General features: G+C 43.2%; 45 protein-coding genes and 1 tRNA gene (2 of these 46 only partly in view). 13 read left to right on the forward strand and 33 right to left on the reverse strand.

Going from position 1 to position 57,671, the window contains the following annotated elements; all coding sequences use genetic code 11:
- The 5 genes from DTQ70_RS18885 to cmk form a co-directional block, all read right to left on the reverse strand.
- Positions 1-8,638, reverse strand: partial view of an SdrD B-like domain-containing protein gene (locus DTQ70_RS18885; RefSeq protein ID WP_122932249.1) — the 5' portion only. 3,050 nt of this gene lie to the left of the window's left edge; the window shows 8,638 of its 11,688 coding nt (coding positions 1-8,638); its start codon is at positions 8,636-8,638; its stop codon lies beyond the left edge, outside the window.
- A gap of 69 nt (positions 8,639-8,707) precedes the next feature.
- Entirely contained in the window at positions 8,708-8,974 is a 267-nt protein-coding gene (locus DTQ70_RS30800; RefSeq protein ID WP_164490109.1) for a hypothetical protein, read from the reverse strand.
- A gap of 468 nt (positions 8,975-9,442) precedes the next feature.
- Complete coding sequence (locus tag DTQ70_RS18890; protein ID WP_164490110.1) at positions 9,443-12,652, reverse strand: hypothetical protein; 3,210 nt, start codon at positions 12,650-12,652, stop codon at positions 9,443-9,445.
- 44 nt (positions 12,653-12,696) lie between these two features.
- Complete coding sequence (locus DTQ70_RS18895; RefSeq protein ID WP_122932250.1) at positions 12,697-13,776, reverse strand: FAD-binding oxidoreductase; 1,080 nt, start codon at positions 13,774-13,776, stop codon at positions 12,697-12,699.
- A complete protein-coding gene (cmk, locus tag DTQ70_RS18900) occupies positions 13,773-14,480 on the reverse strand; it encodes a (d)CMP kinase (RefSeq protein WP_122932251.1) in 708 nt (235 codons plus the stop codon). The genes DTQ70_RS18895 and cmk overlap by 4 nt, the downstream gene beginning before the upstream one ends.
- A gap of 313 nt (positions 14,481-14,793) precedes the next feature.
- Between cmk and DTQ70_RS18905 the strand changes: the two genes are divergently transcribed.
- Both DTQ70_RS18905 and DTQ70_RS18910 read left to right on the forward strand, forming a co-directional pair.
- Positions 14,794-15,321, forward strand: a complete 528-nt coding sequence (locus tag DTQ70_RS18905) for a hypothetical protein (protein ID WP_164490111.1) — start codon at positions 14,794-14,796, stop codon at positions 15,319-15,321.
- Positions 15,322-15,405: 84 nt separating this feature from the next.
- Positions 15,406-15,849: a TM2 domain-containing protein gene (locus DTQ70_RS18910; RefSeq protein ID WP_164490112.1), complete on the forward strand. Its 444-nt coding sequence runs from the start codon at positions 15,406-15,408 to the stop codon at positions 15,847-15,849.
- A 37-nt stretch (positions 15,850-15,886) separates the two neighbouring features.
- Here DTQ70_RS18910 and DTQ70_RS18915 read toward each other — a convergent pair whose 3' ends face one another.
- From DTQ70_RS18915 to DTQ70_RS19030, 24 genes are all read right to left on the reverse strand, one after another.
- Positions 15,887-16,672 (reverse strand): hypothetical protein, encoded by a 786-nt coding sequence (locus tag DTQ70_RS18915; protein WP_122932254.1) that lies wholly within the window; start codon positions 16,670-16,672, stop codon positions 15,887-15,889.
- Positions 16,673-16,703: 31 nt separating this feature from the next.
- Positions 16,704-17,546, reverse strand: coding sequence for a hypothetical protein (locus DTQ70_RS18920; RefSeq protein ID WP_164490113.1), 843 nt, complete (start codon positions 17,544-17,546; stop codon positions 16,704-16,706).
- Positions 17,543-18,001: a membrane protein insertion efficiency factor YidD gene (yidD, locus tag DTQ70_RS18925; protein ID WP_122932256.1), complete on the reverse strand. Its 459-nt coding sequence runs from the start codon at positions 17,999-18,001 to the stop codon at positions 17,543-17,545. Before yidD ends, DTQ70_RS18920 begins: the two co-directional genes overlap by 4 nt.
- Before the next feature lie 9 nt (positions 18,002-18,010).
- The gene (locus DTQ70_RS18930; RefSeq protein ID WP_122932257.1) at positions 18,011-18,718 is read right to left on the reverse strand and encodes a hypothetical protein; all 708 of its coding nucleotides are present in this window, start codon (positions 18,716-18,718) and stop codon (positions 18,011-18,013) included.
- A gap of 23 nt (positions 18,719-18,741) precedes the next feature.
- Positions 18,742-19,605: a peptide chain release factor N(5)-glutamine methyltransferase gene (gene prmC, locus DTQ70_RS18935; protein WP_122932258.1), complete on the reverse strand. Its 864-nt coding sequence runs from the start codon at positions 19,603-19,605 to the stop codon at positions 18,742-18,744.
- Positions 19,606-19,629: 24 nt separating this feature from the next.
- On the reverse strand, positions 19,630-19,908 hold the full coding sequence (locus tag DTQ70_RS18940; RefSeq protein ID WP_122932259.1) for a hypothetical protein: 279 nt from the start codon (positions 19,906-19,908) through the stop codon (positions 19,630-19,632).
- A 21-nt stretch (positions 19,909-19,929) separates the two neighbouring features.
- Positions 19,930-20,472, reverse strand: a complete 543-nt coding sequence (locus DTQ70_RS18945; protein WP_122932260.1) for a DUF420 domain-containing protein — start codon at positions 20,470-20,472, stop codon at positions 19,930-19,932.
- Positions 20,473-20,474: 2 nt separating this feature from the next.
- Positions 20,475-20,993, reverse strand: coding sequence for a hypothetical protein (locus DTQ70_RS18950; RefSeq protein ID WP_122932261.1), 519 nt, complete (start codon positions 20,991-20,993; stop codon positions 20,475-20,477).
- A 4-nt stretch (positions 20,994-20,997) separates the two neighbouring features.
- Positions 20,998-21,312, reverse strand: a complete 315-nt coding sequence (locus tag DTQ70_RS18955) for a cytochrome C oxidase subunit IV family protein (RefSeq protein WP_122932262.1) — start codon at positions 21,310-21,312, stop codon at positions 20,998-21,000.
- A gap of 65 nt (positions 21,313-21,377) precedes the next feature.
- Positions 21,378-22,139: a cytochrome c oxidase subunit 3 gene (locus DTQ70_RS18960; protein ID WP_122932263.1), complete on the reverse strand. Its 762-nt coding sequence runs from the start codon at positions 22,137-22,139 to the stop codon at positions 21,378-21,380.
- 42 nt (positions 22,140-22,181) lie between these two features.
- Complete coding sequence (locus DTQ70_RS18965; protein WP_122932264.1) at positions 22,182-22,766, reverse strand: cytochrome c oxidase subunit 3; 585 nt, start codon at positions 22,764-22,766, stop codon at positions 22,182-22,184.
- Positions 22,767-22,808: 42 nt separating this feature from the next.
- Positions 22,809-23,684: a heme o synthase gene (gene cyoE, locus DTQ70_RS18970; protein WP_122932265.1), complete on the reverse strand. Its 876-nt coding sequence runs from the start codon at positions 23,682-23,684 to the stop codon at positions 22,809-22,811.
- A 2-nt stretch (positions 23,685-23,686) separates the two neighbouring features.
- Positions 23,687-24,709: a heme A synthase gene (locus DTQ70_RS18975; protein WP_122932266.1), complete on the reverse strand. Its 1,023-nt coding sequence runs from the start codon at positions 24,707-24,709 to the stop codon at positions 23,687-23,689.
- Positions 24,687-26,564, reverse strand: coding sequence for a cbb3-type cytochrome c oxidase subunit I (locus DTQ70_RS18980; protein ID WP_122932267.1), 1,878 nt, complete (start codon positions 26,562-26,564; stop codon positions 24,687-24,689). The genes DTQ70_RS18975 and DTQ70_RS18980 overlap by 23 nt, the downstream gene beginning before the upstream one ends.
- A 31-nt stretch (positions 26,565-26,595) precedes the next feature.
- On the reverse strand, positions 26,596-27,705 hold the full coding sequence (locus DTQ70_RS18985; protein WP_122932268.1) for a cytochrome c oxidase subunit II: 1,110 nt from the start codon (positions 27,703-27,705) through the stop codon (positions 26,596-26,598).
- A gap of 66 nt (positions 27,706-27,771) precedes the next feature.
- Positions 27,772-29,088, reverse strand: coding sequence for a quinol:cytochrome C oxidoreductase (locus tag DTQ70_RS18990; protein ID WP_122932269.1), 1,317 nt, complete (start codon positions 29,086-29,088; stop codon positions 27,772-27,774).
- A gap of 104 nt (positions 29,089-29,192) precedes the next feature.
- Positions 29,193-29,783 (reverse strand): cytochrome c, encoded by a 591-nt coding sequence (locus DTQ70_RS18995; protein WP_122932270.1) that lies wholly within the window; start codon positions 29,781-29,783, stop codon positions 29,193-29,195.
- 15 nt (positions 29,784-29,798) lie between these two features.
- Positions 29,799-30,326 carry a DUF3341 domain-containing protein gene (locus DTQ70_RS19000; protein WP_122932271.1) on the reverse strand — a complete coding sequence of 176 codons (528 nt, stop codon included), beginning with the start codon at positions 30,324-30,326 and terminating at the stop codon, positions 29,799-29,801.
- Between the two features lie 50 nt (positions 30,327-30,376).
- Positions 30,377-31,804 (reverse strand): NrfD/PsrC family molybdoenzyme membrane anchor subunit, encoded by a 1,428-nt coding sequence (gene nrfD, locus DTQ70_RS19005; RefSeq protein WP_122932272.1) that lies wholly within the window; start codon positions 31,802-31,804, stop codon positions 30,377-30,379.
- Between the two features lie 110 nt (positions 31,805-31,914).
- Positions 31,915-35,004: a TAT-variant-translocated molybdopterin oxidoreductase gene (locus tag DTQ70_RS19010; RefSeq protein ID WP_122932273.1), complete on the reverse strand. Its 3,090-nt coding sequence runs from the start codon at positions 35,002-35,004 to the stop codon at positions 31,915-31,917.
- 42 nt (positions 35,005-35,046) lie between these two features.
- A complete protein-coding gene (locus DTQ70_RS19015) occupies positions 35,047-36,273 on the reverse strand; it encodes a cytochrome c3 family protein (RefSeq protein ID WP_122934477.1) in 1,227 nt (408 codons plus the stop codon).
- 266 nt (positions 36,274-36,539) lie between these two features.
- Positions 36,540-36,610: transfer RNA gene (locus DTQ70_RS19020), tRNA-Cys, on the reverse strand.
- A gap of 111 nt (positions 36,611-36,721) precedes the next feature.
- Entirely contained in the window at positions 36,722-38,539 is a 1,818-nt protein-coding gene (gene rpsA, locus DTQ70_RS19025) for a 30S ribosomal protein S1 (RefSeq protein WP_122932274.1), read from the reverse strand.
- Positions 38,540-38,666: 127 nt separating this feature from the next.
- The gene (locus tag DTQ70_RS19030) at positions 38,667-39,179 is read right to left on the reverse strand and encodes an HNH endonuclease (protein WP_122932275.1); all 513 of its coding nucleotides are present in this window, start codon (positions 39,177-39,179) and stop codon (positions 38,667-38,669) included.
- A 196-nt stretch (positions 39,180-39,375) separates the two neighbouring features.
- Here DTQ70_RS19030 and DTQ70_RS19035 point away from each other — a divergent pair, with 196 nt between their 5' ends.
- The 4 genes from DTQ70_RS19035 (at position 39,376) to DTQ70_RS19050 (ending at position 45,598) form a co-directional block, all read left to right on the forward strand.
- The gene (locus DTQ70_RS19035) at positions 39,376-39,993 is read left to right on the forward strand and encodes a TetR/AcrR family transcriptional regulator (RefSeq protein WP_122932276.1); all 618 of its coding nucleotides are present in this window, start codon (positions 39,376-39,378) and stop codon (positions 39,991-39,993) included.
- 62 nt (positions 39,994-40,055) lie between these two features.
- Positions 40,056-41,423: a TolC family protein gene (locus tag DTQ70_RS19040; protein ID WP_122932277.1), complete on the forward strand. Its 1,368-nt coding sequence runs from the start codon at positions 40,056-40,058 to the stop codon at positions 41,421-41,423.
- A gap of 15 nt (positions 41,424-41,438) precedes the next feature.
- Positions 41,439-42,506: an efflux RND transporter periplasmic adaptor subunit gene (locus tag DTQ70_RS19045; RefSeq protein WP_122932278.1), complete on the forward strand. Its 1,068-nt coding sequence runs from the start codon at positions 41,439-41,441 to the stop codon at positions 42,504-42,506.
- Positions 42,507-42,550: 44 nt separating this feature from the next.
- Positions 42,551-45,598, forward strand: a complete 3,048-nt coding sequence (locus DTQ70_RS19050) for an efflux RND transporter permease subunit (RefSeq protein ID WP_122932279.1) — start codon at positions 42,551-42,553, stop codon at positions 45,596-45,598.
- An 87-nt stretch (positions 45,599-45,685) separates the two neighbouring features.
- Here the strand turns inward: DTQ70_RS19050 and DTQ70_RS19055 are convergent, their stop codons facing one another.
- Both DTQ70_RS19055 and DTQ70_RS19060 read right to left on the reverse strand, forming a co-directional pair.
- Positions 45,686-47,143 (reverse strand): M20 family peptidase, encoded by a 1,458-nt coding sequence (locus DTQ70_RS19055; protein WP_122932280.1) that lies wholly within the window; start codon positions 47,141-47,143, stop codon positions 45,686-45,688.
- Between the two features lie 44 nt (positions 47,144-47,187).
- Complete coding sequence (locus DTQ70_RS19060; RefSeq protein ID WP_122932281.1) at positions 47,188-47,679, reverse strand: dihydrofolate reductase; 492 nt, start codon at positions 47,677-47,679, stop codon at positions 47,188-47,190.
- A gap of 108 nt (positions 47,680-47,787) precedes the next feature.
- Between DTQ70_RS19060 and DTQ70_RS19065 the strand changes: the two genes are divergently transcribed.
- Positions 47,788-48,612 (forward strand): mechanosensitive ion channel family protein, encoded by an 825-nt coding sequence (locus tag DTQ70_RS19065; protein ID WP_122932282.1) that lies wholly within the window; start codon positions 47,788-47,790, stop codon positions 48,610-48,612.
- Positions 48,613-48,698: 86 nt separating this feature from the next.
- On the opposite strand, the gene DTQ70_RS19070 is transcribed toward DTQ70_RS19065, so the two are convergent.
- Entirely contained in the window at positions 48,699-50,636 is a 1,938-nt protein-coding gene (locus DTQ70_RS19070; RefSeq protein WP_122932283.1) for a c-type cytochrome, read from the reverse strand.
- A 2-nt stretch (positions 50,637-50,638) separates the two neighbouring features.
- A complete protein-coding gene (locus DTQ70_RS19075; protein ID WP_122932284.1) occupies positions 50,639-51,223 on the reverse strand; it encodes a Uma2 family endonuclease in 585 nt (194 codons plus the stop codon).
- A gap of 134 nt (positions 51,224-51,357) precedes the next feature.
- Here DTQ70_RS19075 and DTQ70_RS19080 point away from each other — a divergent pair, with 134 nt between their 5' ends.
- The 6 genes in view from DTQ70_RS19080 to DTQ70_RS19105 are tightly spaced (at most 50 nt apart) and all read left to right on the forward strand, a layout consistent with a single transcriptional unit that may run on beyond the window.
- Positions 51,358-53,838, forward strand: a complete 2,481-nt coding sequence (locus DTQ70_RS19080) for a hypothetical protein (RefSeq protein WP_122932285.1) — start codon at positions 51,358-51,360, stop codon at positions 53,836-53,838.
- A gap of 50 nt (positions 53,839-53,888) precedes the next feature.
- Positions 53,889-54,899 carry a UDP-N-acetylglucosamine 4,6-dehydratase (inverting) gene (pseB, locus tag DTQ70_RS19085; RefSeq protein ID WP_037300354.1) on the forward strand — a complete coding sequence of 337 codons (1,011 nt, stop codon included), beginning with the start codon at positions 53,889-53,891 and terminating at the stop codon, positions 54,897-54,899.
- Positions 54,896-56,080, forward strand: a complete 1,185-nt coding sequence (pseC, locus tag DTQ70_RS19090) for a UDP-4-amino-4,6-dideoxy-N-acetyl-beta-L-altrosamine transaminase (protein ID WP_122932286.1) — start codon at positions 54,896-54,898, stop codon at positions 56,078-56,080. Before pseB ends, pseC begins: the two co-directional genes overlap by 4 nt.
- 7 nt (positions 56,081-56,087) lie before the next feature.
- The gene (locus tag DTQ70_RS19095) at positions 56,088-56,735 is read left to right on the forward strand and encodes a pseudaminic acid biosynthesis-associated methylase (protein ID WP_122932287.1); all 648 of its coding nucleotides are present in this window, start codon (positions 56,088-56,090) and stop codon (positions 56,733-56,735) included.
- 3 nt (positions 56,736-56,738) lie between these two features.
- Positions 56,739-57,434 (forward strand): pseudaminic acid cytidylyltransferase, encoded by a 696-nt coding sequence (gene pseF / locus DTQ70_RS19100; RefSeq protein WP_122932288.1) that lies wholly within the window; start codon positions 56,739-56,741, stop codon positions 57,432-57,434.
- A protein-coding gene (locus DTQ70_RS19105; RefSeq protein WP_122932289.1) for a bifunctional 2-polyprenyl-6-hydroxyphenol methylase/3-demethylubiquinol 3-O-methyltransferase UbiG crosses the window boundary here: on the forward strand, positions 57,431-57,671 show its 5' portion. Its footprint extends 647 nt past the window's final position; 241 of the gene's 888 nt are visible here — the first part of the coding sequence; its start codon is at positions 57,431-57,433; its stop codon lies off the right edge, out of view. The genes pseF and DTQ70_RS19105 overlap by 4 nt, the downstream gene beginning before the upstream one ends.

Here is a 57,671-nt window from a genome sequence, read left to right on the forward strand (position 1 = left end):
CTGCCGATGGGGTTTCTACCAACGGTGAGCTTGGTGTATTTCCTTTACGGAATTCAAGTACTAGACCCGAACCTGCCGTGTAGTTCTTAACAGCCGTTGCCAAATCAACCGTCTTCACTGGGCAAACATTCGCGATGTTTACGACCACTGGAGTTGTTACTTTCGGCGCTACTGAGACGTTCACTGGGTTCGATGCTACACTCTTACAAGCTTCATTGTTGCAGCAGTATGCTACATAAATGGTGCTTGCCGCTGGAACAATCGTGATTGAACTTCCAATTTGGCCATTTGACCATTGGATGTATCCATTACACTGGCTCGTTGTTGAGAGCGTTACTGACTCACCGAAGCACAAGCTTGTTTTCGATGCTGTAATCACTGGAGCTTCTGGTTTGCCAACCGTAATTGTGATTGGCGTAGAAGCCGAGCTAGTACAGTTACCTACTTTGCATGTGGCAGTGTAAGTAGTAGTTGTTTCTGGCGTTACGGTAATTTCGCTACCTGTAGCTCCATTTGACCATACTACTGTTCCTTCGCAGCCTGACGCTTTCAAGCTTACTGATTCGCCTTTGCAAATCAATGTATTCGATACCAAGATTGTTGGTGCATATACTTTTGTAACGACCACAGTCAAGGTATTCGATGCTTCGCTTGTGCAATCACCTTTCTGACATACTGCTGTGTATGTAGTTGTACCTACTGGATTAACAGTGATGCTGCTTCCTGTTGCACCATTTGACCAGTTGATTGTACCACCTTCACAACCAGTTGCAGTAAGCGATACTGGTGTACCTTCACAAATAACCGCCGCATTTGCAGCAATCACTGGTGCTGTGCAAGTCTTCACAGTTACTGTTACAGGAACTGATGCCGAGCTTACGCATACGCCAACTTTACATACTGCTGTGTAAGAAGTTGTTGAAGTTGGTGTTACAACAATGCTTGCTCCCGTCTGACCATTCGACCAAGTGATTTCGCCTTCGCAACCTGTTGCAGTCAACACTGAAGACTCACCTAGCTTGATGCTTGATGGTGCTGCTGTTACGGTTGGAGGTGTTACTGGAATCACCTTGATGGTGTAATCAGCCGATACTGGGCTTGAACACTCACCTACTTTACAGATGGCAGTGTAAGTAGTAGTTACAGCAGGTGTAGCTACGATAGCTGGTCCTGTTTGACCTGTTGACCACTGAACTATACCTGCGCAGTTTTTCACTTCTAGCGTTACGCTTTCACCTGGGCAGAGTTTGTCAGTGCTACAAATTACCACTGGTTTCTCTGGCGCAGGTACTACTGTTACAGTAGCCGTAGCTGGAGCGCTTTCACACTTACCTACTTTACAGATTGCTGTGTAAGTAGTTGTCGTTGTTACTACTGGTTCAATGCTAGCGCCAGTAGCTCCTGTGCTCCAAGTGATTGTTCCACCGCTACATCCTGCTGCTGTCAACGTCACTTTTGTACCCGCACATACTGTTGATGATGGGCTTACAGTGATTGTTGGCGCAGTTGCGTTTTGACCTACTGTTACTGTTACGCTTGCTGGTGCGCTGTCGCACTTACCATTTACGCGGCAAGAAACTGTGTAAGTCGTTGTCGTTGCTGGAGATACTGTAATACTTGCTACACCCGTTGCTCCTGTGCTCCACACATACGTGCCTGAGCATCCTGAAGCTGTGAGTACTGAGCTTTCACCTGCGCAGATGCTTGTGTTAGAAGCAACTACGGTTGGTGCTGCACCGGCTGTTGTTACAGTTACCTTCACTTTATTTGATTTAGCACTTTCGCAAGTACCTACTTTACATACCGCTGTGTACTCAGTTGTAGAGGCAGGGCTTACTACGATTGAGCTTCCAGTCATACCGTTTGACCAAACGATTGTACCTTCACAAGTGCTGCTTGTTGTAAGCGTTGTGCTCTGACCTGCGCAAATCAACGTTGGTTCCGCTGCAATTGTTGGTGCAGTTGGGTTACCCACGGTGATTGTCACTGGAGCAGATGGAGCGCTTACGCACTTACCAATTGTACAAGTGGCAGTATAAGTAGTTGTAGAAGCTGGTGTCACCACGATGCTTGCACCTGATGCGCCATTTGACCACAATACAGTACCTGTACAACCTGCTGCTGTCAAGGTTACGCTTGAGCCGTTGCAAACTGTAGGTGCACTAGCCGTCACTGTTGGTGCCGAAATTGGCGTTACAGTAATCACGTAGTCTTTCGAGCGTGACTTACATCCACCATTGTTACAAACTGCCCAGTAAGCGGTTGTTGTAGATGGTGTTACTACAATCGCTGGACCAGTTTCGCCAGTTGACCATTCTACAACTCCCGTGCAGTTTTTCACTTCGAGTGTTACGCTTTCGCCTGGACAAACTTTGTCTGTGCTACAAATAACCTCTGGTGTTGGACCGCCTGGTGTTACAGTAATTGTTACACTTGCTTTTGGACTTTCACACTTACCGATTTTGCAATAAGCAGTGTAAGTTGTCGTCGTGCCTGGTGTTACTGTGATTTGAGCGCCTGTTGCACCTGTGTTCCAGTAAAGTGTACCTGCACAATTAGCAGCTGTCAATACAACTGAGCTTCCAGCACAGATAGTCGTTGAAGGACTAGCTGTGATTGTTGGCGTCGTTGGTGTATTTACATAAATCGTGATTACGTTTGATGGCACGCTTTCGCAACCATTTTTCTTACATGTTGCCGTGTAAGTAGTAGTAGTTACTGGACTAACAGTGATGCTAGAACCTGTTGCGCCATTTGACCACATAATTGTTCCACCTGCACAACCTACTGCATGAATTTCTGTAGCTTCACCTGGACAGATATTCGTAGTAGCACATGCCAAGATTGGTGGTTCTGGTTTCACGCAATCCACTCTAATCGTTACACTTGACGTGTCATTAGACGTCTTGCTTGGATCGTTGTCTGGGCTCTTCACAATCGCCGTGTTAGTAATTGTACCAACCGCGTTGATTGTTGCACGGATTTTCAACGTACGGTTTGCACCATTTGCCAAGTTTCCGATTGTCCAAACACCAGAAGCAGCATTGTACTCAGCAGCTGGATCTGCACTTACAAACGTCAATGACGCTGGTAATACATCGCTTACTGTTACACTTGTAGCATTTACTGGACCGTTGTTAGAAGCAACCACGTTGTACGTAATTGTTTGACCAACTGTGTAAGGACCTGCTTCTACTACTGATTTTGCCGCTGCTAAGTCAGTGAATTTAATACAAGGCTTGATAGTAAGTTTCAACAATGCACCATTGCTGTACTCACCGCATTGAGCTACTTCAAACAAGAAGTACTCGCCTGATGTACATACTTTCGTTGGATCAGCTACTTGTGTACCAGGTTTGTGGTCAAAAGTAGTGTACCACTCGAAACGTCCACCTTCGGTACGAATTTCACTGTGGATGAAGCTAGTCAAGTCAACACACTCGTTAGGACATGTATTTTCGCCCATGCCACCACAAGTTGGTGTTGGAGGAATTGCACATGGCACCTTCACGGTGATAACCTCATCATCTTCATCGTCTTCTTTCGGTGTACCTGTACCGTTGCCTGGAGTTGAGTCAGGATCAGGTTGGTCAGACTTGCTTACTTGAGCAAAGTTCTTGATGGTTCCTGAACCAGTTACTTTTACTACAAACGAAAGCGAAACAGTTGCACCAGAATCAATTTGAGCAATTTTTCCAGTCAATACTGAACCTGTCAATGTAAATGCAGCATCACCTGATACGTACTGCAATCCAGATTTCAATGTATCTGTTACTTCTACATTGGTAGCTTTTGACGGCCCACTGTTAGTTACTTTAATAGTATAAGTAACGTTATCGTTCTGATTTGGCGTTTTGTTACTAACTGTTTTAGCCAAACTCAAATCAGCTGGACATCTCTTAATGGTTACCTCAGCCAACGCACCATTGCTATATACACCACAAGCAGCTACTTCAAACAAATAGTATTTACCAGAAGCACATACTTTTGTTGGATCAGCAACCAATGGGTCAGTTGGGCGTGGGCCTGTGCGCCACTCAAACTTACCACCAGGCGTACGAATATCGCTCGAAATGTGTGCCATTAAGTTCACACAAACCTCTGGGCAGTCATTCGTAATTGTACCTGTACAAGTTGGAGTTGGAGGAATTGGACAAGGTGCCAAGAATACTGGCTCGTCGTCATCATCGTCTTCACCACGGGTGAAGCCGTTGCCTGGCGTCGAATCCTTATCTTTCACAGTGTTGCCATTTCTATCCTTCGCATCTTTAATCTGTGCGTAGTTCGTTAGGCTTGTTCCTGTGAAGTTTGCATTTACGCGTACCGTGATGTCAACCGAAGTAGTTGCACCTGGTGCCAAAGGCCCTGCAATCGCCGTGTTCAACGTCGCAATCTGACCTGCTGCTGTCCAATCTGCATCTGCCAACGTCATGCCTACTGGCAATGAATCTGACAATACGATATTCGTCGCTGTCATCGAACCTTCGTTCTTCACTGTCAAGGTAAACGTTACCAAATCCCCTGGAGCTACATTCGGGCTTTGACCTGATGCCAATGACTTAGCCAATGCTAGGTCGAACGTTGTTAAACCTGCATCTACTGTCAAATCACTACGTTTTTCAGGTGTCAATACAATTGGACCTGTTACGCCTGTGATTGGATCTGCATCACTATCTGTTACATCTGAACCAGTGTTTGGACGCAAGCTCAACTGACATGTGTCTGGCAAGCTCTTCGTGTCAAACTGTACATAGTATGTTCCTACTGGCAAGTTGCTGAATAAGTACTGACCATTCACACCTGTCAACACTGAATCTCTCTTCGATACTGGGCCGTTCGCATTGCCTGTCCACAAAATCACCTTCACGTTTTGCACGCCTGGCTCTCCTGCATCCTGCTGACCATTGTCATTGCGATCTTTCCATACAAAGTCTCCAATGCTTCCAAGTGGTGTCACTTGAATTGGCTCGTCGTCATCATCATCTTCACCACGGGTGAAGCCGTTGCCTGGCGTCGAATCCTTATCTTTCACAGTGTTGCCATTTCTATCCTTCGCGTCTTTAATCTGTGCGTAGTTCGTTAGGCTTGTTCCTGTGAAGTTTGCATTTACGCGTACCGTAATGTCAACCGAAGTAGTTGCACCTGGTGCCAAAGGTCCTGCAATCGCCGTGTTCAACGTCGCAATCTGACCTGCTGCTGTCCAATCTGCATCTGCCAACGTCATGCCTACTGGCAATGAATCTGACAATACGATATTCGTCGCTGTCATCGAACCTTCGTTCTTCACTGTCAAAGTAAACGTTACCAAATCCCCTGGCGTTACATTTGAACTCTGACCCGATGCCAATGACTTCGTCAACGCTAGGTCGAAGTTGGTCAAACCTGCATCTACTGTCAAATCACTACGTTTTTCAGGTGTCAATACAATTGGACCTGTTACGCCTGTGATTGGATCTGCATCACTATCTGTTACATCTGAACCAGTGTTTGGACGCAAGCTCAACTGACATGTGTCTGGCAAGCTCTTCGTGTCAAACTGTACATAGTATGTTCCTACTGGCAAGTTGCTGAACAAGTACTGACCATTCACACCTGTCAACACTGAATCTCTCTTCGATACTGGGCCGTTCGCATTGCCTGTCCACAAAATCACCTTCACGTTTTGCACGCCTGGCTCTCCTGCATCCTGCTGACCATTGTCATTGCGATCTTTCCATACAAAGTCTCCAATGCTTCCTAGTGGTGTCACTTGAATTGGCTCGTCGTCATCATCGTCTTCACCACGGGTGAAGCCGTTGCCTGGCGTCGAATCCTTATCTTTCACAGTGTTGCCATTCTTATCTTTCGCATCTTTAATCTGTGCGTAGTTCGTTAGGCTTGTACCTGTGAAGTTTGCATTTACACGTACCGTGATGTCAACCGAAGTAGTTGCACCTGGTGCCAAAGGTCCTGCAATCGCCGTGTTCAACGTCGCAATCTGACCCGCTGCTGTCCAATCTGCATCTGCCAACGTCATGCCTACTGGCAATGAATCTGATAACATGATATTCGTCGCGGTCATCGAACCTTCGTTCTTCACTGTCAAGGTAAACGTTACCAAATCCCCTGGCGTTACATTTGAACTCTGACCCGATGCCAATGACTTCGTCAATGCTAGGTCGAACGATGTAACTGCGGCATCAACCGTTGGATTATCTTTATCGATACCACCTTTGGTTGGATCAATCACGATTGTTGCTGTGCGTCCTGTTACAGGATTAGCATCATTATCTGTTACATCTGAACCTACATTCTGATTCAAACTCAACTGACAAGTATCAGGCAAGCTAGTAGGATCGAATACCACTTGATAAGAACCACCTGTTAGGTTAGTGAAGAGATAGTCTCCGCTAATTCCTGTGAAAACCGTATCAATTGGAGAGAATGTGTTGCCGCTACCTTTATATAATATAACACGCACATTTTTCACTCCTGGTTCGCCGCTGTCTTGCTGACCATTGTCGTTCAAATCTTTCCATACAAAATCGCCGATGCTGCCAAGTGGGCTAAACAATGCAGCGTCAATTGTAGGATTGTCTTTGCTGATACCACCTAAAGCAGGATCAATCTTCACAACTGGGCTCAAGCCAGATGTTGGATTAAAATCGCTATCTTTAGTATCATCACCACCTTGATCAACTTTCGTACTCAATACACAACCTTCAGGCAAAGTGCTTGTTACAATCTGAACGATGTAATCACCTTTGACTAAGTTATTAAATGTATAATAACCCATCACTCCTGCGTTCGTTACAGTCACCATTGAATCTAATTTAGAAACTGGCTGACCGCTTGTGTTGGCACTCCACAAAATGACTTTAACCCCATTGACTCCTGTTTCAGAAGCATCTTGGATACCATCATTATCTGTGTCTTTCCAAACATAGTCTCCAATGCTACCCAATAAGTTGCGCAATGCGGCATCAACTGTTGGATTATCCTTGTTAATTCCACCTAACGTTGGGTCAAGTGCAATGATTGGGCTAAGTCCTGTCGTTGGGTTAAAGTCGCTGTCTTTGGTATCATCACCTCCTTTATTAGTAGAGTCGCTCAACACACAACCTGCTGGCAACGTACCCACCAATACTTTCAATTGATAGTCTCCTTTTGACAAACCTTCAAACGAGTACCAACCAGGATTTCCTCCCGATGGATTGTTTGCGGTAGTAGTTGTATCTACTGCTACTAGAGTTCCTCCTTGATTTCTTTGGAATAGAACTACTTTAACACCATTTACACCTGTATTGCCGTCATCTTGAATACCGTTGTTATTGGTATCCTTCCAAACGTAATCCCCAATACTACCAAGTGGGCTAAACAATGCCCCGTCGATTGTTGGGTTGTCCTTTAATATACCACCTTGTTCTGGATCTAATGTAACTACTGCGCTAATACCTGTAGTTGCATTAAAATCATTGTCTTTGGTATCATCACCACCTTGGTTGACTTTAGTACTTAAAATACAACCTGTTGGCAACGTTGACTTGTCAATTTGAACAACGTAATCACCAGCTACCAATCCCGTGAAACTATAATACCCGCCTTTAGTATTATCGGCAGGGTTTGTCGTTGTCAGGGTTGAATCAAGTGGTGTTGATGGCACACCATTTACGGCACTCCAAAGAATCACCCGAACGCCGTTTACACCAGCTTCGCCCGAATCTTGAACACCGTTATCATTCACATCTTTCCATACAAAATCACCAATACTTCCAAGTGGCCCTGGAATCACGATAATCTCACAACATCCAGTAGCGGGACAAGTATTTACTTGTGCTGTAAACGCAAAACGTCCCGTACCTGTAATAATTAAGGTATCACCACTTACAGAGGCACTATCAGCAGCAGCACCAGTGACTGGGCCTCTGCCTACTTTTGTCCACGTTAAGTTTGAATAACCTGGTACAGCGAGGGCAACCGTGTACTCATCGCCTGGATACCACAAAAGCGGCACTGAGAAACAGGCCGTTGCATAATCATCTTCCCCTAAAACACTGTTGCCTGGGTCTGAATCAGCATCTTCCTGATTCGCACCCATTGACATCACTTCGGCGATGTTGAAATAAACACCTCGACCAGTAACTGTTCCTGTTAACTCAAGTTTAACAGAATCTCCAGCACTGATGGTGGGGATATTCCACAACCCTGTTCCAGCGTCGAATGTTGTTCCTGCAGCAGGAGAGTTTCCAGTGAGGGTAGCACCTCCCGATGGGAAAATGTCCTTCACCACGACAGCCGTAGCAGCGTCTGGTCCGTCGTTTTTGGCGTAGATTGTAAACTTGATAGTTTGACCAATGGTAGGTTGAGAAATATCAACCTGTTTGGTAAGTTTGACATCTACAGTTTTTTGTGCTACCTGAGCTACTGCTGAGATAGCAGTAACTAGCACTAACATAAGCATTCCCATCAAGGACTTAATGGGCTTCAGCATGCGATTTTTCGGGACAGCCGAACCAACATATCCTATTGGTTCATAGCCTTTTACCTCCTCCTCCGTCAATGGCGGGGAGGTAGATACCCATCGTCTCGACTTTTCGTCGAAACGCGTCCCCAGAACACGCTGCTTATTCTGAGGAGGAGAAATGGATAACTGACTCATAGTCTGCAAAATAATTGATTGAAAGTATAAAAATTTTGGGGTATTTACTATTAACTTAATGAAAATACTTTAGGGTGGTGGCGACGCGCCTGGTAAATGGTAGTACTGGTCTATCCTTACAGAATTAACCCATACGGCACCTTGTCCTCCCGCTGAGAGTTTAGGACGGTAAGTCCTCCAATCTGTCACTTTATGTCCATTCTCCTTTTTTCTTCTAAAAGTAAGCATCTCTAGGCAAGCCATTGTATTGCCTAAAAAAGTACTCAGAATGCGACTGAACCCCACCTGAATGGGATGCGTAGCTAGGTGCTGGACTTTAGTAAATGTTGCACTCATCGGTCACGGTGATTATGTGATTTTGGTATATTATAATTAATCAGAAGTAGGTGACATATCAGTACAATACTGCCGCCAGAAAATAACTCCTCTGAACTAACTACAATTGGGGGTTTATCCCACTCAGAAAGTATCTAAAATTATGCCAAAGTCAACAATCACACAGAAGAGTTTTAAATCATAGCAATAAATCACTGTTATACAGGTAGTTAACATTTTAAATTACAAAAAAAGGCCAACATCAATACATTAAACTTTTTTAATATATGTTATAATTATTTTAATATTTTGACTATACGCTGAGTTTAGCTAAAACCGTGCCAACAAAACCGCTTTTTTTCTACTACAAAATGGCTAAAATGTGCTAATTTGGCTTATTTAGCCATAAAAATATGCCGTTTAAGTACCTCCCTATCAACAAAAAAGCCGGGCTTTTTGCCCGGCTTTTTTGTTGATAGAATTACTATCCTAAAAATCATAACCAAGTGTCAGATAAGGAATCGCTTTGTTCACTTCTCCATTGTCCAGTCCCCATGCGTAGTCGAACTTAACATAGAAACCAAACAACATCGTTCTTGCTCCTAAACCATATCCGACCATAAAAGGATTACGGAAATTGTTGACAGTAGCACTAAAGAAATCTAGGCGAACTATCTCGGTATTTAGGCTATTTTGACGATTAAACGGCCATTTTCCCGTCCATGCAGTACCCACATCGGTAAATCCAACAAGTTGGAAATTACGGAGGAAATTGGACGTAATTGGCCCGCGATAAAAGTACTTCACAAGCGGCATCCGTAGCTCTCCGTTAAAGAGTACATGGGTAGTGCCTGACACTTTATTAAAATTAAACCCTCTCAAATTTGTAGCCAATTCCACAAAAAATATATCCCTATTATCAATTGGAATCAACGAGCTACTTAGCCCCACTGCCAGCGGATTTACCGACCTTCCTTCTTGGTTATTTCCTGTCCAATTTTCCATACCACCCATAACACTTTGTTTAGGTGAACGTCCACCCGAATGGGCAAAGGACAGGCGGGTTGCAAAAATGAGGTCACGGTGAATTTTTTGATAATGTCGTAAATCAATGGCCAAGCGGTTAAAACCTTTCGTGCCCGAAATTCCGCCAAACCAATCGTAGCGAACTTTAAAGCGCGTGCCTTCCATCATGTTCATGCCATTGATGCGAGAGTTGTCATACACAAACTCGGCCCTTACTCCCAAATAAGTAGAGGTAACATCCGCTGCTGCAATATTACTCACATCCAATAACCGAGACTCAGCAAAGAAAGGAGTCACTGCTACTCTGGCAAAATTATTGAACGGATATGCCGCAGTCACAGCCACACGATTGTACCTATACTTCTGGCTTGCGGGTGGTTGTACGTACAAACTTTGTCGATCAACCCGAGCAGTGAAATCAATTCGGTGAGCTAAATTACTGTATTCTGCCCAAAGATTATTGGTTCTAAAATTGAGTAACCCCAAGAAGAACCCAGCCTTAACAATATGATTTTCAAGCAAATCGTTCATCGTTAGGGATTGCGAAAACCCAAAACCACGGATGGGATCAATTCGCCAATCGGAGGTGGCATCGTTACTGATAAACAAACTTTTATACGTAATAGGGCCTTTGATGGTAATATTCTCACGTCTTCTATTACGCACGGGTAAGTTGGCAGCACTCGTCACGGCCGTTCCCCTACGTTGACGATACTCAAAGGTTTTTAACACATCCGCATCAAACTCATAATTATCCGTATCAACCTCTCCCGAGTCTAGTTGCATTTTACGAGGGTTGGCCATTTGAGCAATCAAATTAGCATCCGCCGCAGGGTTGTTACGCAGTTCAGTTTTATATACCGACATCCCCGACATACTTTGCATTCGAGGCGTTGGCGCAAAGTCATTTGACAACGGCGACAGTGTTTTTTGGTAGATGACTGATTCGTGGTCTTTGGTCCAATTTAAACTTGTAAACGCTCCCGATGTAAGCAAATAATCGTAATCTCGAATATTTTGATTGAAATTGGTAAGGGGTGTCAATTTCTTTATATCTGACTCATAGCGATACAAATTTGTGATACCTTTATAATCAGACAAGAAATAAAAAGTATTCTCATCTGATGTACGTGGGCTAGAAATTATACCCAAAGAATCAACAATACGGGATACTGTTTGTGCACGCGGGTTGCCGTCATGAACAAACAATGCCATTTTGTCCTTTACCGTTTTATACGAGCCTTTGTCTGAAATTAAAAGAGAATCTTTGATTCGGTTAGAAGTAAATACTACTCTTGTTGAAGAACCTGCCACAAAATGAGGCGTTCTGTCGTCGTATAGGTCGCTGGTAAGTGGAAGCAAAGAAGCCCTACCTACATTAAACAAATACAAGTCGTTTTGTCCACGGCTATCTGCACTGAGGGCTAATGTTGAGCCATCGTTGGAAATATCAAAGTCAGTGACTTGGTTGATGCCCCTAATTTCGCGGCTTAATCGAAGCTTATATTTACCTTTTTCTAGGATGTCAAAAATCTCTAAAAAAACGCGTCCATTTTCTTCCGTAATAATGGCCAACCCATTGTTTCGGCTCCAAGCAACGAGCGGAACACGGCTTAAATATGATTTTTTCTCCAGTGAATATTTCCCTTTGAGAATAGTCGTTTTTGCTTTTGTTTCGACATTGATAACCTCTACTGTATATTTCCCCTCTTTGCGATTTGTAACTGCTACATACTGGTTATCAAGACTTAGTCGCACAGAGTTTGCAAGTCCACCCAGTGGTAAATCCAATTCTTCCCGCCAATCGCCCGTCGGTTCTTTGTTGGTTGCACTCACTGTCGTGGCCATGTTAGAATAAAAATCGCGCCAATCTTTCAGAAACTTGGTAAACGATACCCCAAGGGTACTGGCCACACTTGTTTGCTCAGTACGAATAATACGGGTAAGGTTTAAAATGTTGGAAATATTGTCTTTCCCGTATCGTTCGGCAATGTAGTTCCAGATAGATTGTCCAACAATTGTTGCCTCAGTTCCAGTCAATAAAGATGGTTTTTTCATTTGGCGATTCACAATGGCATCGCGCATGTAATCATCCAATTCGGTACTCCAACCATCCGAAATATAAGCTGCGATTCCCGACATAAACCAATCTGGCAAGGTCAGTAAAAGCGAGCTTTGAAGGGCATCTTTGAGGCTTCCGCCGTACAACATATCATATACGACTAGCCTCGACACTTCTCTAATGAGCTGTTTTTTGAAACTGATTTGGTCGCCCGTAAATGCAATTTCTAGGCGAGATTTAGCCAGATTTAGCTCTGTTTCACTTAAATCGGAACTATTGGCCATCCCCATATTGCTCTGCAAAAGCTCTTGAGGAGAATTATATAAGAATATTTTGATGCGGTTATAGAGCGTATAACCCAGCACCTCCGTGATACGATCTATTTCTGACTCCGCATATTGGGCAGCCAAGGTCGCCAAGGGCGTTCCATTTCCGTAGTGGTAAATCTCAAAGTTATTGGTTTTGAGGATTTTCCAATCAAATCTCTGGTACTGAACTCGGTTTTTACCAAATTGCTCTTGCGAAGGATAGTTTTGGGCGTGGCCTTGTGCGATTGCTCCACAAAGGATAAATCCAATCCAAAAAATCCGAAAAATAGAACACCTTTTCATAGAATCGAAACTGTTGTCTGCCAATAACTTTCAGGGTGAGTCAATTATTGACTTGATTTAGAACGAAAATATAACGAAAAAACGCGCGTAATATTCACCTCTGGGTCCAATTCTTCACCTAATTCTAAAAAATTCACAAATTGGGATGCAAAAAAGGGAGCGAGTGTTACGCCTTTTGTTCCAAGCCCGTTGAAAATCCCCAATTGAGGATACTCTGGATGTATCCCTACCAAGGGCCGACGGTCTTTGGTGGAAGGACGAATCCCGACTTGCTGCTCAAGAATGGTATATGGTTTTTTGAAATAAACACCTATCTTATCTATTAGAAACTGTCGAGCGTCCTCAGTTGTTTCCCAATTCAAATCATGCCAAGTATAAGTCGCGCCAAATCGACATTTTCCTTTGTTGTCGATGGGCAAAATAAACGTTCCTTGGTTCACAATTTCTTCAACCGAGTAGCCTTCAACTTGCGTGATTAGCGTCTGTCCTTTTACAGGATTGAACGGCAGCCAATTAAAAAATGGATTCTGAAGCGCTTCATAGCCTTCACAAAATAGTATTTTTTTTACCTCCCACTCTTTATAATTTACACTATTTTCCTGAAAAACAATACTTTCGTAATCGAAATTTTCAACCAAATATTGACTTTTTTCAACAAAATACGCTTTTATTTTTTCTAGCATCTCAGGACAATCGACCCAGCCCGAATGCGTAATTTGGAGACCTCCGTACTGATTTTCGATAAATGGGGCAAATTTTTCATCATTTGTTTCTGCAGCTACGTACTTCGCCAAGTTGGGATCGGCGGTTTGAGCCAAATACGTATTTTGTTCTTCAATGGAGCGAAACGGGCGATATACATCACACAAGTGTACGAACTCCGTTTGGAGCGCTTCTTCCATTTCTTGATAAAATGTACGTGCATACGGAAAAATCTCCTCGACCTTCCAAGTACGTGCTAATTTCTTCCCCGTAATCGGATTAAAGATTCCTCCTGAAACTTTAGACGCCGTTGGCAAATCGGCGCTTGACATAATCACCACTCGGTAGCCTCTCCGCTCCAACGTCCAAGCCAAGACCGAACCAGCTATCCCCTGTCCTACAATTAAGTAATCGGCTTTCATGAAGCATTTCTTCTTTTTCGCATCGAACGGCTTATGCGTTCATCCGCCAATTGTGTTACCAAATCTATTTGTTCGTCAAGCGTCATAAACGACGTATCAACACTTACGGCATCCGACGCCTGACGAAGTGGGCTATCGCTTCGCGTGGTATCAATGTGGTCCCGTTTTTTTATATTTTGAAGAATGTCATCAAGGTCTAACATTTCTCCCTTGGCCAATAATTCAATTTGACGACGCTCTGCCCTGATTTCGGGCTCGGCGGTCATAAATACTTTCAGCTCAGCATCAGGAAAAACCACGGTGCCTATGTCACGCCCATCCATGACCACACCACGGGCTTTACCCATTCGTTGCTGCTGGGCCACCATCGCACGGCGTACATCTGACACCGCACTTACTTCACTTACCCAATTGGCAATGTACAACTTACGAATTTCGTCTTCCACATTCAAGCCATTCAGATAAGTTTCATTGCGGCCTGTTTCGGGGTTTCGTCTAAAATCTATTTTGATATTTTCCAGTGCTTTGGCAACTTCCTTAGGGTTAGTCAATGAGACATGATGCGTCATAAAATAAAGCGTAACGGCGCGGTACATCGCCCCCGTATCAATGTACGCATAGCCCAGATAGGCGGCTACCCCTTTGGCTGTGGTGCTTTTTCCGCAGCTTGAATAGCCGTCAACAGCAATAATAATTTTTGGCATGAAACAAGTTAATATAGTTGTGGCAAAGATACGCAGAATGCCCTATCCCACTCCACCGTTTTGTGCTAAAATGAATTTTGTCAGTTTCCTTTTCTTTTCATCGGTACATTTTTGGGTGTATAGCCTAATTTTCTGTACATTAAAATTACAAAAGTCATTGTATTTACGTATTTCATTTTTGTACATTTACGTTATCTGCTCGGTAAAAAGCATAAAAAAATACCGAATAATAATTTTCGGTATCCTATTTATGCAAGCAAACTTTTTTTGTGTTTTCTTTGAAGCGTTTTACAACCATAAATTACAATTTACCATGAAAAAGGTGTTATTATCTTCATTATTGGCACTCACAGCCTTCTTTTGTGCCTCCACATCTTCACTAGCCCAATTCTCAAAAGGTGATAAGAAAGTCAACATTGGCGTTGGCCTTGGTTCTATCGGTGCCAACGCATCAGTAGAATACGGTATCATGGACGACCTCGGCGTAGGTTTGTTTGCTTCTTATGAACGCCCTAACACTGGTTTAGTGGGTGCTGCGCTAGGAGTGCGTTACAGCTATAACGAAATCAACATTGGCCCGCGTGCTGCGTATCACTTGAATCGCGTTCTTAACATGAAAGACGAAAAATTTGATCTTTACGTAGCTGGTGGAGTTCTTTACCGCCACGTTACTTATCCCTATGACTACTGGTATGGCAGTGGCGTTGACTCGTCATATGGTTCTATTCGATTGTTGGCCCGTGTAGGTGCTGGCTTCCAATTTACGAATAATCTATCTGGTTTTGCTGAATTGGGCTCGGGTGGTTCATGGCTTCAAGCAGGTATTTCGTTTAAATTCTAAAAAAACTAGCTTTCCCATTTGTTGATTACGTCGCAAAGGTTAATTTTGGGACGTAATCGAAACTTAAAACCTCAAAGTAATTTTATGAAAAAACTATTTGCACTTGTTTTTTGCTTTGCTGTACTACTTGTTACAAAAAGCCACGCTACTACTGCTGAGTATTATGTTGACGCAGTTTCTGTTGAACAAACGCTTAACTCAGGCGATCAATTGGACGTAGCGAACGTTGAACAAGCTGCCACAGCGCTTGAAAGCCTTATGGGTCAAGGAAACGAAATGACTAAAGTAATGGCAGGTGACAAAAAACCAGTTGTTGCATTTATTTTGGCATGGGTAGTTGGTTTCTTAGGTATCCACCGTGCTTACCTTGGAACTGCTGGTGGTGTTATCGTTGGATACATCCTTACCTGTGGTGGTTTGGGTATTGTTGCTTTGATTGACTGGATTGTTCTTCTTTTAGAAGTAATCGAAGAGAAGAATTTTGATAAGTACGTCAACAATAAGAAGTTCTTCATGTTTGCCAACTAAGCAACTCCAGAACAAGTTAACAAAAAAGGGAAGTGAGCTACTCACTTCCCTTTTTTGTTTCTGCCCCAATCACCACCGTTCGTATTCGCTGGTTATTAGCGGCTTTTCGCTTTTTATTGGTTGTTTCTGCCATGATGGCCGCCCTGCGTCCTCCTCCAAAATAAAACGTTTGAAACATTCCTGCACCCGTAAAAAAGCCAATAAAATAATACTTGTGCCAGACATGATACACCCCAAATCCGAGGGCAATGGCTTGTAAGCCTAACGAAACGATTCCTTCCTTGGGGTAGCCTGCATACACCTGCCCCAGCCCTGGCATCAAGAACGACAGCAATTGGGCTTTATCTGGATTCTTAGGCTTTTTCTTCAGAAACTTATACAACTCGTCCGCATTTATGTTTAAGCCCTTACGCGTGGCATATTGCTGAAATACGGCCTTAGACTCCGTCCACCGCTCTAGTTCGTTCAACGTGAAGATTTCTACCACCTGTAATGACTCCGAAAGAAGCGAATCTTGGGTATAAAATTTGGTTTGTTGCAGCAGTCCATACGTTTCGTTGTAGTGCTGGGCCAAATACCCGCACAAAATAGTTTCATACCGCATCCGAAAAGCGACGGAATTATCTAGTTCACTCAAATCAAAACGTTGGGCGGTTTGCCAAGCATCTTCAAAACTTCGTTGTGATTTTTGCGCCTGAATCTTTTGAGAAAGCAATTGATTATACGTTCGTCGAAGTGAATCTTCCGACAAGGTTGTTTGGGTCAATTCAAAAATTTGTTTCTCATACAACACCGCCGCCAGCCCATAGTTTTGTTGGGCCATCAGACTATCAGGCGATTGCGTAACGCCTTCCCTACTGATTAAACACAGTACGAATAGGAATTTGCATATTGAATAGAATCTGTTCATTCACCTTATCATTAAATTCTTGTCGTCTTATATGCACGCTTAACGCACTTCCCCACACATTGCCCACGTAGAAGAAAGAAAACAATCCTCCATAAATCAAAAAGCGAGGACTTTTCCAACCATCGCGGCGATATGCTTCGTAGGCTTGCACCCCTAGCGCCACATTTTGAATGAATGTGATAATTCCCTGACCCGTTTTTCCAGCGTATATTTTCCCACTTCCAGGAATCACCACCGACATCATACCTGCCACCCATGGAGACTTGCGTCGATGTGTCCGAATCTGACGGTAGTTTTTTTCAAGGTTATCTTCTTCTTGACTAAACGCAAAATAATGCCCTGTGAAAGACTTTTGACGCCTTACAAAGCCTGCTGTATCTCTTTTCAGCAATTCAACCCCCGCCAGTTGGAAATTTTGCAAAGCAATAAACAACGAATCTTTGGGTACAAAATCTGTCAATGCCGCTTGTGCTTTGTCATAACGTTTTAAAAACGTATGCCCAATCCCTTCCAAAAAGCGGGCTTTTTCAAAATGGGGATGTATGACAGGAAGCTGACGAAAGCAAGAAATAGCGGAATCAAGTTGAAGCTGATTGTAATACGCCAGACCCCGATAGTAGGGAAACGCTTTTCGGTATTTTGTCCAGTTGAGGACATCATTATACGCTTTTTTTTCCAGCAAATATTCCAAAAAAAGAGAATCCGACGATTGGGTTTGCTGCGCTCTCGTTGGCAAGCCTAGCCCTATTACCATCCCAATACATATCCATTCTTTCAAATACCTCATGGAGTCTTTTTGGGGGTTATCCGATACATGGCGGGCGTATCCACCACTTTCCCTGTCTGCATATTGATTCGGAGCAATTCAATGCTTGTGGCAGCCACACGGTTGCAGCGTGAAATTCGGTCGGCAGTGAGGGCAATTCCTTTAAAAATACCAAATTCTTGTATCGCTACCCTACTAAAACGCGAGCAGGATAATTCATAAAGACAATCAGCCGAGATTTGGGGTGAAATTACTTTTTGATAGCCTGTCAATGCGCCATTTAGCAACCAATAAACAGGATTATAACGCAAGAAAGGGGATTGCTTGGGCTTTTCTACCTTCCCAAACGAAACTGTTGGCGCCGATCCAGATTCAGCCAGCAGCTCTAGGTCTGACACCTGCGCCCTCAATTGGCCCATCGTACAGGCCAACAGCAGCATTCCACACAGGAGTATATTTCTGTTCTTGTCAGCCATCCAACAACGTTATTTGAGAATCTTAGCGTTAGCAGGAATCACAAAATCAAGCAAGGTTGAGGTTACTTGCTCATTGATTTTTAATGCGCCATAGGCAGTTTTGGTGATAATTGAATCCTTGGCGGTTACGTAGTCAATCTGCGTGATTGTCTGCGGAAAGTCAACGCTTCCTAGTTTTGTATATTCGTAGTAATAGACCTTTTTTATCGTCCGTTCGGAGGGATCTATGTATTTCATAAAAATTGGATTCTGACCTTTGTGTACCAATTCAACGCGTTTGATACTCTTTGCCATTGGCGTAGGCGATTTCCAAGTCGAAATCATTAGGCCATCTTCAAACTTTGTTTGGCTCAACGAAAACCCCATACTCGACAACCCCAAATCCGCTTTTCTGTTATGTAAAAAATAGAAAAACTGGGTTGTTTCGGTACTGTAAGTCGCATTTTGCTGCTGCAATACCGTATTTTTAGTGGGGTCAAAAACCTTAATTTCGCCGTTGGAGTTGTTAAAGACGTACAATTCAGCAGGTTTAGGAAAAAGCGTAACCATCCGCCCAGAAGTTGCATAACACAGTTCAGCACGGGTATTGATGGTTTTTCCTTTATGGGCCGTGCGCATTGTCATCGTTGCACTAACTTTACGTACGTTTTGAGCAATAAGCTGATTTACAACGAAAAACGCTACAAATAATTTCCAATAACTCACTGGGATACTCATTTTTAAACAGAAACCGATGTGTATTACAGACCCTCTATCGACAGCTTTGCTTTTACGATGCGGTCTTTTCCGTACATATCCTGAATGACATCAACCTTGACAAAGCCTTTTTCTAAGAAAAGTTGCTTGGTTGCTTGTCCAAAATGTTCGTTGATTTCGACGTAGCAAGCGCCCGTTTTTTTCAAGTGTTTGAGGCAAAAATCAGCGATGGCACGATAGAAAAGTAACGGATCGGTATCTTCCACAAACAACGCCAAATGCGGCTCAAAACGCAATACATTGGGCTCCATGCTCGACTGTTCGGAATAAGTCACGTAGGGCGGATTACTCACCACACAATCAAACTCACCCGCAAAAGTGTCTTCTCTTAAAATATCATATTTTTCAAACGTTGCTTCTGACAACAGACGGTGGGCATTTTCTTGCGCAATCGCCAAGGCATCTTCCGACACATCCCAACCCCACACTTTGGCAAATGACATAAATCGGTCGAGAGCAATCGCAATACAGCCACTTCCTGTGCCAATATCAACAATTTTAACGGGGTTTTCCTCCCAATAACAGTCCTTCACAATCAACCGCACCAATTCTTCCGTTTCTGGACGAGGAATAAGCACCGAAGGCGATACTTTAAACTCCAAATTGCAGAAATATGTCGAACCGATGATGTGTTGTACTGGCTCACTTTGGTTCAAGCGTTTGACAATGGTATCCCAATCAGGCTGAGAAGCATTAGCGGGAATAGGTTTATCAACAAGCACATCCACGTTGCGAAGCCGTAGAAAATGCTCCATCAACATAAATGCCATGGCCCTTGCTTCTTTGTGAGGATAAGAAGTGATATTTTGAACGATATAATCAAAAAGAGGTTTAGCAGAGGAATACATAGAGCTTTTCGACACGTGTTGGTTTTATTTAAGCACTTCGCGCATACGTGCCTGTAGCGCCATTTTTTGTTCTAAGGCTTTACGACTATTTCGATACCACAAATAAGCAATCACAGCCACTGTTAGATAGGGAAAAACAAACAGATAAGCAATGCCAATGTTGATACCATTCCCAATCACGTTTTTTCCTGTGCTCATATTGGTTTCAACCGCCCCTTTACACATGGCGCATTGGGCAAACGCCCCGTCAGTGCTTACCACCAACACGAGCATCACCAATAAAAGAATACCATACTTTTTCATAGTGTTGTTGATTTATATCGGTTATTGATAGTAAGGAGAAATCATTAAATAAACGATTACCCCCGTTATACTGACATAGAGCCAAATAGGAAACGCCCATTTGACGGCTTTCTTGTGCAGGTCGATTTGATTGCTAAATGCATAATATACTGCACGTAGCACAAACCACACAACCCCAATTGAAAGCGTAATATGTGTAACAAGCAAAAAATAATAAATTGGACGAATGATTCCTTCGCCTCCGAAGGCAGTAGATTCGTTCGATAAATGATACAAGACGTAGCTCACCAAGAAAAGTGCCCCTAAACAAAATGAGATAGTCATCATAACGCGATGCGCGGCGATATTTTTACGCTTGATGAAATAAAAACCCGCAAGTAACGACACGCTTGTCAGAGAATTAATCACACCATTGACGTGAGGTAGTGTTTTTGTCCACTCACCCAAGTTTACTTTAGGAATACTCGGATTCAACAAAATAGCGACGACAACTGGAATCGCAACCGCGATTATGTTGATCCACTGGTTAAATTTTTTGTTTTGCTGAACTGTGATTGTTGACATACTTATTTTTCCTTTTTTTGATAAATATCTAACAGTACGCTTATTTCAGTTACTAAACGTTCTACATCTTTCTCGTCTTTACCATTATAAAAGCCCCGGATGTAGCCCTGTTTATCCACTAATACCAACTGTTCGTTGTAAGGAATGGTTTGTTTTGATTTCTCATTTTTTAAATTACCAAGCTTGTACGTATCTATCAGTTTTTCGGGAGTTCCTTTCTCCACACTAAAGCTTGCTTCTTTGTCAAATAGCTTTTTTGCCCTATCAAAATGCTGTCTTACCACTGCATCACTATCTGGATTAAAGAATCCAGCAACCTTGATTGACCCTTGGACAGCCGATGGAACCTGATAAAAAACCGTATCCTTTCCGTTTAAAATTGGCTTTCCAGCCGCATCAACTGCGGGGACAAAATAGGGTAGCTCAAAGTGATTTTCACCAAAGCTATGTAAGAATAAAACAATGAAAGCCGGTAATGCCAACACCAAGGTCAGCATTCCGGCTTTTATATACTTTTGCATAGTACTATCTCAAATCAAAAATAGAACCGCCTTCTGTCATTAATGCTATTAGCAACCAAACGACGAAAATACAAGGAAGCAAAGCTGCCCAAATCAACGACTTTACTTCGTGTTTAAGGTGCATAAATTCCCCAACGATATAGAATGCCTTAACAATCGTCATTCCAACGAAAATAGATGTTTTCAACGTGCCAGCCTCCAATGTGAATGCAATCAAGAACTCTAGAGCTGTAAGGATGAGTAGAATCCAAAATGTGCGCCAAATTGCTTTGCGTTGTTCTGCGCCAGCGTTTTCGTCGTGTTCGTGAACGTGTGCCATATTTTTTCTTAATTAAAGGAGATTAGAAATTAGGTAGTAGGAAATAAAGCCTTCCCAACAGCATTTTATACCAAGTAAAAGAATGTAAATACGAATACCCACACCAAGTCAACAAAGTGCCAGTAAAGACCTACTTTTTCTACCATTTCATACGAACCACGGCGATCATAAAAACCAGTTGATGCTCTGTAGAAAATCAAGTAGTTAAGCACTACCCCTGAGAATACGTGTGTTCCATGGAATCCAGTAATGAAGAAGAATAAATCAGCAAAAGCTGGAGGACCATATTGGTTTTCGGTCAAATTGGCACCAAAAACAGTTCTTGTTACCCATGAACCATCTACCAATTCTTTAATCACAGTTCCATTATCTGTACCGTGAATAAAGTGCGTCCACTCCCATGCTTGACAACCCAAGAAAGTTGCCCCACCAAGGATTGTCCACAACATATATTTTTCAACACCCGCGCGATCCATACGATGTCCAGCTTCAACTGCAAGTACCATTGTAACCGAACTAAGGATCAAAATGAAGGTCATAATCCCTACAAAAACGAGAGGAGCATGAAGACCGTGCATAAATGGCAGGGCATCAAATACCTTTTCAGGAATTGGCCAGTAGGCTGGTGATGAAACAAAATCAGCGACCTTACCCGCATAAGCAGGATAACTGAAGCGAACTAAGCCATAAGAAACCAACAAGGCCGAGAAAGTAAATGTATCTGATACTAAAAAGAACCACATCATCAACTTCCCGTAGCTAGCCTTCATGGGCTCAACTCCACCTAGCCATACATTTTTCACATTCGGTTGTGCAGTAGCAGCCATCGTTATTCTATTAAAAATTCAGGTTTTAAGTAAAATGTTTAATCAACGGAAATACAAAAGAAATGCAAATAAATAAAGCCAGAGAATGTCAAGAAAATGCCAATATGTCGTACAAATCTCAATTCTTCTCAAGTTTTTTGCGTGAACTTTTAGGCGCATTGCTGAGATAAAAGTAACACACAACACAATCAGACCTGTTACCAAGTGAACACCGTGGAGAAGCGTAAAAACGTAAAAGAACGAACCTGAGGGATTACCAACGAAATAAATGTTTTGGGCCACCAAGTCTTTCCATCCTTCTACTTGCATCCACAAAAACGCCAGTCCAAGCACAAAAGTAATAGAAATTGCGATTTTGAGCGTATTGAAATTGTCTTTTTTTGCAGCTAAATATGCCCAGTGCATGGCAATGCTGCTAATAATCAAGACAACAGAACTATACCAAAAAATTTGAGGGACCTCAAATTCAACCCAATTTCCTTCTGCTCTACGCACCAAATAGGCACTTGTCTGCGAGGCAAAAAGCATGATAATTGTTACGATAAACCCCCACAAGATAAACTTCTTGGGATCCATCGACAAGGTTTCTGGCGCTTCCTCTATCCTTAGTTTTTCAACCTTTGCCATAGTTTTAAAAATTGTTTTAAGTAATTACTTAGTTCTCAACAACTAAGCCTTATCCAACAAATAAGCGATTTGTACAATGGGCAAATACGCAAATGAGCCAAACATAAGCTGCAAAGCAGTTTTATCTGAGCACTTTCGCATCAAATGAAACGTTTGTGCCAAAAACAACACTCCAAACAGCATAGCGACCAGCGCTGAGTTAATTCCTGTCATTCCAAGCTCGTACGGCAGCCACCCTACTGGCAAAAGGAATAAAGTATAAATCATCATTTGAATCGCCGTATTTAGGTCTTTTCCTCCTTTTGAAGGTAAAAGATTAAAGCCTGCTTTTTTATAATCTTCATCCAATACCCAAGCAATGGCCCAGAAATGTGGGAATTGCCAGAAAAATTGAATCGCAAACAAAATACCTGGTTCTAGTCCAAAGTGATTTGTGGCAGCTACCCAGCCAATCATTGGCGGAAATGCCCCAGGAATGGCTCCTACAAAAACCGCTATCGTTCCCACACGTTTGAGAGGTGTGTAAACAAACCCATATAAAACTGTGGAAAGGATGGCTAAAGCACAGGCCCTTACATTGAACTCCATCAAAAATATGAACGTCGCAAAAGCGAATAAGGCTAAGGCAAAAATAGTAGCTTCATTCACCGAAACACGGCCACTAGGAAGTGGTCGATTTTGGGTTCTTTTCATCAATTTATCCAAATCTTTCTCAATGATTTGGTTGATGATATTTGCCGCACCTGTGATTGAAAAAGCCGCCAAAATAAAAAGTAATAAGCTAGGCCAGTTTACCTTTTCGACCGCTAGGCTATATCCAAACGCCCCCGAAAAAGCCACTAGCCACGCCAAGCGAAGTTTCATCAACTCCAAATAGGTGCGCACTTTTTCAAAAAATAAATTGATTGCCAATGTCATTGTTAGGCGTTAATATTTTCAGTAGTGAATAATTGTCTTTTGTTGAAGACTACTTCGGCATTAATTAACAACAAAAGAACAAACTGTAATCCCAGTGCAATCGTAGCGAGTGTCAAGTGAAGAGGTTGCGCAAATGCAGGGACTGACCAATATGCCATGATAATCCCAGTGGCTATTTCAATAATGACCATCACCAACAACGCCAGCGTCAACTTATAAATGATACCGCTTTGAGAGGTCGCTTTTCGTAGCCAATAAAGTAAGCCTACATGCAACCCAAAAAGCAAAATTGAGTAAGAACGGTGAATATAAAACTTCACGCCCAAATGCTCTATCCACTGATTTCTGCCAGCTTCTCCAAGTTCTTTTATCGCCACATCCATTACTTCTCTCACTTGTGTTCCTAGTAAGACCTGTACAAGTGATAAAATCAATGTCCAAATAAGCCACTTGTTTATGAACGTTTTCTTTTTGATTTCAGCGAGTTGAACATCCCCAACATACGACCTTGCCATGGTATAAATCAATACAAATACGATGACAATAGCCAGCAACATGTGCAAAGTGACCATAACAGGAGCAAGCTCCGAAGATACCACTTTTGCACCCAACCAACCTTGAAACCCTACTAGCAAAAATGCCAGTAAGCTCATGTAAAAAATCGGTCGATCGCGTTTAAGAAAAGGAATTGAAGCGAGAAGAGTAGCAAAAATTAAGAGTCCTGTAAATACCCCAAAAAGCCGATTAAGGTATTCTGTCCAGGTCTTAAATACATTAAATTCTACCTCTCCTTTTAATTTGGCACCAAAAATTTCTTGGTAGTTGGCAGGTAGTTCAGAAACTTCTGTTGGAGGAACCCATGAGCCAAAACATTTTGGCCAATCGGGACAACCCATCCCAGAGCCAGTACTTCTAACAATCCCGCCGATTACAATCAAAACATAAACGACAACTACTGTTAGAAGTGCTAGCTTCTGAAATAAGCGATTAATTGTATCAGAATTAGTGTGACGCAAACTGGTCATTATAATTTTGAGCCTCAATTTCTTTTTCCTGCGCTATATACTCATTCTCATGCGGGAAGTTAGATTCGAGCGTTTGAGAGTGAGGAATATTTTGAGGAATAAAATCAACGTCAGATCCTGGCTTGCTATAATCGTATGGCCAACGATATACGGCAGGGATTTCTCCTACCCAGTTTCCGTGACCTACGTTTACTGGTGTTGTCCACTCCAAAGTATTTGAATTCCAAGGGTTTTGAGGTGCTACTTTACCTTTAAACATGCTGTAGAAGAAATTCCAAAGGAATATAAACTGAGCAAAGAAAGTAAAGATAGCAGCTATCGAAACAAACATGTTCAAATCAGTGAACGACTTACCAAAGTCAAAGCTTGTGAATTGGTAATAACGACGTGGGAAACCTGCAATACCAATGTAGTGCATTGGCATAAACACTAAATATACTCCAGCAAAAGTAAGCCAGAAGTGAATTTGACCAAGTGTGCTGTTAAGCATACGGCCAAACATTTTTGGATACCAGTGGTAAATACCTGCGAAGAATCCGAAAGCCGAAGCCGCACCCATTACGATGTGAAAGTGTGCTACCACAAAATAGGTATCGTGCAATTGAATATCTAGTGCCGAGTTTCCAAGAATGATACCTGTCAAACCACCTGACACGAACAACGATACCAGACCGATTGAGAACAACATACCTGGCGTAAAGACGATGTTTCCGCGCCACAAAGTTGTGATGTAGTTAAACGCTTTTACCGCCGAAGGAACCGCAATAATCAACGTCAAGAACATAAAGATTGAGCCCAAGAATGGATTCATACCCGTTACGAACATGTGGTGCGCCCATACGATAAAGGCAAGGAATGCAATCGCCATGATTGAGGCAATCATCGCACGGTAACCAAAGATTGGCTTACGGGCATTCGTTGCAATTACTTCTGATGTGATACCAAGGGCTGGCAACAATACGATATATACTTCTGGGTGTCCTAAGAACCAGAACAAGTGTTGGAACAAGATTGGACTACCACCAACGTTTGGCAAAGCTTCGCCATTGATATAAATTTCTGACAGATAGAAGCTTGTTCCGAAATGACGGTCAAAAATCAACAATAAGGCTGCTGAAAGCAATACAGGGAAAGAGATAATTCCCAATACAGCCGTGATTAAGAATGCCCAAATTGTCAATGGAAGACGCGTGAAAGTCATACCACGTGTACGAAGGTTGATTACGGTTGTAACATAGTTCAAACTTCCCAACAATGAAGACATGATGAAAATCGCCATACTTGATAACCAGAGTGTCATCCCCATTTCAGAACCCATGTGGGCTTGTGGTAATGCACTTAGCGGCGGATAAATCACCCAACCACCTGCTGCTGGCCCTGTTTCAAGGAAGATTGAGATAAACATCAATAAACCTGAAACAAAGAATAACCAAAACGAAAGCATGTTCAAAAACCCTGATGCCATATCACGAGCTCCAACTTGCAATGGAATCAAGAAGTTACTGAAAGTTCCACTCAAACCTGCCGTCAATACAAAGAATACCATGATGGTACCGTGCATGGTTACAAGGGCAAGGTAAAAGTTAGGGTCTAATGCGCCTGTTTCAGTAATCCAGCCACCTAGAAATGGTTTTAACCAGCTCAAGTTTGCCCCAGGAAACCCTAGTTGCAAACGGAAGATAACCGACATAGCAGCTCCAATGATAGCCCAAAAAATACCAGTTATCATGTACTGTTTGGCTATCACTTTGTGATCTTCAGAGAAGATATATTGGCGCCAGAAGTTTAACTCGTGGTGCTCATGTTCATCGTGAGAGTGGACATCATGTCCCAAGTTAGCCTCTACTACTGACATTTTTATTTTGATTTTAAAGTTATAATTTCTATTAACGCATCGATGCACTTGCGGCCGCAGCCGAACCTGTAGAAGCAGTGGTACTGTCAGTTTCTTCTACGTAAGGAGCATAATTCATTGCCTTTGCACGCAATTTTTCTGGGATTTTAGAGATAAACTTAGGGTTCGCCTCCAAAATAGTCGATAGCAAAGGTTTTTGTTGTTGTTTCCAAGCATCAGCAGAAGCCTTGTCTTCAACAATCAGGCGCAAGCGCATTGCAAAGTGACCACGTCCACATACCTCAGTACATGCAATTTCGTAGTCGAAATTAGGGTTGTTTAACTCTGCCCGCATTTGCTCCGTTGACTTATCAGGAATAAACCAAAATTTCGTTGGCATACCAGGAACTGCGTCCATTTTGACACGCATGTGAGGAATATACACACTGTGCAAAACGTCACGAGCTCGGATTTTCAACAAAACAGGCTTACCTACTTCCACGTGCATTTCACTTGGATTGATAAAATCATCCATTGATGCTTCGTCTGAATAATCAACGCCCATTTCGTTATCTGAAGTGATTAACTTGTAGTTATAAGCTCCAAGCTTATTATCCTGAACACCTCCATAACGAACAATCCAACCAAACTGTTTTCCCATAATTTCAACTACCTGTGAATCAGCGGGAGCATCGGCCATAATTTTGGTCCACGTACGGAACCCTAAAAATACCAAAGATGCCATGATTACCGCAGGAATCGCAGTCCAAATCAACTCCAACTTGTGGTTTTCAGGGTAAAAAGTAGCTTTATAGCCTTTTTTGTACTGATATTTCCAAGAGAAGAAGAAAAGCAAAAAGTTTACAATAAAAAATGCAATCGTTAATAAACCCATATCAAGCCAAAATTGGCTATCCGTTTCCCGACCATGTGGGGAAGATGCCTCTGGTAAAAAAGCATCCTGCGAAGCGAGGTAAGACCATACCATTGCTACTGAACCTGCCACCAAAAACACCATCCAAAGTGCTGCATTGACTTTGTTATTTGGTACAGGAGCTTCACTGTCTGATTGAGTACTACCCATTACCTTTTGCAATTTTGCTGCCACGGCAATTGCAATTCCAAGCAGCACAACCAGTAGTAATCCAACTAAATAAATCATTGTTATTATGTCGTTTTATATTGATTTAGAGATTTTGCTAGTTAAGACAAAATCAATTTCTACAAATTACGCAACATCGTGGTGTAGAGACTCCTCTAACATTGGATGGTTGCGAGGGATTAGATTGCCTTTCGTCAACTGAGTTGAAACTGACCAAATAAACGCACAAGCAAACAATAAAATAAAGCCAAACTCAACAGGCCCAAAACCAGCATGTTCACCTACTGTACCTGGCATAATGTTGGTATAAAAATCAAAGTAGTGACCCACAATAATTGACCAACAAGCAATTTTCAAAATCAATGGCGTACGCTTCGAATCCCTTGTCATTAAAACTAGGAAAGGGGTAACAAAGTTTAAGAAAAGATTGATAAAAAATGGTGCTTTGAAAATACCACCGTAGCCGCTAAAACGCTCACGATAATAAATAGCTTCTTCTGGAAGGTTAGCGTAATAAATAAGCAAAAATTGCGCAAACCAAACGTATGTCCAGAAAATCGAGAAGGCAAAACAGAATTTACCTAAGTCATGTAAGTGGCTTTCGTTTACTGCTTTCAAATACCCACGCTCTTTCAACATAACAATTGTAAGCGTCATTGTTGCCAAACCTGCTACGTGCCAACTGGCGAGTGTGTACCAGCCAAACATGGTTGAGAACCAGTGAGTATCGATTGCCATCACAAAATCCCAAGCAGAAGTAGATGAAGTTACACCAAAAACTAGCAAGAACGCCGTTCCGAATTTGATGGCTTTTTCGTAATTCTCAGTTCCACCAATTTCGTCTTCTTGAAGCGACAAATTTCTCAATACTTTCCACAAACCATACCACAAACCGAAATACAATACGAGGCGAATGAAATAAAATGGTTTGTTCAAAAATCCTTTTTTACCTGCGATGATTGCATCGTAGTGTGGACTATTTGGATCCATAATCCCTTCGTGCATCCAGTGGAATAATTTATCTCCAAAGCCTACAGCAAGCACCAAAATAATAATGGCTGGTACTGGCAAAAAAGCAGGCATTGCCTCTGGAATTCTTCTAAATACAGCCGACCACCCCGCCTGAGCAAGGTTATTGTAAGCTAGGAAGAATAAGCCAATGACAGAAATACCAGCAAAATAGACACTATTTACCCAAAGGTTAGAAATAATACGTTGTGTCCAGTGGTAAGCGTGTTCGGCATGGTCGTGTGCATGTTCAGCAGCATGACCTGCAGCTCCATGAGCTTCGTGCCCATGTCCACCACCTTGAGATAACATATATGCTCCGATCAATACCAGCGCAGCGCCAATACCCATCCCAATGAGCAAATTGCGTTTTGATTCGGCGGTAAATTCAAATTGTTCTTCGACAGAAACAACTTCGTGATGATGTGCGCCCATTATAAATCTTTATCTTTAAGTTGTTGTTGGTTATCGCAGCGGCGAACCGCTAACTTGTTCGTAATTAGCGGTTTGCCGCTTCGGTTTATTACAGTAACTTAGTACTAGCCTTTCTGTAATTTATGAATATAGTGAGCAATTTTCCAACGCTCTTCGGGAGTCACTTGTGAACCATGTGCCCACATGCGGCCTTTTCCGTGCGTGATCACGTGGAAAATATGTCCATCATTCATATTTAGGTAAGCATCCGCTTTGTAATTAGGTACCCCTTTGTACATGTCAGCTACTGGGCCGTCTCCTGCACCTGTTTCACCATGGCAGTGTTGGCAATATCTTCCATAAAGTGCTTTTCCTTCTGCAAGTGTTTTTGCAGTATTTGGAACGGGATTTTTCAAAACGGCTTCCGCAGTAGCGAGTTCATCTTTACCGATGTGGTAAATCATCAAGTCCACGCTTGAGCTGTCAAATTGAGTTTTGTAGTTACGGCGAGATACCGTTCCTGCCACAGGCTCACGCATGTTTTTACCATCAGCATTGATGGGATTTTTCTCAATTTGGGTATATGGCTCATAACCAACAGAGTTATACATGTTAGGAGCATATTCTAAACCTGCATCATCGTGACCACGTTGGCAAGAACTCAAAGCAGCGACGACAGCAAACGTACCAGCAATTAATGTATTAATTCTTTTCATCTTCATTTAAAAACATTAAACCTGTTTAACACTCACCTCTTCTGCTCCTGAAGCTTTTACCAAACTAGCGATTTCAGCTTCTGACATTTTGTTTTTGCTTAGGTCAATCGCCATCACAAATTTATTGTCAGTACAACGTGGGTCAAACAAAAGTGGCTCAACGGTTGGCCCTAATCCATTTGACAAGAAAAAGGTAATTGTCATACCAAAAGCCGTAAAAAGTACCGTAAGCTCAAACATAATTGGAATGTAGTTTGGAAAAGAAAGGGGATCCTTTCCACCAATAACCATCGGCCAATCGATTCCCATTGTCCAAGTAGTCAACGTAATTGCGCACAAAAACCCAGTCAAACCAAAGCAAAATGCCGCAATACCGATACGAGTCCGTGGGTGGCCAATTGCTATGTCCATTCCGTGAATAGCAAAAGGTGAATACACTTCGTAGATTTTCACCCCAGCGCTTTTAATTTTATTTACTGCGGCGAGTGCAACGTCATCATCGTCATAAACACCTACCAAAAACTTCTTATTTGCGTCCGTCATTGTTGTCTCAATTATTTTTTGAAAACTCAATTTTAACTTCCCTTACTCTCTTATTCTGCATCTTTTTTGTAGGCAGGAGAAGCTAATCTGTCTGCTTTAGAAACGCCTGCGATTTTTTTGGGCAATTGCTCAGAAGTTGTCCGCAATACACCCTTCACCTCTGCCATGTTGATTACTGGCAAATACTTAGAGAACAATAAGAAAAGAGTGCCAAACAAACCAAATGAGAAGATATAGTCACCGATGTCAAACATTGTTGGTGAAAACATTGCCCAGCTCGACGGAATATAGTCGCGGTGAAGTGACGTCACAATAATTACGAAACGCTCAAACCACATACCGATGTTTACAATGACGGAAATGAAGAACGTCCATTTAACACTACGACGAAGTGAACGTGACCAGAAGAGCTGTGGAGAGATTACGTTACACGTCATCATCGCCCAGTATGCCCACCAGTATGGTCCCGTAGCACGGTTGATAAATGCGTAGCTTTCGTACTCAACGCCTGAATACCAAGCGATAAAGAACTCAGTCAAATACGCTACCCCCACAATCGAACCTGTCAACGTGATGATTTTGTTCATCATTTCGATGTGCTCAAATGTGATATAATCTTCCAACTTATACACGACACGAGCGATAAGCATCAAGTTTTGCACCATGGCAAAACCAGAGAAAATCGCACCTGCAACGAAGTAAGGAGGGAAGATGGTCGTGTGCCAACCAGGAATAACCGAGGTTGCAAAGTCCATGGATACAATCGTGTGTACTGAAAGTACGAGTGGTGTTGACAAACCAGCCAAGATTAAGCTGATGTACTCATAACGTGCCCAAGTTTTGGCTGAACCATTCCAGCCCATTGCCAATGTACCGTAAATAAATTTAGATACTTTGTTTTGAGCGCGGTCACGGATAGTAGCCAAATCAGGCACAAGACCTACATACCAGAACAAACAAGATACTGAAAAATACGTTGAAATCGCGAATACGTCCCAAACCAATGGAGAGTTGAAGTTAACCCACAATGATCCGAATGTATTTGGCAAAGGCAAAGCCCAGTGCGCCATCCACGGACGCCCCATGTGCATCAAGATGAACGAAGCCGCACAAATAACGGCGAAAATCGTCATAGCTTCGGCAGCACGGTTGATAGAAGTTCTCCATTTTTGACGGAACAACAACAAGATTGCGGAGATAAGTGTACCAGCGTGACCGATACCTACCCACCATACGAAGTTGGTAATGTCCCATGCCCAACCTACTGTTTTATTAAGGCCCCAAACGCCCAAACCTTCCCACCAAGTCCAGAAGAGACAGCAAGTACCATACAGTAAAACCACAACAGAAATGGCAAATGCTATTTTCCACTCTTTGGTTGGTTTACCTTCCACCTGCTTGCAGATATCCTCTGTTACGTCAGCGTACGTCTTGCCGCCTGTTACAAGAGGGGTTCTTACGGGTGAAGTAACGTGCATATTTTTAAGAGTTAATAGTTATTTTATTGATTTTTCTCTATGTACTTTGACAAAATAGCTCGACTATTTTATCGAGAGCCACTGCTCCGAAAAGCAGTGGCTTTGATTTATTAGTGACCTCCGTGCTCAGCATGTTGGTGCCCTTCGTGAGCCGCAGCTTTAGAAGCATCAACATCTTTATTACGAATCTTAGTCAAGTAAGAAATCTGCGGTTTAACGTTGATTTCATCCAACATTTGGAATGCACGTCCTTCTTTCTCTTCTGCCAACAACTTAGAGATACGGCTGCTTGGATCATTCATATCACCAAACACAATCGCTTCTGTTGGGCATGATTGCGAACATGCTACTTCAATTTCTCCGTCAATTGGACGACGACGCTCTTTCTTCGCATTCAACTTACCTTCTTGGATACGTTGCACACACATTGAGCATTTTTCAATAACCCCGCGCGAACGTACAGTTACGTCTGGGTTGATGACCATTTTACCAAGGTCGTTATTGAAGTGATAATCGAATTTATCGTTATCGAAGTACTTAAACCAGTTGAAGCGACGTACTTTGTATGGGCAGTTGTTTGCACAATAACGTGTACCTACGCAACGGTTATAAGCCATTTGGTTCAAACCTTCTGTGCTGTGGGTTGTGGCCAATACTGGACAAACTGTCTCACAAGGAGCGTTTCCACAGTGCTGACACATCAACGGCTGGAATGTCACTTCTGGGTTTTCAGAGGCAACTTCTAAACCACTCAAATCATCCACTGGTGCATCGCTGCTGTAATAGCGGTCGATACGAATCCAGTGCATTTCGCGGCGGTTGATTACTTCTTGGCGACCAACCACAGCAACGTTATTTTCTGCTTGGCAGCTAATTACGCACGCACCACAACCTGTACATGAGTTAAGGTCAATCGCCAATCCCCATGAGTGATTTGGTTTTTCGTAACCGTTCCACAACGAGATTTCTCCTGGCGCTTTCACACCTTCTGAAGTAACGACGTGCGGGAAGTAACGACCTGCTTTGCTATCTTTTTGATACTCAGAAAGACGCGCTTCTTGAAGCACTGACTTACGCGCCATTACGGTGTCGTGGGTCTGTGTTTGAGCAACTTTGTGCGTATCGCCAGTTTTAGTTAGGGTACCTTCACCTGCACTAAAGCTAACAGCTCCACCTTTCAGTTGAGCCAGAGGATATACATTTACCCCCACACCGTTTCCTGCTTTCCCAGCCTTCTCGCGACCGTAACCAATCGCAATTGCGACGGTTCCGTTAGCTTGACCTGGCTGAATTACAACTGGTAATTCGACAGATTTACCTTTTACTTCTACCTTAACAACGTCATCTTGCGCGATTCCTAGTTCTTTTGCTGTTTTTTGCGAAACACATGCGTAATTATCCCAGCAAGCTTTTGTGATTGGATCTGGGAACTCTTGCAACCAAGGGTTGTTGGCTAATGCCCCTGTTCCAATTCCTACCTTTTCATAAAGAACCACTTCAAGGCCAGAAGCATTTGCTTTGTATGAGCCGTTGATTGCAGCGACTGCGGCTTCTACACCTGCCACTGTTCCAGCACCACTAGCTGCTACCGCTCCTTTTTCATAAACACCGTCATGCAATGCTTTTGTCCAAGCATTTTCAAAATCTGCTCCACCAATTACATTAACTTTCCAGTAGTTACGCAAATAAGCGTAAAAGTCAGCATTCAAACCAGCCCATTTCAATAAGCTTGATTGTGCTTGGCGCGTTTTGTAAATCAGTGAAATAGCAGGTTGTTGCAAGCTGTAAAATCCAGCAACTGGTTGTGCATCACCCCAGCTCTCTAAATAATGAGGAGCAGGTGCGATGTATTTACAAAGTGAAGATGTTTCATCGGCACGATCTGCAAATGAAACCGAAAGCGCTACTTTAGAAAGTCCTTCTTTCAATTCAGCTCCACGTGGATGATCATAGACAGGGTTGCAACCGTAGAAAATAACGGCGCTTACTGAACCACCTTTCACTTCATCGATCAACGCGTTCATGGCAGCATCATCTCCCTGACGGAAGTATGCTGGGGTGCCCAAATCAATCGTGGCACCATACGAACCAAGTGTTTGGTTAATGGCATTTACTACAACTTGAACACTCGCATCGTTTGAGCCAGATACGACCAACGAAGCCCCTTGAGCAGCTTTTAATTCCTTAGCTGCTTTATCAAGCATTTTGTCAACTTCAGCACCTAAAGAAGCGCTTCCGCTGCCAGTAATCTTATTGTATAATGCCAACGCTACAAGACCTTCTTGTGAAGGTTTGATTGTTGTGCGATAGTCAGCGTTTGAACCAGTAAGTGACAATGTTGTCTCAAACTGGAAGTGACGTGACATTGATTTATTTCCGCCTTTTGCGCTGCTTATTTTACGGCCTTTGGCATACTGGGTTGAGAACGCGTCTGGGGCAACCCAAGTACCTAAAAAGTCGCAACTTAAACCTACAATTACTTTCGCTTTACTAAAATCATACGATGGTAATATTGCTTTACCAAAAGAATCCGCATTAGCTTTAATTAAGCCAGAAGCTGAATTTACATCGTAAGAAATGTGCTTTGTTGTAGGATATTTTGCTGCAAAGTCGCCGATAACAGCTTTTGTTGAAGGGCTTAAAATAGTAGAAGAAACGATACGAATCTGTCCGCCTTTTGCCAATTGAGCCGAAATTTCTTTGTCAATCACATCCCAGTCAGCATCAGCATCCCCTTTTTTAGGGCCTTTCAATTTTTCAATATCGTATAACGCCAACAAAGAGGCATGTGCACGAGCACTAACCCCTCCTTTGCTTACACTCGATTGTTTGTTCCCTTCAATTTTGACTGGACGTCCTTCACGAGTTTTTACTAGAATACTAGCATAATCTCCGCCCTCAGCGTACGTCGATGCGTACCAATCTGCGATAGTTGGGAAGGTATCTACTGGCTTGTTGAGATAAGGAACAGCTTTTCTTATGGGAGCTTCACACGCGGCCAACGACACGGCAGCAACGCCAAATCCCAGCACTTTTAAGAAATCGCGACGGTCTGAACCAATACCATCGACGATGCTCTTGTTTTCACTGGAATTGGTGGGTTCAAAGCTACCAAATTCGTTGTGGGCGTTTTTTACAAAAGTCTCATCATTCCGAAGCTCCTCTAGTCCTTTCCAATACCTCTTCGTTTGGTTTTCCATATATTTATGAATGTAGATTCTGGATTCTTATATTTTCTAGTTCTAGTAGTGACACTTTGAACATTCCAAACCGCCAATATCAGCCACTTTCAATGGCTTATCGCTCTTCTCAGCATGAAGCTGAACTAGCTTGTCATAATAGGCGTTTTCTTTTGTATTAACGTCTGTCTTACGGTGACAGTCGATACACCAACCCATTGTCAAGGTCGAACGTTGTTGAACAACCTCCATTGTTTGGATTTCACCGTGGCACTGCTGACACTGAAGACCACCCACGTTTACGTGTTGGGCGTGGTTAAAATACGCCAAGTCAGGTAAGTTGTGAACACGTACCCACTGGATTGGCTTGTTTTCCTCGATGGCCGAGTAAATTTTTTGAATTTCTGGAGATTCTTTTTTGATAACTCCGTGGCAGTTCATACAAATGTTTGCCGAAGGAATTGTCGCAGACTTACCACGGTTAACTCCTGTGTGGCAGTAGTTACAGTCAATCTTATATTGACCTGCGTGCAATTTGTGTGAGAATGCGATTGGCTGCTTTGGAGCGTACCCTTGTTGAATACCTACACCATACAAACCATCAAGGGTCGCTTTTGTCACCATTAATACAAAGAACCACACTGTTGCACTGCGGATAGCTGAGTTTTTGCTCATGGCCACTAAACCATTGCGCAATTTGTCTCCAAATGAACCACCATCACTCGCACCCACTTCTCCACTCACTGCTTTTGACAGGATAGAGACAATGGCCAACAATACGCCAAGCACCAGCAACATCACCAATAACAATGCTACTAAGATGTACGTAAACAAATCAGACGACTCAGCTGCTGCTCCACCCGCTGCCGCAGTAGCGCCCGCAGCCGCAGGAGCTGCCGCTACTGCTGTATTTGCTTTTTCGATGTAGGCTAAGATGTCTTTTACCTCCGTCTCACCAAAGGCTGGGAAGGCCGTCATTTGTGCTTTGTTAAACTTGTTGTACAAAGCGACTGCATATTCATCTCCTGATTGGATCACTCCGTTAGGGTTTTTAACCCACTTAACAAGCCAAGCTAAGTCCCTACGTTTCTGAATGTCTTTCAATCCTGGCCCGACGACTACTTCGTCTTTTGCTGAGTGACAAGCTTTACAGTTGTTATTAAATAGTGATTCGCCATTGGCTGCATCACCATCTTGAGCTACTGCACTGAATCCTACAGTAGTCAACATTGCTACTACTAATAGCCGACTGATGTTGCGCATTTTTTTGAAAAATAAACTACTCTTCATTCGTGTATGAATTAACAAAAACATGATACTTCTTGACCCTACAAAAGTAATGCACTAATAGATACGTGCCAAAGTATTTCTATTCTTAATTTGCAATAATTTAATTATTTAGACTTCTTCTAATTAAAGAAGAAAGCCTACCTAAAACCTAATTTTATTCTGTATTTCAGGCAAAATAGGTAGAATTAAAAACAAAAATACCATTCAGCTTGTGAAATGGTTATCATAGCTGAATGGTATTTTTTTTAGAAATATGTATTTTAGTGAGGTCCCGAGCGGATTCGAACCGCTGTACGAGCTTTTGCAGAGCTCTGCCTAGCCACTCGGCCACAGGACCAAAAACACTTGGATAATTTGTTAGACAAATACTAAACTTTGGTTAGAAGCACTAGCTAAATCACTAACTCATATCCAAGTGCAAATATAGCGTTTTATTTTGAATAATTCACTATTCTGCGTCTGTTTCGTTTGAAATTTTCTTAGAAGTAGTCGATTTTTTCTTTTTTTCGCCTTCTTCTAATTGTTCTTTCAATGCCGAAAGCGCCTCAAGATCACCTAGTGTAGCTTTCTCCGCGTCTTTTGCTTTTTCAACTTTAGCAGGTTTCGCTTTTTCTTCTACTTTAGGCTCTTCTTTCTCTTGCCAAGTTTTAGCGTGAGAAAGAACGATGCGTTTTTCTTCTTTCAAGAACTCAGTTACTTTGAAATCAAGAGACTCACCTACTTCAGCAACTGAACCATCTTCTTTGGCAAGGTTTTTCAACACTGCAACTCCTTCGATACCGTAAGGCAATTCGAGCGTAGCTACTTTGTCACCTTTACCAACGACAGTACACTTGTGAACTGAACCTACTGCGAATACTGATTCAAAAGTATCCCATGGGTTTTCTTCAAGGTGTTTGTGGCTCAAAGACAAGCGACGGTTTTCAGCGTCTAGTTCAAGTACCATTACTTCAAGTTCTTCGCCAACTTTGATGAAATCACTTGGGTGCTTGATTTTCTTTGTCCATGAAAGGTCAGATACGTGAACTAGACCGTCGATACCTTCTTCCAATTCAAGGAAAAGACCAAAGTTAGTCAAGTTGCGAACTACACCTTTGTGTTTTGAACCAACGGCGTATTTCTCGATAATTTCTTGACGTGTCCAAGGATCAGCAGTCAATTGTTTTAAGCCAAGAGACATTTTGCGCTCGTTGCGATCCAATGTCAATACAACTGCTTCTACTTCGTCACCAATTTTCAAGAAATCTTGTGGGTTACGTAGGTGTTGTGACCACGACATTTCTGAAACGTGAATCAAACCTTCTACGCCTGGCATGATTTCAAGGAAAGCACCGTAGTCAGCTACGTTTACTACTTTACCTTTTACTTTCGAGCCAACTTCAACTTCGGCCGCAAGAGCTTCCCAAGGATGAGGCTGGAGTTGCTTCATACCAAGTGAAATACGCTTCTTGTCTTCGTCGAAGTCAAGTACTACTACGTTGATTTTTTGGTCAAGGCTCAACAAATCCGATGGATCGTTGATACGTCCCCAAGAAATATCTGTAATGTGCAACAATCCGTCAACACCACCCAAGTCGATGAACACACCGAACTTAGTCATGTTCTTAATTACACCCTCAAGTACTTGACCGCGCTCAAGGTTTGTAAGAATAAGTTGACGTTGTGCTTCGAGGTCTTTCTCGATAAGAACTTTGTGAGATACGACCACGTTGTTGTTAGCGTGATTGATTTTCACAACTTTCACTTCCATTTTCTTACCTACGAAGACATCGAAGTCACGAATTGGCTTAACGTCAATTTGTGAACCTGGCAAGAAGGCTTCAATACCGTAGATATCCACGATAAGACCACCTTTTGTACGACGCTTCACAAAACCATCGATAACCAAATCCTCGTCGAATGACTTCTGGATATTATCCCAAGCTGTAATAACGCGTGCTTTTTTGCGAGAAAGAACCAACTGACCGTTAGGGTCTTCTTGGTTTTCAATATATACTTCAATTTCGTCGCCGATTTTCAAATCCGACAAATCGCGGAATTCTGAACGCGGTACGATACCGTCCGATTTTGAACCGATGTTCAAAATCACTTCGCGGTCATTCATACCGACCACGACACCTTTAACTACTTCTTTTTCGGCGACGGGTGCAAGAGTCCCGTTAATCAATTGTTCTAGCTGGGCTTTTTCAGCTACTGAATAACCGCTACCAAAGCCACGGTTATCAATTCTATCCCAATCAAAATCAGCTAATTGAGCTTTACTCATGATAATTTTTAAAATTGCCTTTTATACATCAACCTATCGGCATTTAGGTTGAAATTTGGTGAAACAAACGCCCGCCTTTTGCAAAACGGAGTGCAAAGGTAGATGTTTTCCAAAAAAAATGCAATTTTTAATACACCTTTTCTCTCTTTGTTAAGAAAGGCATCCATGATTCCTCTACAGCCCCTGAATAATCGCGCAGAAATAGCACAAATGAAGGTTTAAATGGTCGATGACGCATGGGCATGGAAGCCTCTTCGGGGGTGCAATCGCCTTTTTTGGCATTACAGCGCTTACAGGCAGTAGCAAGATTTTCCCAGCTTGTACGCCCTCCTCTTGATTTTGGCATGACATGGTCTAACGTAAGGTCTTCCGTCGAACTACAATACACACACCGATGCCCATCTCGTTTGAAAATATTTTGTCGCGTAAGCATGACGCCTTTGTAGGGAAGATTAATGTAGCGGTTCAGGCGAATCACTGTTGGCAGCGGAAATGAAGTGCTTACAGTATGTAATTGAAATGCCGAAGACGCAGCAACCAATTCGGCCTTATCTAAATAGACGAGTAAAAAGGCTTTAGGAACCGAACAAATGCCTAAAGCAGAGTAATCTTGATTCAAAATTAAGACTTTCCTACCCATACCGACACTAAGTTTTTGAGGTTTTTGCAATGTACAAAATTATAAGGTAATAACCTCTCACTCAGTCAATATCTTAACACAATCTTCTTACAAGAAAATTTTTCAGCTTGACTTTGGAACAAAAATATAAACACCTATTGTTTACTAAACAGTGTTCAGTATATTTGTAGTATTAAACAAACATTTATTCTATTTCATGGGAATATTAGAGCGAAAAGAAAGAGAAAGAGAAGACATGCGGCGACTCATTTTGAATGCCGCACGGGAGCTTTTTTTGGAGCAAGGATATGAAAAAACAAGTATTCGGAACATCGCAGACGTCATAGAATACAGTCCAGCCACCATTTATCTATACTATAAAGACAAAAACGAATTATTTTTTGCCCTCCATGAAGAAGCGTTCTTAAAATTGATGGACGAACTCAGTTCGCTACAAACCATCCAAGACTCCTTTGCACGCCTGATTGAAATGGGGCATCGTTATATAAAGTTTGCCGTAGAAAATCCTGAGTTATATGACCTTATGTTTATTATGAAGGCCCCCATTGAAGCCTTAGCCTGTCGCGATGAAGTGTGGGAAGATGGGCTAAAATCGTTCGGATTACTCAAATGGGCAATCCAAGAATGCGTCAACGCGGGTTATTTTAAAAATACGGATATTGAGGTTTCAGCCATTACTATTTGGTCTTATATGCACGGTTTGGTATCTATTTATTTAAAAAACCGCATGAGCATGTTTCAAGACAACCAACAATTGCAACGAATGCAGCAATCATTTGTGCTTTTTACCAAAATGATTAAAGAGACTCTTTAATTAGCTACTCAATTAGATTCGTTTTTTTGCTTTTTATCTGAACACTGTTTATTAAATAATATATGATTAGATTCATCTACCTATGGGTACTGGTTCTTTGTAGTTTAGGAGCAGTCGCCCAACAATCGGCCATTTTGGAAGCTTATGTACAAGAAGGGGTGCAAAATAACCTTTCGCTCAAACAAGAAGGACTTGAAATCCAGAAAGTGAATGAAGCCATTGTACAGGCAAAATCACTTTTTTACCCTAAAGTAAGTTTCAATCCCACTTACTCCTTGGCCGCAGGTGGGCGTCGGTTGGCGTTTCCTGTTGGGGATTTGTTGAACCCCGTATATACGACGCTCAACAAACTCACGCAAACCAATAATTTCCCGCAAGTGGAAAACGTCAATGAACTGTTGGCACCCAACCATTTTCATGACACAAAACTCAGTTTCCAATATTCCATTTACAACCCTGAAATTCAGTATAATTACTTGATTCAGAAAACGTTATTGTCCGCTCAAGAAGCCCGAAAGCGAGTGGTTGAAAATGAATTAAAATATACCATCGAAACGGCCTATTTTCAGTATTTACAATCGCAGGAGGCTTTACAGATTTTTGAAAATGCCAAGAAAACCCTACAAGAGCTTGTACGACTCAACCAAAAGCTTGTTTCCAATAATGTGGTTACCAAAGATGCCGTGGTAGGTGCGGAATATGAGTTGAGCAAACTTGAACAGCAAGCGATTGTAGCCTCAAAAAACTCAAACGTAGCCAAAGCCTATTTTAATTTTTTGCTCAATCGAGAACTCGGAAGCGACATTAAAGTGGACTCCATGCTTTTAGCCTCAAATCAAAAGCAATTCGTTACTCCCTCCCCCACTTTAAGTTCCTTGACTAGCTTAGCAACTCAAAATCGTCAAGAATTAAAACAACTTGCTCAATCTATTTTAGCTTCGCAAACGGCCATCACTCTTCACGAAAAAGCGGCAAAACGACCCTCCGTTTTCATTGGTGGGAATGCTGGTTTTCAGGGATTTGGCTATAAATTTTCGGGGCAAGCTTACCTTGTTACTCAAATAGGTTTGCAATGGGATGTATTTAAGGGATACGAGCGAAAATCAAAAATTCAACAGGCTAAGATTCAAACGGAGTTGCTAAAAACGAAGCAATCGGAAGTTGAAAAACAGATTGAACTCCAAACGACACAGGCTTATTTTGAGCTTCAAGCCGCCAAAGAATCAATGAAATCGTTGGCCGACGGTGTTCGTAAAGCCGAGCAGTATTTCAAGGTCATCGACAGTCGCTATCGTAATGGCAATGTTCTTCTAATTGAGTATGTCAAGGCGCAAAACGAAGTGCTAAATGCTCAATTACAAGAGTCTTTGGCGCAATTCGATATTCTTTCTAAACAAGCTACTCTCAATAAAATCACAGCCGTCAACTAACATATTTCTCCGACTATGAACTCTTTGTATAACACATTTCGCTTAGTAAGTAGCTCATTACTGTTGAGTTTGCTTCTTATAAGCTGTAATAAAAAAGATGAAACCCAACAAAAAACGACTGAAACCGATGAGGTTTTAGTCCCTGTTTCACTTACCAAAGTCGATCAAGCAACCCGTTCTGAAAGCATCGTTGCTTCTGGGTTGGTGGCATCGTCCGAAGAAGCGAGGTTATCGTTTAAAATTGGCGGAATAATCCAAAAAGTCTATGTGACCGAAGGCCAAAAGGTGAGCAAAGGCCAACTTCTTGCTTCACTCAATACTACTGAAATCGACGCGCAAGTGAATCAGGCCAAATACGGCGTCGAAAAATCTGAGCGTGACTTCAAGCGCGTTGAAAATATGCTGAAAGATACCGCCGCAACGCTGGAACAAATGCAAAACGTGACAACCGCGCTGGACATTGCCAAGCAAAATCTTCAAATCGCTCAGTTTAACCGTTCGTACGCCCAAATCATTTCGCCCATCGACGGCGCAGTTATCAAAAAAATGGGGAACGAGGGTGAATTGACAGGGCCTGGGACACCCATCTTTTACATTACTTCCAACCGTCAGGGCGACTGGGTGGTGCGTGTCGGGGTTTCGGACAAAGATTGGGCGCGTTTAAAAGTTGGCGACAAAGCCAATGTTCAGCTTGATGCTTATCCCACAGAAGCTTTTGAGGGTCGAATTACCAAACTCGCCCCCGCCGCCGACCCCATGAATAAATTGTACGAAATTGAAGTACGGATTGCTCCCAAAGGAAAGCGTTTGGCCACAGGGCTTTTTGCCAAAGTTGAATTAAAACCCGTCCAAAGTCGCAGCTATACCGTTGTGCCCCTTGAAGCCATTGTGGAAGGAAACGGCAAAGAAGCTTTCGTTTACGTTTTGGACGAAACGCGCAAAAAAGTGAAGCGTTTGCCCATACAAATCGGCTTTGTGGACGGCGATAAAGTTTTGATTACAAATGGCTTAGAAGGAATTTCAGAAGTAATCACTTCGGGTAGCGCATTTCTGACTGAGTCTTCTACCGTGATTGTAAAATAACGCATTGATGAACACTTTTTAATCACGCAAAGACGCTTAGAACCATGAATTTATCCGAATTTTCCGTCAAAAACTGGCAGTTTATGCTGGTGATGTTTGTGGGAGTGGTTGCCCTTGGGCTCAACTCACTTTTCACCATGCCTCGCTCCGAAGACCCGACTTTCGAGGCGCCTACCTTTATTATATCGGTGATTTACCCTGGTACTGACCCCAAAGACATGGAGGAGCTGGTGGTGGATCCCGTTGAAAAACGCCTCAATGAGCTAAAAGACGTTCGCAATATCCGTACAACCATCGACGACGGTTTGGCTGTTTTTATGTTGGAATACGACTACTCGGTTGACAACGACGAAAAGAAGCAAGAAATCGCTCGTGAAGTCAATTCGATGCGGGGGATTTTGCCCAATGATATTTTCGATATTCGCTATTTTCAATTTGACCCTGGTTTGGTCAACATCGTGCAAGTCGCTTTGGTATCGGAAGTCGCTTCGTACAAAGAAATGGCTCAGTACTCCGAACGTTTGAGAAAAGTACTTGAGAAAAATAAAGATTTACGCGGGGTAAAAGACTACGGTTTTCCCAAAGAAAACGTTCGGATTTCGCTCAATGTTGAAAAAATGGCGCAAGAAGGCATTGCGGTCAACCGTGTATTGGGGGCGTTGCAAAGTGAAAACCTCAATATCCCCGCAGGGAGTGTTCAGGAAGGTGCGCGACGTTTTAACGTAAAAACCAGCGGTGACTACGAATCTCTTGACCAAATAAGAAATACAGTGGTGGCTACCAATGGCCAAAAAATCATTTACCTCCGCGACGTAGCCGACGTTGACTTCAACTACGAAGAAGAAACCAATTTGACCCGACTCAACGGCCGTCGCGCGGTGTTGGTGGTAGCCGCTCAAAAATCAGGCAAGAACATTTCGGAAACGGGTAAGAAACTGAATCAAAGCCTCACCGAATTTGAAAAAACGATGCCGAAGCACATCAAAATGGTGAAGTATTTTGACCAATCGGTGAGTGTTGACCGACGCCTCGAGCGCTTTGCCAAAGACTTCGGCATCGCTATTTTGCTGGTAGCTCTCACTTTGCTACCACTCGGTTTCAGGGCCGCGTTGGTGGTGATGATTTCGATTCCGCTTTCGTTGGCGATTGGACTTACGGCAGTTAATTATCTGGGATACAGCATCAACCAGTTGAGTGTGGTAGGTTTAATCGTTGCCTTAGGTATATTGGTTGACGACTCCATTGTGGTGGTAGAAAATATCGAACGTTGGATTCGGGACGGATTTAGCAAACGTGAAGCCGCTATCAAAGCCACCCGACAAATTACCCTGGCCGTCATTGGTTGTACCGTTACGCTTGTGTTGGCCTTTTTACCTTTGATGTTTTTGCCCGAAGCTTCAGGCGATTTTATTCGAAGTCTTCCCACCGCTGTCACCATGACCATCATTGCGTCCATGATTGTATCGCTCACGATTGTGCCATTTTTGAGCAGCCGTTTGTTAGAAAATAGCCACAACCGCGAGGGTAATATCTTCTTGAGAGCATTGAAAAAAGTGATTTCTGGTTCGTACAGTCGCTTGCTCAACTGGGCATTACGTCATCCCCTGCCTTCACTTTTATTTGCGGGCGTCATTTTTGGGGCCTCGTTAATGATTCCAAAACAAATTGGCTTTGCCCTGTTTCCAAAGTCAGAAAAACCCATGTTTAGGGTAGCGTTTGAAACCCCCGAAGGAAGTAGCCTCAACGAAACTAACCGCGTCGCCCGTTTGGTCGAGAACGAACTGAAGCAAGTCCCTGAGGTCAAGTACTTTTCAACCAGCGTTGGGCGAGGCAACCCTCGGATGTACTACAACGTCATCGAGCGTTCTGAGGCAAGCAATTATGCGGAGGTATTTGTCCAGCTTCAAGATGAAATTCACCCACCCCAAAAAGAGAAAATCATTGACAAACTCCGCGAAAAGCTACGTTATATTCCCAATGCCAACGTGGAAGTAGTTGATTTTGAGCAAGGCCCTAACACCGAAGCGCCTATCGCCATTCGCGTTTTGGGCGACGACCTGGAGCAATTGCGCACGGTTGCGGCAGACGTAGAAAAAATCTTGAAAGACACACAAGGCACCATTTACGTAAAAAACCCGCTCACCACTCGTCGAACGGATTTGCGGGTAAAAATCAATAAAGAAAAAGCGGGTCTGTTGGGAATGTCGATTGCCGATATTAACCGTACGGTTCGTTTGGCCATTGCAGGTTTAAACATCGGAACGTTCAAAGATAGTGACGGCGACGACTACGCCATCAATGTTACGCTTCCAAAAGGAAAAACCACCACTCCTGATGTTTTAAACAATCTCTATATCAACACATTAATGGGCACTGCTGTTCCCCTTCGCCAAATTGCAGATGTGCAATTTGAAACCTCAACCAACCAAATTCGCCACTTTGACCGCGACCGTTTTGTGACGATTTCGGCCTTTGTGAAAAGTGGTTTTTTGGTGGACAATGTCTATAACGATATTTTGGCCAAACTTGAAAAACATCCTTTCCCAAAAGACTTTAGCTACAAAGCAGCGGGAGAACTCGAAGCCCGTGAAAAATCCTTTGGCGGTCTCGGCACCATCATTTTGATTACGGCTTTTGGGTTTTTAGGAGTGTTAATTCTTGAATTTGGCACGTTCAAAAGCTCACTAATCGTACTGTCTGTCATTCCGTTAGGGATTATTGGGGCTTTTACGATGCTCTGGATTGTAGGCTATCCCCTTTCATTTGTGGCAGTGATTGGTCTCATTGCTTTGATTGGAATCGAAGTAAAAAACTCCATTTTGCTGGTGGACTTCACCAATCAACTTCGAGAAGAAGGCAGGCCGTTGTTAGAAGCAATTCAAGAAGCGGGCGAAATACGCTTTGTTCCTATTGTGCTGACGTCGCTCACGGCCATTGGTGGACTGATTCCGTTGGCCATCGAAGGCAACCCGCTCTATTCGCCGCTGGCTTGGGTATTAATTGGGGGCTTGATTAGCTCAACGCTACTTTCACGGATTGTAACGCCTGTTTTGTATCGTTTAATCCCGCCGAAGGTGGAAGTGAAAGGATAAGACAAATTAAATATAGAGCGTGTTTGTCATCAACCATGAAAATTGAAAGTTTGATTTTCAATTTTCATGGTTAAGAACAAAATCCCCCTAACTCCCCTTCACTAATTCAACATAAAAACGTACCACATTTTTGAAGTCTTCGATGCTGATACGTTCGTTGGTACCGTGCGGACGCTTTAGGTCTTCGTCGTTCATGCGTACGGGCATGAAACGGTATAAGTTTTTAGAGACATTTTTGTAGTAACGCGCATCCGTAGCCCCAACCACCAAATAAGGCGCTACAATTGACGTGGGAAAACAGGCTTTGATGGTTCGATGAAGGGCGCGAAAACCTACCGTTGCAGTGTCCGAAACAGGAGAAGGCTCTGAGTCAAACTGTTTGAGTGACTCTATCGTAATTCGCTCGTTTCCAACAACTTTCTTCACATAATCAATCACTGTTTTGACCGAATCGCCTGGCAAAATCCGAAAATTAATTTTGGCAATGGCTTCTACGGGCAAGACATTGTCTTTCACGCCTGCATGGATAACCGTCGGGGCAATGCTGGTTCGTACCATGGCATTTCCCGCATTTGTTTTTTCCAAAATGCCAATAATGACCGAGTTTAACAACCAACGATTTGCCATCGCCAATTTGGTTGAAAAAGGCATTTCGGGGGCTAAATAATCTTGCATGTACCCTGCTGCGCCTTCCAATCGCGCAGGAAATGGGTGTTTTTGAAGTTTATCAATCGCCTCCGCAAGCATTCCAATGCTGGTTTGAGCGGGCGGCATGGACGAATGTCCACCGTCGCCCGTAGCGCTTAACTGCAAGGTCGTGTATCCTTTTTCCGCCACGCCAATCAGCGCAATGGGTTGATTTATTCCCGAAACACCGTCAATTTTTATCACCCCTCCTTCATCCACTACATATTCCAACTCCACTTTACGACTTTCCAACAAAGCCGCAATTTGCTGCGCGCCGTTTCTTCCCGAAATTTCTTCGTCGTGCCCAAAAGCCAAGTAAAAACTTCTTTCGGGAGTAAAATTTGACTTTAAAAGGTATTCCACCGCTTCCAGCACGCCCATTACCGTTACTTTATCGTCGAGCGTTCCGCGCCCATACACAAATCCTTCCGCAATATCTCCCGCAAAAGGCTGGTGTTTCCACATTTTTTCGGTGCCTTGCACCACAGGAACTACGTCGTAGTGCCCCATCAAAAGGGCAGGTTTTAGGCTGGTACTTTTCCCTTTCCACTCGTACAACAACCCGTACGTATTGACCCGTTCTAGCTTCAAACGGCTATGTACCAGAGGATAGGTTTTTGCCAAATACCCCACAAATTTTTCAAATTGTGTACTGTCCATCAACGACAAATCTTCGTAAGAAACCGTCCGAAACTGAATCGCTTCCGACAAATGGCTTACGACCGAATCGTTAAGCGTAAGGGCGGGTAGAGGCGCCACTCCTTGCATCTGTTTGGAGCTTAGTCGAAACGTATTAAAAACCAACACAGAAATCAGCACCAAAAGCAACACTGCGAGCGCAAGCAAAACCTTTTTCATGGGGCGTTAGTGGGTAATTAGTTGAGAATAAAGCGTATTGGGCGCTATTTACGAACTAATTCCACAAAATCAAACGGTACAATATGCTTTTCATCGACGGGATGAGACACCCTACTTACCTCTTCCCATTCGTTGTTAGAAATGGCTTCAAAATACGCATCTCCTTCAAAATCAGCTTTGACCTCGGTCAAATAAACTTTATCTGCCAAAGGCAGTATTTTACGATAAATCTCCCCGCCACCAATCACAAAAGCCTCATCGGTTTGGGTCTGTTGCGCCTCTGCGATAGCCTCTTCAATTGAGTGAACAACCACTACACCTTCATGCGCCCATCCTTTACTGCGAGTGATAACAATAGAGGTTCGATTGGGTAACGGCTTACCTATGGAGTCAAACGTTTTACGCCCCATGATGATGGGATGACCCGTGGTAAGGCGTTTAAATTGTTTTAAATCATTAGGCAAATGCCAAATCAGTTGGTTATCGCGCCCAATAACGCCGTTTTGAGCAACGGCTACGATCAAGGAAAGAAGCATAAGTTCAATTCTGTTAATTCTATATAATTACGCAAATTTAACGTGACTAATAGAAAGTGAAGTGGTCAAAAGGCAAATTCTCCATTTTACACCAAACATCGTACGACAATGCTAGACTTAACCACTTTTAAAAATCAGCTCATGGCAGCCATTACGCAGTATGGAGGCAAAGTATTGCTGGCTATCCTTGCCTTCATTATTGGGCGAATGCTCATCGGCACTATCATGCGCTTTTTGAGCACGCGGATGAACAGTGCAAAAATTGATCGTGATGTTCAGCCTTTTTTACTTTCTCTCACCAGTGTAACATTCAACATCATGTTGTTGCTAAGTTGTGCAGGTGTCCTGGGCGTTCAAACTACTTCATTTGTCGCTATTTTAGGCGCAGCTGGATTAGCCGTTGGATTAGCCCTTCAGGGTAGTTTGGCCAATTTTGCTGGTGGCGTAATAATTCTCATTTTTAAACCATTCCGTGTCGGAGATTTAGTTTCTGCTCAAGGCTTCACTGGGCACGTAGAAGCCATTCGTATTTTTGATACCGTTTTACTTACGCCCGACAACAAAACCATTACCCTACCTAACGGCGGGCTTTCGACGGGCGCCATTACAAATATTTCTGGCAAAGGTAAAATTCGTGTGGACATGGTTTTTGCGGCAGGTGCTCCCAATGGGGTTGATAAGATTAGAGCCTCTATTCAAAAAGTTATCGCAAGCTGCCCTAGTGCGCACAAAGACATCGAACATGATGTTTTGGTAACAAAATTAACCGAAAACGCTATTTTCTTCGACGTTCGCGTTTGGACACACCCAGACCGTTACTGGGATGTTTATTACTTTATTCATGAACACATTAGCAAGCAATTTGCAACCGATAGCATTTTAGCGCCTGCTCCTGCCGAGGTTCACGTAGTGATGCAACCTACGAAGGCATAATTTTATCCAAATAAGCCTAAAAATAAAAAGTGCGTAACCCTGAATTGCAGATGGGTTACGCACTTTTTATTTAAAATCTATGTCCGCTACGGCTTTGGAGCCGACTTAGGTGCTAGTGAGTTGATCCAAGCGGCAATTTTCAAGGCCTCTGCTCGAGGTACTTGAGGCATTGGCGCCATTGGCGTGGCATAATCTGGCCAGTTTTGAGGCTTAGGATTATAAATAAGCTCTACAATTTTTTCGTTTGAATACTTACGTTTTGCCACCTCTGTGTAAGCAGGACCCACTTGGCGTTTGTCAACCGCGTGGCAAGCCAAACACGTATTTTTGGCCAATAAAGGCTTAACTTCCTCAAATGTTGGTGCTTTACCCGATGCGGTTGTAGTTGCTTTTTTCTCCGTTGCTTTGGCAGTGGCTGTCGTTGTAGTAGCTGACGATTTTGTACTCATATCAGCGGCTTTCAACTTTTCTCCATCAGGCAAATTATGCAACGTGTAGAAAGCTGTTGGGTGTACCAACGACCAGTACGACGTAGAAGCACGCACGCCGTCAAGTTTCAATTCGTGGATGTAGTGCTCACGCAAGTTGTCCACCACAATACGCGCTTTCAAGCCATCTTCCGAGACTTTTACCCCTTTGATGGCACATTTAGCTTCGTTCACCGTCGGGCTTCCATAGACAGGATGGTACTTATAAGTAAAGCTACGAACGGCATAAGAAGCTAAGTTTTCAGCCGATTTCTTATCTACTGGAAGGGTAAATTCGACTTCAAAACCATCAGGCATGGCACGAACCGCCTTCATTTCAAAGGGTGTTTTACCATTCCACACCAAACGCTGCAAACCTTGGTTAGCATCGCCCGACGAGCCCCAACCACGGTTGGTTTCTCCGATGTAAAGTGAACCGCCATCGTTGGCCCACGCCATACGCAATACCCCCGATTGGAAACCCGAACGGAAGTCAAATGCAGCTCCTTGGTATTCACCTTTTACTTTTTCTAGGAAAACGCGCATCACTTTACTTTGTCCTTGGTCACCCACAAAAAGTTGGTTACTAAAAGGCCCGAATTTCCCGCCCGTTTGATCCGCCAAAATCTCAGCATTTGAGACTCCTAAGATACCATGAGGCAACCACACTGCTGGAAGTTGGGTTTCGGGATATTTTTTCTTCATGTCGGCCAACGTCAAAAACTTCTCATTTTGTACGTTTTCTGGCTTGATGGCATTTCCATTATTGTCACGCGTTTTACGTGGATCTACCATTGCATATACTTCTTCTTGGGTAATTTTGATGGGCGAGTTAGTAAGACTGTTAGCCCACTTCAAGCCCGCAGGGTGACCCATAAAAGCACCTTTTTTCACGTGCCAAATACCACCTGAACCCATCCAGTCGCCTTGGTTATCGTCATAAAACAACTCACCATCCACCATTCCTAAACCGCAAGGAGAGCGAACGCCCGTTGCCCACGGTTCCATTTGGCCATCAGGCGTAATTTTAAAAATCCAACCACGCAACGGGCGGCGGCTTTCGCCAGCCCACCACTCTTCGTCACCAAAAGCGACGTTACCCGATACAAAATACGAGCCGTCAGGGGCGATTTTTGGCCCAAAGCTGTATTCGTGGTAGTGCGAAGACAACGGCCAAGCGTAGATTGTTTCATAAACATCCGCTTTGCCATCGTGGTCTTTGTCAATCAATTTTGTCAATTCTCCACGTTGTGCACAAACCATCGCGCCGTTTTGGTAAACAAGCCCTAAGATTTCGTGTAAGCCAGAGGCAAATTTTTTGTAGTACGGCTTCGAACCAGTAGGGTTTTCGAGCAACCAAACATCGCCTCGGCGCGTTCCAATGGCCAAACGACCATCAGGAAGGGTGGTCATCCCTCCTACTTCGAGCAATATACCCTCAGGAACGGGTGGGGTAACAATTTTGTAAAAATCTTCTTCCGAAGGGGACTCCTGCGCAAATGATACGCCTAAACTCAGTAAAAGGGAGGTGATTGTGCAGATAACTTGTTTTTTCATTACTACGGTATTTCTAAGATATTGGTCAATACTACTTCAAAATCGACGAGAACGTCGTCGCCTGTTAGGGTTTCACTAAACAATTTAGTTTCGATAGCCGCATACGGCCGATAGATGAATGTTCGTTGTTCACTCATGGCTACTAGCCAGCCCAATCGCACGCCATTGTCAATCCATTTTTGCATTTTTTGTTTCAAATCCTCCAAATTATCCGTGTCAGATTCTAACTCAAGCACAAAATCAGGGGCTAAATACGGAAACGATTTTTTTTCGGCGGTTGATAACTCAGCCCAGCGTTCTTTCCGAATCCACGCCACGTCAGGAGCGCGCATGGAGCGATCGGGCAAGAAAAAACCGCCGTTAGAATCAATCACTTTTCCAGCTTTTGTACGGCGATTCCAAATACCTATTTCAGTATTCAATTCGCTGTTGTTAGAACTGGTTAGCAGATGGGTCGGAGACATATTGATAAAAATTTGTCCAAACTCGTTACGTTCTACCATCAAATCGGGGTTTGAAAGGCAGAAGTTTACCAATTCATCATCAGTAAATTGCTCGCGAGAAGGAAGATGCAATGGAATCAGCATGGGTTGCTATCAATTAGGAATCTCTCATTCGTTGAGCAAAGATAGAGAATCATTCCCAATTTCAGCCATCCAAGCCTTGAAACAACCACCTTTGGAGTTTTTTTATAATTTTGTGCAATCTATAAAACCTTTATATGAGAAACCAGTTTGACTTCCGTCGTCTTTTACCACACCTACTTGCCATTATTGGCTTTTTAGCACTTGCCATTATGTACATGAGCCCTGTTTTGAAAGGGCAGCAATTGGCGATGGGCGATGTTGATCGTTTCATAGCGCTTCAAAGCGAAATACGCAAATACGCCAGCGAATACATTGGCTGGACCAATAGTTTATTTGGAGGAATGCCTACTTTTTTGGTAGGAGGCGATTATTCAAACGGTATTTTTATCAAAATTCACGGACTGATTTATACCCTATTCAATATCAAAGCGACCTTCATTGGGATGTATTTGATTGGTGCCTATTTGATGTTGAGAGGCTTTCGTTGTGACCTTTGGACCAGCATTTTGGGCGCCATTGGGTACGCATTTTTCACGTATAACTTTCAAATTATTGAAGCAGGACACACCGCTAAGGTATATGCCGTTGCTTACCTTCCTTTGATGGCCGCAGGGGTTATTTTTGGGTTTAACCAGCGGCCTTGGCTAGGAGCCGTCCTGCTTAGTTTGGGGCTTGGCTTGCAGATTCACGCCAATCACCCTCAGATTACGTATTACTCTGCCATTGTTTTAGGCATTTTAGCCATTTTTGAAACCATTAGAGCGGTAAAAAGTGGTGCAATAAAATCACTCATTATCTTTTTTGGTGCCTCGGCTGTTTTTTGCGCATTGGCATTGGCGACCAATACCTCACGACTTTGGACACTTTATGATCACTCCAAAGAGACCATTCGCGGTGGGTCAGAACTTACGCCTGTAAAAGGCGAAGCCGCAAGTGCAGGCAATAACGATAGTAAAGGGCTCACCAAAGAATACGCTTTTGCGTGGAGTTATGGTAAGCTTGAATCACTAACGCTTTTGATTCCTGACTTTTCGGGAGGTAGTTCGGGCGGTGAATTAGATACCAAATCAGAATCGTACAAAACCCTCACTCGCTACGGCGTAGATGGGCAAAATGCCGCTCAGTTTGCCTATCAATTACCCACTTACTGGGGCGACCAGACCTTCGTAGGAGGCGGGGTATATTCAGGGGCGATTATCTGTTTCTTGTTTATACTGGGGTTATTTTATGCCGAAAAACGCTACCGTATTCCGTTCCTAATCGCAGGTATTCTTACCTTAATGCTCGGTTGGGGTGGCAATTTTACAGCCCTCAATTACTTCTTGTTTGACTACATTCCAGGCTTCAACAAGTTTCGTTCGGTCAGCATGATTTTATCGCTGACGCAGTTCTGTATGATTATCATTGCTTCGCTTGGGGTAAAACAACTGATTGAAAACCGTCCTTCTTGGGAAGAATTCAAAAAACCTTTCTTTATAAGTTTAGGAGCTACTGCGGGGCTTGCACTTATCTTGGCCATTGTTCCGAGTTTGGTTGGTTTACGAAGCGACAACGATGCCGCGTTTGTAGAGCAAATGACCCAAAGCTTTGGCAACAACAAAGCCGCCGCTAATGACCTTTACAATGCGCTTGTCGAAGACCGCGCTTCTATGCTTCGTTCGGATGCCTTACGCACCGTGCTTTTCATTCTGTTGGCGGCGGCAGTTCTTTGGGCTTTTGTTACCAATAAACTTAAAAATACGACGGCCGTTGTCGGAATTATCTCGGCGCTGACGTTGATAGACATGTGGAGCGTCAACAAGCGTTACCTCAACAACGACGATTTTCGTCCTAAATTTGAATCGGCTCAAAACGTAGAACCTAACGCTGCGGATCAGCAAATTTTGAGAGATACCGACCCTGATTATCGCGTATTGGATGTTACGAGCAATCCTTTTGCCGACCCTCGGGCATCGGCGTTCCACAAGTCGGTGGGAGGTTACAGTGCTTCAAAATTGCGTCGTACCCAAGACCTAATTGAGCGTCAGATGGTGAAAAACAACATGGCTGTTTTCAATATGCTCAATACAAAATACTTCATTGTACCTGACGAGAAAAAACAGCCTGTAGTACAACAAAACCCTGGGGCCCTTGGAAACGCTTGGTTTGTTCGCGAGTTGAAAATGGTCAACAATCCCGACGAAGAAATGGCCGCGTTAGATAATTTCAACCCAGGTAAAACCGCCGTTGTAGATAAGCGTTTTGCGGATATTTTAAAAGGAGCACAACCGTCGGCTGACAGCACAGGGACGATTCGTCTGACGAGTTATCACCCCACCAAATTGGCATACGAGTCTAATACATCAAGCCCTCAAATAGCTGTTTTCTCAGAAATGTACTACAAAGGGAACGAAGATTGGAAATCGTACATTGATGGAAAAGAAACCCCTCATTTTAGAGCTGACTACGTGCTTAGAGCTATGGTTATTCCATCAGGAAAACACACCATCGAATTCAAATTTGATGCAAAAACGGTTAGCCAAGGTCAAAAAATAGATTTGTACGCTTCTGTTGCGTGGCTACTGCTCATCGGCGGGGCTTTGTTCCTAGATTTTCGTACCAAAAAACAAGCCTAACGCAGTTCGCGTGCAGGTATCAACCACCGAATAATCCTCTTGATTAAATAATGTTAAACGGAAAATCAATCCTTGTAACTGGAGCAACAGGCTCATTTGGCAAGGAATTTATTAGAACGATTCTCAAGCTATACCCTGACGTTAAGCGTTTGGTGGTGTATTCGCGCGATGAATTGAAGCAGTTTGAAATGTCACAAGAATTTAGCCACAGCAAATACCCCGTGATACGGTATTTTATTGGTGACGTTCGCGACGAAGCACGCCTCACGATGGCGTGTGAGGGCATCGACATTATCATTCATGCGGCAGCACTCAAGCAAGTTCCTGCGGCAGAGTACAACCCGATGGAGTGCATCAAGACCAACATCTTAGGCGGTCAAAATGTTATCACGGCGGCCCTGGCCACAGGTGTCCAAAAAGTAGTAGCTCTCTCGACCGACAAGGCGGCGGCTCCTATCAACTTGTACGGCGCAACCAAACTTTGTTCCGACAAATTGTTTGTAGCGGCCAACAACATCAAAGGCGCTCGTGATATTCGTTTTTCGGTCGTACGTTACGGAAACGTCATTGGCTCGCGCGGTTCGGTGATTCCTTTTTTCTTGCAGAAACGCAAAGAAGGAGTCTTACCCATCACCCATCCCGACATGACCCGCTTTAATATTTCGCTCGAAGACGGGGTAAAAATGGTCTTGTTTGCGCTCGAAAACGCCTGGGGAGGCGAAATCTTTGTGCCAAAAATTCCTTCTTACCGCATTACCGACGTAGCCGAAGCCATTGCGCCTAACGCACGTCAAGAAGTTGTCGGAATTCGCCCTGGGGAAAAACTCCACGAGGAAATGATTACCGAAACCGATTCGCTCAATACCATCGAACTTGACAAGTATTACGTCATTTGTCCAAGTACCCCCATTTGGAGCATGGACGATTACGTGGAAGCCTTCAACGGCCGCAAAGTCCCGTACGGGTTTGAGTACAACTCGGGCACTAACGACGAATGGCTTACAGTCGATGATTTACGCCAACAAATCAAGCAGCACGTTGACCCCAATTTTGAAGTATGATTCCTTACGGAAGACAAAATATTACCGACGACGATATTGAGGTAGTAACCAAGGCATTGCGCGCCGATTTCTTGACGCAAGGCCCCACTATCCATCAATTTGAAGTCGCATTTGCGGAATATGTCGGGGCGAAATATGCGGTGGCTGTGGCCAATGGAACAGCCGCATTGCATTTGTGTGCACTGGCGTTGGACGTAGCCGAAGGTCAAAAAGTAATTACCACGCCCATCACGTTTGCAGCATCGGCCAATTGTGTTCGCTACTGCGGCGGGGAGGTTGTTTTTGCTGACATTGACCCCGACACCTATTTATTAGACATCAACGCAGTAAGGGCTCTTCTTGCTGCTGCTCCCAAAGGAACCTATCACGGAATTGTGCCCGTTGATTTTGCGGGACGCGCGGTTGATTTAGAGGCTTTTCGGACCCTCGCTGACGAATACGGCCTGTGGATTATTGAGGATGCTTGCCATGCACCAGGCGGTTATTTCAATGATAGCCAAGGGCAAATGCAGCGCTGCGGAAATGGGCAATTTGCGGACTTGGCCATTTTCTCATTTCACCCCGTCAAACACATTGCTTGCGGTGAAGGAGGAATGATTACTACCAATGATGCCAAGCTTTATCAAAAACTGCTAACGCTTCGTACCCACGGCATCAGTCGCGATGCAAATGGTTTCCAAAACTCCATTGCTTTTGCCGCAGGCGACGAGCAAGCAACCAACTACCCAGGCTGGTACATGGAAATGCAAACGCTAGGTTTTAATTACCGTCTTACCGATTTTCAGGCAGCATTGGGGATTTCTCAGCTGGCAAGAGCAGACGAAGGGCTCGCTCGGCGTCGCGAAATTGCGCAAGTTTATAACGCAGCTTTTGAGGGTTTACCGTTTATCAAAGGCCAATCAGGCGTGATTGAGGGTCATGCGTACCATCTTTATGTGGTAGAGGTAGAAAACCGTTTGGGGCTTTATACCCACTTACGTGAACAGCAGATTTTTGCCCAAGTTCATTACATTCCGTGCCATTTGATGCCGTATTACCGCACTCAAGGCTGGGAAGAAGGTGATTTCCCCGCCGCCGAGAACTACTACCGTCACTGCTTGAGTTTGCCGATGTACCCTACCCTCACAGAGGCACAACAAGCATTTGTGATTCAAACAATTATTGATTTTTATCACTCATAAATACATTATGTCAACCACCACACAGGAAGCGTTTTGGAGCGGAGAGTTTGGCAAAGCCTATTCCGATAGAAACAACTGGACATCAGCTCAATACGACGATTTTTATCGGCACGAATGGGGGATTACAAAGACTCAAATGAACGAGGATTGCCTTCGTGACCTCCCCAAAGATGCCAAAATCTTAGAAGTGGGCTGTAACATTGGGCTACAATTACGGTGTCTCCAAGAAATGGGTTTCACCAATTTATATGGCATTGAGCTACAGCACTATGCGGTAGAAAAGGCCAAGGAAATCGTCAAAAACGTAAACATCATTCAAGGGTCAGGGTTTGATATTCCTTTCAAAGACAGCTACTTTGATGTGGTAGTAACAAACGGCGTGCTTATTCACATTGCGCCCGACGACCTACCGCGAATCATGTCAGAAATGGTGCGTTGTAGCAAAAAATACGTTTGGGGTTTTGAATACTTTGCCAGCTCGTTGGTCAACATCAACTACCGCGGCAACGAAGGGTTTTTGTGGAAGGCGGACTACAGCAAAATTTTCCAAGAAAATTTCCCTCAGCTCCAAGAAATTTACCGTAAAATGTACCCATACGTCTCTGCGTCACAGCAAGGAAACGTGGACTATATGTATCTTTTGGAAAAACAATAGCCGATGAGTTGTATTGCCATCATTACGGCCAGAGGAGGCAGCAAACGCATTCCCCGTAAAAACATCAAAGATTTTTTGGGAAAACCAATCATTGCATACAGCATTGAGGCGGCGCTTGCCAGTAATCTCTTTGACGAAGTAATGGTATCAACTGATGACGCTGAAATTGCCCAAATTGCCAAAGAATACGGCGCAAAAGTTCCTTTTCAGCGGTCAGAAAAAACCTCTGATGACTTTGCAACAACAGCTGATGTTATCAATGAAGTACTTGAATCGTATCAACAAATAGGGCAAAATTTCCGCACTGCTTGTTGCCTTTATCCAACGGCTCCTTTTGTCACCAAAGAACTGTTGCAAAAGGCTTCTCAAACTTTAAAAAAGGGAGAATTTGACGCGGTGTTTCCTGTCATGCGGTTTTCATATCCCATACAGCGATGCCTCATTCAAAAAACTGACCAGCGGTTCGTACTTCGCGAGCCACAGTATTTTAGTGCTCGTTCGCAAGATTTAGAACCGTGCTACCACGATGCAGGGCAGTTTTATTTCTTTGACGTTGCTCGTTTTTTCATCAATCAGCGCCTCATGACCGACAATACGAGCTGCATCGAAATTTCAGAACTAGAAGCTCAAGACATTGATAATGAACAAGATTGGAAATTGGCGGAGTTGAAATACATGCTACAAACAAATAAATTATGATGCCTACTGTTGAAAAAAACGAATTTGGGTTTTACTCGGTCTTGAATAAACCTACCGAGGAAGAAATAGAAGAATACTATTCAAAAAAATACTATCAAGAAGAAAAAGCCACCTATTCACATACCTATTCTGAAATAGAACTTCAATTTATTTATAATAAAATAGAACAACGCTTTCAGTATTTAATTGACAATCAACTTATCAGCCCTAACAAAACCTATTCACTGTTAGATGTTG

The organism is Runella sp. SP2 (genome assembly GCF_003711225.1).
Lineage (GTDB): Bacteria > Bacteroidota > Bacteroidia > Cytophagales > Spirosomataceae > Runella.

What these genes read in the sequence shown, in the direction of transcription:
- DTQ70_RS30800 (WP_164490109.1), bottom strand. Translation starts at nt 8,974, where the DNA reads ATGAGTGCAACATTTACTAAAGTCCAGCACCTAGCTACGCATCCCATT.
- DTQ70_RS18890 (WP_164490110.1), bottom strand. Translation starts at nt 12,652, where the DNA reads ATGAAAAGGTGTTCTATTTTTCGGATTTTTTGGATTGGATTTATCCTT.
- DTQ70_RS18895 (WP_122932250.1), bottom strand. Translation starts at nt 13,776, where the DNA reads ATGAAAGCCGATTACTTAATTGTAGGACAGGGGATAGCTGGTTCGGTC.
- cmk (WP_122932251.1), bottom strand. Translation starts at nt 14,480, where the DNA reads ATGCCAAAAATTATTATTGCTGTTGACGGCTATTCAAGCTGCGGAAAA.
- DTQ70_RS18905 (WP_164490111.1), top strand. Translation starts at nt 14,794, where the DNA reads ATGAAAAAGGTGTTATTATCTTCATTATTGGCACTCACAGCCTTCTTT.
- DTQ70_RS18910 (WP_164490112.1), top strand. Translation starts at nt 15,406, where the DNA reads ATGAAAAAACTATTTGCACTTGTTTTTTGCTTTGCTGTACTACTTGTT.
- DTQ70_RS18915 (WP_122932254.1), bottom strand. Translation starts at nt 16,672, where the DNA reads ATGGCCCAACAAAACTATGGGCTGGCGGCGGTGTTGTATGAGAAACAA.
- DTQ70_RS18920 (WP_164490113.1), bottom strand. Translation starts at nt 17,546, where the DNA reads ATGAGGTATTTGAAAGAATGGATATGTATTGGGATGGTAATAGGGCTA.
- yidD (WP_122932256.1), bottom strand. Translation starts at nt 18,001, where the DNA reads ATGGCTGACAAGAACAGAAATATACTCCTGTGTGGAATGCTGCTGTTG.
- DTQ70_RS18930 (WP_122932257.1), bottom strand. Translation starts at nt 18,718, where the DNA reads ATGAGTATCCCAGTGAGTTATTGGAAATTATTTGTAGCGTTTTTCGTT.
- prmC (WP_122932258.1), bottom strand. Translation starts at nt 19,605, where the DNA reads ATGTATTCCTCTGCTAAACCTCTTTTTGATTATATCGTTCAAAATATC.
- DTQ70_RS18940 (WP_122932259.1), bottom strand. Translation starts at nt 19,908, where the DNA reads ATGAAAAAGTATGGTATTCTTTTATTGGTGATGCTCGTGTTGGTGGTA.
- DTQ70_RS18945 (WP_122932260.1), bottom strand. Translation starts at nt 20,472, where the DNA reads ATGTCAACAATCACAGTTCAGCAAAACAAAAAATTTAACCAGTGGATC.
- DTQ70_RS18950 (WP_122932261.1), bottom strand. Translation starts at nt 20,993, where the DNA reads ATGCAAAAGTATATAAAAGCCGGAATGCTGACCTTGGTGTTGGCATTA.
- DTQ70_RS18955 (WP_122932262.1), bottom strand. Translation starts at nt 21,312, where the DNA reads ATGGCACACGTTCACGAACACGACGAAAACGCTGGCGCAGAACAACGC.
- DTQ70_RS18960 (WP_122932263.1), bottom strand. Translation starts at nt 22,139, where the DNA reads ATGGCTGCTACTGCACAACCGAATGTGAAAAATGTATGGCTAGGTGGA.
- DTQ70_RS18965 (WP_122932264.1), bottom strand. Translation starts at nt 22,766, where the DNA reads ATGGCAAAGGTTGAAAAACTAAGGATAGAGGAAGCGCCAGAAACCTTG.
- cyoE (WP_122932265.1), bottom strand. Translation starts at nt 23,684, where the DNA reads ATGACATTGGCAATCAATTTATTTTTTGAAAAAGTGCGCACCTATTTG.
- DTQ70_RS18975 (WP_122932266.1), bottom strand. Translation starts at nt 24,709, where the DNA reads ATGACCAGTTTGCGTCACACTAATTCTGATACAATTAATCGCTTATTT.
- DTQ70_RS18980 (WP_122932267.1), bottom strand. Translation starts at nt 26,564, where the DNA reads ATGTCAGTAGTAGAGGCTAACTTGGGACATGATGTCCACTCTCACGAT.
- DTQ70_RS18985 (WP_122932268.1), bottom strand. Translation starts at nt 27,705, where the DNA reads ATGATTTATTTAGTTGGATTACTACTGGTTGTGCTGCTTGGAATTGCA.
- DTQ70_RS18990 (WP_122932269.1), bottom strand. Translation starts at nt 29,088, where the DNA reads ATGGGCGCACATCATCACGAAGTTGTTTCTGTCGAAGAACAATTTGAA.
- DTQ70_RS18995 (WP_122932270.1), bottom strand. Translation starts at nt 29,783, where the DNA reads ATGAAAAGAATTAATACATTAATTGCTGGTACGTTTGCTGTCGTCGCT.
- DTQ70_RS19000 (WP_122932271.1), bottom strand. Translation starts at nt 30,326, where the DNA reads ATGACGGACGCAAATAAGAAGTTTTTGGTAGGTGTTTATGACGATGAT.
- nrfD (WP_122932272.1), bottom strand. Translation starts at nt 31,804, where the DNA reads ATGCACGTTACTTCACCCGTAAGAACCCCTCTTGTAACAGGCGGCAAG.
- DTQ70_RS19010 (WP_122932273.1), bottom strand. Translation starts at nt 35,004, where the DNA reads ATGGAAAACCAAACGAAGAGGTATTGGAAAGGACTAGAGGAGCTTCGG.
- DTQ70_RS19015 (WP_122934477.1), bottom strand. Translation starts at nt 36,273, where the DNA reads ATGAAGAGTAGTTTATTTTTCAAAAAAATGCGCAACATCAGTCGGCTA.
- rpsA (WP_122932274.1), bottom strand. Translation starts at nt 38,539, where the DNA reads ATGAGTAAAGCTCAATTAGCTGATTTTGATTGGGATAGAATTGATAAC.
- DTQ70_RS19030 (WP_122932275.1), bottom strand. Translation starts at nt 39,179, where the DNA reads ATGGGTAGGAAAGTCTTAATTTTGAATCAAGATTACTCTGCTTTAGGC.
- DTQ70_RS19035 (WP_122932276.1), top strand. Translation starts at nt 39,376, where the DNA reads ATGGGAATATTAGAGCGAAAAGAAAGAGAAAGAGAAGACATGCGGCGA.
- DTQ70_RS19040 (WP_122932277.1), top strand. Translation starts at nt 40,056, where the DNA reads ATGATTAGATTCATCTACCTATGGGTACTGGTTCTTTGTAGTTTAGGA.
- DTQ70_RS19045 (WP_122932278.1), top strand. Translation starts at nt 41,439, where the DNA reads ATGAACTCTTTGTATAACACATTTCGCTTAGTAAGTAGCTCATTACTG.
- DTQ70_RS19050 (WP_122932279.1), top strand. Translation starts at nt 42,551, where the DNA reads ATGAATTTATCCGAATTTTCCGTCAAAAACTGGCAGTTTATGCTGGTG.
- DTQ70_RS19055 (WP_122932280.1), bottom strand. Translation starts at nt 47,143, where the DNA reads ATGAAAAAGGTTTTGCTTGCGCTCGCAGTGTTGCTTTTGGTGCTGATT.
- DTQ70_RS19060 (WP_122932281.1), bottom strand. Translation starts at nt 47,679, where the DNA reads ATGCTTCTTTCCTTGATCGTAGCCGTTGCTCAAAACGGCGTTATTGGG.
- DTQ70_RS19065 (WP_122932282.1), top strand. Translation starts at nt 47,788, where the DNA reads ATGCTAGACTTAACCACTTTTAAAAATCAGCTCATGGCAGCCATTACG.
- DTQ70_RS19070 (WP_122932283.1), bottom strand. Translation starts at nt 50,636, where the DNA reads ATGAAAAAACAAGTTATCTGCACAATCACCTCCCTTTTACTGAGTTTA.
- DTQ70_RS19075 (WP_122932284.1), bottom strand. Translation starts at nt 51,223, where the DNA reads ATGCTGATTCCATTGCATCTTCCTTCTCGCGAGCAATTTACTGATGAT.
- DTQ70_RS19080 (WP_122932285.1), top strand. Translation starts at nt 51,358, where the DNA reads ATGAGAAACCAGTTTGACTTCCGTCGTCTTTTACCACACCTACTTGCC.
- pseB (WP_037300354.1), top strand. Translation starts at nt 53,889, where the DNA reads ATGTTAAACGGAAAATCAATCCTTGTAACTGGAGCAACAGGCTCATTT.
- pseC (WP_122932286.1), top strand. Translation starts at nt 54,896, where the DNA reads ATGATTCCTTACGGAAGACAAAATATTACCGACGACGATATTGAGGTA.
- DTQ70_RS19095 (WP_122932287.1), top strand. Translation starts at nt 56,088, where the DNA reads ATGTCAACCACCACACAGGAAGCGTTTTGGAGCGGAGAGTTTGGCAAA.
- pseF (WP_122932288.1), top strand. Translation starts at nt 56,739, where the DNA reads ATGAGTTGTATTGCCATCATTACGGCCAGAGGAGGCAGCAAACGCATT.